Source organism: Hymenobacter edaphi, assembly GCF_003258365.1.
GTDB classification, from domain to species: Bacteria; Bacteroidota; Bacteroidia; order Cytophagales; family Hymenobacteraceae; genus Solirubrum; species Solirubrum edaphi.
On sequence record NZ_QHKM01000001.1, the window covers coordinates 575009 to 631752 of the forward strand.

The 56744-nt window shown below is 64.6% G+C and carries 54 protein-coding genes (2 of these 54 running past the window's edge); 26 read left to right on the plus strand and 28 right to left on the minus strand.

Annotated elements, in window-relative coordinates; translation table 11 throughout:
- On the minus strand, window positions 1-1679 hold the 5' portion of the coding sequence (gene topA / locus DLM85_RS02230; protein WP_111476431.1) for a type I DNA topoisomerase. It extends 799 nt beyond the left edge of the window; 1679 of the gene's 2478 nt are visible here — the first part of the coding sequence; it begins with the start codon at window positions 1677-1679; its stop codon lies beyond the left edge, outside the window.
- Between the two features lie 354 nt (window positions 1680-2033).
- Between topA and DLM85_RS02235 the strand changes: the two genes are divergently transcribed.
- The 8 genes from DLM85_RS02235 to DLM85_RS02270 all read left to right on the plus strand — a co-directional run bounded on the left by DLM85_RS02235 (window position 2034) and on the right by DLM85_RS02270 (window position 12808).
- Complete coding sequence (locus tag DLM85_RS02235; protein WP_243635847.1) at window positions 2034-6488, plus strand: methyl-accepting chemotaxis protein; 4455 nt, start codon at window positions 2034-2036, stop codon at window positions 6486-6488.
- A gap of 76 nt (window positions 6489-6564) precedes the next feature.
- Window positions 6565-7104, plus strand: a complete 540-nt coding sequence (locus DLM85_RS02240; RefSeq protein WP_111476432.1) for a chemotaxis protein CheW — start codon at window positions 6565-6567, stop codon at window positions 7102-7104.
- 48 nt (window positions 7105-7152) lie between these two features.
- Window positions 7153-7533 carry a response regulator gene (locus DLM85_RS02245; protein ID WP_111476433.1) on the plus strand — a complete coding sequence of 127 codons (381 nt, stop codon included), beginning with the start codon at window positions 7153-7155 and terminating at the stop codon, window positions 7531-7533.
- Between the two features lie 74 nt (window positions 7534-7607).
- The gene (locus DLM85_RS02250; protein WP_111476434.1) at window positions 7608-8720 is read left to right on the plus strand and encodes a chemotaxis protein CheB; all 1113 of its coding nucleotides are present in this window, start codon (window positions 7608-7610) and stop codon (window positions 8718-8720) included.
- The gene (locus DLM85_RS02255) at window positions 8717-10351 is read left to right on the plus strand and encodes a chemotaxis protein CheA (RefSeq protein WP_111476435.1); all 1635 of its coding nucleotides are present in this window, start codon (window positions 8717-8719) and stop codon (window positions 10349-10351) included. Before DLM85_RS02250 ends, DLM85_RS02255 begins: the two co-directional genes overlap by 4 nt.
- A 74-nt stretch (window positions 10352-10425) precedes the next feature.
- A complete protein-coding gene (locus DLM85_RS02260) occupies window positions 10426-11064 on the plus strand; it encodes a chemotaxis protein CheC (RefSeq protein ID WP_243635848.1) in 639 nt (212 codons plus the stop codon).
- A 214-nt stretch (window positions 11065-11278) separates the two neighbouring features.
- Window positions 11279-12376 (plus strand): agmatinase, encoded by a 1098-nt coding sequence (gene speB, locus DLM85_RS02265; protein WP_111476436.1) that lies wholly within the window; start codon window positions 11279-11281, stop codon window positions 12374-12376.
- Between the two features lie 96 nt (window positions 12377-12472).
- Window positions 12473-12808 carry a phage holin family protein gene (locus tag DLM85_RS02270; RefSeq protein ID WP_111476437.1) on the plus strand — a complete coding sequence of 112 codons (336 nt, stop codon included), beginning with the start codon at window positions 12473-12475 and terminating at the stop codon, window positions 12806-12808.
- Window positions 12809-12882: 74 nt separating this feature from the next.
- On the opposite strand, the gene DLM85_RS02275 is transcribed toward DLM85_RS02270, so the two are convergent.
- From DLM85_RS02275 to DLM85_RS02295, 5 genes are all read right to left on the minus strand, one after another.
- The gene (locus DLM85_RS02275; protein WP_111476438.1) at window positions 12883-13764 is read right to left on the minus strand and encodes a DUF4349 domain-containing protein; all 882 of its coding nucleotides are present in this window, start codon (window positions 13762-13764) and stop codon (window positions 12883-12885) included.
- A 134-nt stretch (window positions 13765-13898) separates the two neighbouring features.
- Window positions 13899-15209 carry a UDP-N-acetylglucosamine 1-carboxyvinyltransferase gene (gene murA, locus DLM85_RS02280; protein ID WP_111476439.1) on the minus strand — a complete coding sequence of 437 codons (1311 nt, stop codon included), beginning with the start codon at window positions 15207-15209 and terminating at the stop codon, window positions 13899-13901.
- 21 nt (window positions 15210-15230) lie between these two features.
- Complete coding sequence (locus tag DLM85_RS02285; protein ID WP_165821978.1) at window positions 15231-15953, minus strand: DUF4290 domain-containing protein; 723 nt, start codon at window positions 15951-15953, stop codon at window positions 15231-15233.
- Between the two features lie 191 nt (window positions 15954-16144).
- Window positions 16145-16549, minus strand: coding sequence for an endonuclease domain-containing protein (locus DLM85_RS02290; protein WP_111476441.1), 405 nt, complete (start codon window positions 16547-16549; stop codon window positions 16145-16147).
- A 99-nt stretch (window positions 16550-16648) separates the two neighbouring features.
- Entirely contained in the window at window positions 16649-18889 is a 2241-nt protein-coding gene (locus DLM85_RS02295; RefSeq protein WP_111477477.1) for an ATP-dependent helicase, read from the minus strand.
- A 595-nt stretch (window positions 18890-19484) separates the two neighbouring features.
- On the opposite strand from DLM85_RS02295, the gene DLM85_RS02300 reads away from it, so the two are divergent.
- On the plus strand, window positions 19485-20063 hold the full coding sequence (locus DLM85_RS02300) for a DUF3109 family protein (RefSeq protein ID WP_111476442.1): 579 nt from the start codon (window positions 19485-19487) through the stop codon (window positions 20061-20063).
- Here the strand turns inward: DLM85_RS02300 and DLM85_RS02305 are convergent.
- Both DLM85_RS02305 and DLM85_RS02310 read right to left on the minus strand, forming a co-directional pair.
- On the minus strand, window positions 20060-20761 hold the full coding sequence (locus DLM85_RS02305) for a hypothetical protein (protein ID WP_111476443.1): 702 nt from the start codon (window positions 20759-20761) through the stop codon (window positions 20060-20062). The genes DLM85_RS02300 and DLM85_RS02305 overlap by 4 nt on opposite strands.
- 100 nt (window positions 20762-20861) lie before the next feature.
- A complete protein-coding gene (locus DLM85_RS02310) occupies window positions 20862-21545 on the minus strand; it encodes a hypothetical protein (RefSeq protein WP_111476444.1) in 684 nt (227 codons plus the stop codon).
- A 177-nt stretch (window positions 21546-21722) separates the two neighbouring features.
- On the opposite strand from DLM85_RS02310, the gene DLM85_RS02315 reads away from it, so the two are divergent.
- The gene (locus tag DLM85_RS02315; protein ID WP_111476445.1) at window positions 21723-22916 is read left to right on the plus strand and encodes a TPR end-of-group domain-containing protein; all 1194 of its coding nucleotides are present in this window, start codon (window positions 21723-21725) and stop codon (window positions 22914-22916) included.
- Between the two features lie 61 nt (window positions 22917-22977).
- On the opposite strand, the gene DLM85_RS02320 is transcribed toward DLM85_RS02315, so the two are convergent.
- From DLM85_RS02320 to DLM85_RS02370, 11 genes are all read right to left on the minus strand, one after another.
- Entirely contained in the window at window positions 22978-23379 is a 402-nt protein-coding gene (locus DLM85_RS02320; RefSeq protein ID WP_111476446.1) for a hypothetical protein, read from the minus strand.
- A 73-nt stretch (window positions 23380-23452) separates the two neighbouring features.
- Window positions 23453-24796, minus strand: coding sequence for an acetyl-CoA carboxylase biotin carboxylase subunit (gene accC, locus DLM85_RS02325; protein ID WP_111476447.1), 1344 nt, complete (start codon window positions 24794-24796; stop codon window positions 23453-23455).
- A gap of 114 nt (window positions 24797-24910) precedes the next feature.
- A complete protein-coding gene (gene accB, locus DLM85_RS02330; RefSeq protein WP_111476448.1) occupies window positions 24911-25402 on the minus strand; it encodes an acetyl-CoA carboxylase biotin carboxyl carrier protein in 492 nt (163 codons plus the stop codon).
- A gap of 28 nt (window positions 25403-25430) precedes the next feature.
- Window positions 25431-25994 (minus strand): elongation factor P, encoded by a 564-nt coding sequence (efp, locus tag DLM85_RS02335; protein ID WP_111476449.1) that lies wholly within the window; start codon window positions 25992-25994, stop codon window positions 25431-25433.
- A gap of 180 nt (window positions 25995-26174) precedes the next feature.
- The gene (locus DLM85_RS02340) at window positions 26175-27188 is read right to left on the minus strand and encodes a beta-ketoacyl-ACP synthase III (protein ID WP_111476450.1); all 1014 of its coding nucleotides are present in this window, start codon (window positions 27186-27188) and stop codon (window positions 26175-26177) included.
- Between the two features lie 113 nt (window positions 27189-27301).
- Window positions 27302-28246 carry a phosphate acyltransferase PlsX gene (gene plsX / locus DLM85_RS02345; RefSeq protein WP_111476451.1) on the minus strand — a complete coding sequence of 315 codons (945 nt, stop codon included), beginning with the start codon at window positions 28244-28246 and terminating at the stop codon, window positions 27302-27304.
- 84 nt (window positions 28247-28330) lie between these two features.
- Entirely contained in the window at window positions 28331-28552 is a 222-nt protein-coding gene (rpmF, locus tag DLM85_RS02350) for a 50S ribosomal protein L32 (RefSeq protein WP_111476452.1), read from the minus strand.
- A 48-nt stretch (window positions 28553-28600) separates the two neighbouring features.
- A complete protein-coding gene (locus DLM85_RS02355; protein WP_111476453.1) occupies window positions 28601-29140 on the minus strand; it encodes a YceD family protein in 540 nt (179 codons plus the stop codon).
- A gap of 78 nt (window positions 29141-29218) precedes the next feature.
- Entirely contained in the window at window positions 29219-29587 is a 369-nt protein-coding gene (locus DLM85_RS02360) for a helix-turn-helix domain-containing protein (protein WP_111476454.1), read from the minus strand.
- A gap of 222 nt (window positions 29588-29809) precedes the next feature.
- Window positions 29810-30829: a 4-hydroxythreonine-4-phosphate dehydrogenase PdxA gene (gene pdxA, locus DLM85_RS02365; protein WP_111476455.1), complete on the minus strand. Its 1020-nt coding sequence runs from the start codon at window positions 30827-30829 to the stop codon at window positions 29810-29812.
- Between the two features lie 200 nt (window positions 30830-31029).
- Window positions 31030-32478, minus strand: coding sequence for a leucyl aminopeptidase family protein (locus tag DLM85_RS02370; protein WP_111476456.1), 1449 nt, complete (start codon window positions 32476-32478; stop codon window positions 31030-31032).
- Window positions 32479-32618: 140 nt separating this feature from the next.
- Here DLM85_RS02370 and rsmA point away from each other — a divergent pair, with 140 nt between their 5' ends.
- The 6 genes from rsmA (at window position 32619) to DLM85_RS02400 (ending at window position 37316) form a co-directional block, all read left to right on the plus strand.
- Window positions 32619-33413 (plus strand): 16S rRNA (adenine(1518)-N(6)/adenine(1519)-N(6))-dimethyltransferase RsmA, encoded by a 795-nt coding sequence (gene rsmA, locus DLM85_RS02375; RefSeq protein WP_111476457.1) that lies wholly within the window; start codon window positions 32619-32621, stop codon window positions 33411-33413.
- A 78-nt stretch (window positions 33414-33491) separates the two neighbouring features.
- On the plus strand, window positions 33492-33824 hold the full coding sequence (locus DLM85_RS02380; RefSeq protein WP_111476458.1) for a hypothetical protein: 333 nt from the start codon (window positions 33492-33494) through the stop codon (window positions 33822-33824).
- Between the two features lie 14 nt (window positions 33825-33838).
- Window positions 33839-34786: an NAD(P)-dependent oxidoreductase gene (locus tag DLM85_RS02385; RefSeq protein WP_111476459.1), complete on the plus strand. Its 948-nt coding sequence runs from the start codon at window positions 33839-33841 to the stop codon at window positions 34784-34786.
- 320 nt (window positions 34787-35106) lie between these two features.
- A complete protein-coding gene (greA, locus tag DLM85_RS02390; protein ID WP_111476460.1) occupies window positions 35107-35577 on the plus strand; it encodes a transcription elongation factor GreA in 471 nt (156 codons plus the stop codon).
- A gap of 187 nt (window positions 35578-35764) precedes the next feature.
- Complete coding sequence (locus DLM85_RS26270) at window positions 35765-36652, plus strand: nuclease A inhibitor family protein (protein ID WP_165821980.1); 888 nt, start codon at window positions 35765-35767, stop codon at window positions 36650-36652.
- 250 nt (window positions 36653-36902) lie between these two features.
- Window positions 36903-37316 (plus strand): hypothetical protein, encoded by a 414-nt coding sequence (locus tag DLM85_RS02400; RefSeq protein WP_133256847.1) that lies wholly within the window; start codon window positions 36903-36905, stop codon window positions 37314-37316.
- A 76-nt stretch (window positions 37317-37392) separates the two neighbouring features.
- Here DLM85_RS02400 and DLM85_RS25885 read toward each other — a convergent pair whose 3' ends face one another.
- The 4 genes from DLM85_RS25885 to DLM85_RS02420 all read right to left on the minus strand — a co-directional run bounded on the left by DLM85_RS25885 (window position 37393) and on the right by DLM85_RS02420 (window position 42132).
- Window positions 37393-38868: a DNA/RNA non-specific endonuclease gene (locus tag DLM85_RS25885; protein WP_111476462.1), complete on the minus strand. Its 1476-nt coding sequence runs from the start codon at window positions 38866-38868 to the stop codon at window positions 37393-37395.
- Between the two features lie 296 nt (window positions 38869-39164).
- Entirely contained in the window at window positions 39165-39728 is a 564-nt protein-coding gene (locus DLM85_RS02410) for a hypothetical protein (RefSeq protein ID WP_111476463.1), read from the minus strand.
- A 172-nt stretch (window positions 39729-39900) separates the two neighbouring features.
- Window positions 39901-40977: a hypothetical protein gene (locus DLM85_RS02415; RefSeq protein WP_111476464.1), complete on the minus strand. Its 1077-nt coding sequence runs from the start codon at window positions 40975-40977 to the stop codon at window positions 39901-39903.
- Window positions 40978-41022: 45 nt separating this feature from the next.
- A complete protein-coding gene (locus tag DLM85_RS02420; RefSeq protein WP_133256848.1) occupies window positions 41023-42132 on the minus strand; it encodes a hypothetical protein in 1110 nt (369 codons plus the stop codon).
- Between the two features lie 471 nt (window positions 42133-42603).
- Between DLM85_RS02420 and DLM85_RS02425 the strand changes: the two genes are divergently transcribed.
- On the plus strand, window positions 42604-44235 hold the full coding sequence (locus tag DLM85_RS02425) for a vWA domain-containing protein (RefSeq protein ID WP_111476466.1): 1632 nt from the start codon (window positions 42604-42606) through the stop codon (window positions 44233-44235).
- A 186-nt stretch (window positions 44236-44421) separates the two neighbouring features.
- Here DLM85_RS02425 and DLM85_RS02430 read toward each other — a convergent pair whose 3' ends face one another.
- Complete coding sequence (locus DLM85_RS02430) at window positions 44422-45315, minus strand: anti-sigma factor (RefSeq protein WP_111476467.1); 894 nt, start codon at window positions 45313-45315, stop codon at window positions 44422-44424.
- A gap of 6 nt (window positions 45316-45321) precedes the next feature.
- Window positions 45322-45876 carry an RNA polymerase sigma factor gene (locus tag DLM85_RS02435; protein ID WP_243635849.1) on the minus strand — a complete coding sequence of 185 codons (555 nt, stop codon included), beginning with the start codon at window positions 45874-45876 and terminating at the stop codon, window positions 45322-45324.
- A 196-nt stretch (window positions 45877-46072) separates the two neighbouring features.
- Between DLM85_RS02435 and DLM85_RS02440 the strand changes: the two genes are divergently transcribed.
- On the plus strand, window positions 46073-47440 hold the full coding sequence (locus DLM85_RS02440; protein WP_111476468.1) for an NAD-dependent succinate-semialdehyde dehydrogenase: 1368 nt from the start codon (window positions 46073-46075) through the stop codon (window positions 47438-47440).
- A gap of 118 nt (window positions 47441-47558) precedes the next feature.
- Here DLM85_RS02440 and DLM85_RS02445 read toward each other — a convergent pair whose 3' ends face one another.
- The 3 genes from DLM85_RS02445 to DLM85_RS02455 all read right to left on the minus strand — a co-directional run bounded on the left by DLM85_RS02445 (window position 47559) and on the right by DLM85_RS02455 (window position 50763).
- Entirely contained in the window at window positions 47559-48329 is a 771-nt protein-coding gene (locus DLM85_RS02445) for a YdcF family protein (RefSeq protein WP_111476469.1), read from the minus strand.
- A 140-nt stretch (window positions 48330-48469) separates the two neighbouring features.
- Complete coding sequence (locus tag DLM85_RS02450; protein WP_111476470.1) at window positions 48470-48826, minus strand: thioredoxin family protein; 357 nt, start codon at window positions 48824-48826, stop codon at window positions 48470-48472.
- A 167-nt stretch (window positions 48827-48993) separates the two neighbouring features.
- Window positions 48994-50763: a DUF885 domain-containing protein gene (locus DLM85_RS02455; RefSeq protein WP_111476471.1), complete on the minus strand. Its 1770-nt coding sequence runs from the start codon at window positions 50761-50763 to the stop codon at window positions 48994-48996.
- 174 nt (window positions 50764-50937) lie between these two features.
- Here DLM85_RS02455 and DLM85_RS02460 point away from each other — a divergent pair, with 174 nt between their 5' ends.
- The 8 genes from DLM85_RS02460 to DLM85_RS02495 all read left to right on the plus strand — a co-directional run.
- On the plus strand, window positions 50938-51480 hold the full coding sequence (locus DLM85_RS02460; RefSeq protein ID WP_111476472.1) for a heme NO-binding domain-containing protein: 543 nt from the start codon (window positions 50938-50940) through the stop codon (window positions 51478-51480).
- Between the two features lie 69 nt (window positions 51481-51549).
- Entirely contained in the window at window positions 51550-51888 is a 339-nt protein-coding gene (locus tag DLM85_RS02465; RefSeq protein ID WP_111476473.1) for an arsenosugar biosynthesis-associated peroxidase-like protein, read from the plus strand.
- Window positions 51889-52002: 114 nt separating this feature from the next.
- Entirely contained in the window at window positions 52003-52530 is a 528-nt protein-coding gene (locus DLM85_RS02470; protein WP_111476474.1) for a rhodanese-like domain-containing protein, read from the plus strand.
- Between the two features lie 195 nt (window positions 52531-52725).
- Window positions 52726-53328, plus strand: coding sequence for a TIGR04282 family arsenosugar biosynthesis glycosyltransferase (locus DLM85_RS02475; protein WP_111476475.1), 603 nt, complete (start codon window positions 52726-52728; stop codon window positions 53326-53328).
- Window positions 53329-53365: 37 nt separating this feature from the next.
- Entirely contained in the window at window positions 53366-54271 is a 906-nt protein-coding gene (locus DLM85_RS02480) for a hypothetical protein (RefSeq protein WP_111476476.1), read from the plus strand.
- A 187-nt stretch (window positions 54272-54458) separates the two neighbouring features.
- Entirely contained in the window at window positions 54459-55457 is a 999-nt protein-coding gene (locus DLM85_RS02485) for an aldo/keto reductase (protein WP_111476477.1), read from the plus strand.
- 68 nt (window positions 55458-55525) lie between these two features.
- Window positions 55526-56410, plus strand: a complete 885-nt coding sequence (locus DLM85_RS02490; protein ID WP_207890945.1) for an alpha/beta hydrolase family protein — start codon at window positions 55526-55528, stop codon at window positions 56408-56410.
- An 18-nt stretch (window positions 56411-56428) separates the two neighbouring features.
- Window positions 56429-56744, plus strand: partial view of a helix-turn-helix domain-containing protein gene (locus DLM85_RS02495; RefSeq protein ID WP_111476478.1) — the beginning only. Its footprint extends 599 nt past the window's final position; 316 of the gene's 915 nt are visible here — the first part of the coding sequence; it begins with the start codon at window positions 56429-56431; the stop codon falls past the right edge of the window.

Sequence of the window (56744 nt, forward strand, 5' to 3'; positions counted from 1 at the left end):
AGCCCGTCGGCAATGCGGTCAAACTCGTCCTCCACCTTGGCCGTGAACTGGAAGTCCACAATCACCGGGAAGTGCTCCACCAGGAAGTCGTTCACCACCATGGCCGTGTCCGTGGGAAACAGCTTGGCCTTGTCGGCCCCGTAGGTTTCGGTCTTCACCTCGGTCTGCACCTCGCCGCCGTTCAGCGTGAGCACGTGAAACTTGCGTTCCTTGCCCTCGCGCGAGTCTTTTTCCACGTAGCCGCGCTTCTGAATGGTACTGATGGTCGGGGCGTAGGTCGACGGGCGGCCGATGCCCATCTCCTCCATCTTTTTCACCAGCGAGGCTTCGGTGTAGCGCGCCGCCGGCGTGGCGTAGCGCTCCGTAGCCGTCAGGCGCTGCAGCGGCAGCGGCTGCCCCACCGCCAGCGGCGGCAGCCCCCGCGAAAACGACGACTCGCCGTCCGTGGCCTCGTCCTCGTCCTTGCTCTCGGTGTAGGCCTTCAGAAAGCCCTCGAACGTAATGACCTCGCCCGTGGCCGTCAGGCGGGTGTCGGGCTGGGTGCTGATGCCAATGGTAGCCGTGGTCCGCTCGATCTGCGCGTCGGCCATCTGCGAGGCCAGGGCGCGCTTGCGGATCAAATCGTACAGGCGCTGCTCGGCCGAGTCCTCGCCGGCCTTAATCAAGGAGAAGTCCGTCGGGCGGATGGCTTCGTGAGCCTCCTGGGCCGAAGCGGCCTTGGTTTTGTACTGGCGGGTGTGGGCGTACTCCGGGCCGTAGCTGCGTTCAATCTCGTGCTTGGCGCCGGTCAGCGCCTCCTGCGAGAGGTTCACCGAGTCCGTCCGCATGTAGCTGATCTTGCCGGCTTCGTAGAGGCGCTGGGCCACGCTCATGGTCTGCGCCACCGAGAAGCTCAGCTTGCGCGAGGCCTCCTGCTGCAGCGTGGAGGTGGTGAAGGGCGGGGCGGGGGAGCGTTTGCCCGGCTTCTTTTCTAAGGTGTCGATGGTGTAGGCCGCGCCCACGCAGCGGGCCAGGAAGTTCTCGGCTTCCTCGCGGGTGGGCAGGCGGCGCGGCAGCTCGGCTTCGAGCACGGCGCCGTTGCCGGCGTCGAAGCGGGCCACCACGCGGTAGGCCGACGAGGTCTTGAACTGGCTGATTTCCCGCTCCCGGTCCACCACTAAGCGCACGGCCACCGACTGCACGCGGCCGGCCGAAAGGCCGGTCTTCACCTTTTTCCAGAGCACCGGGCTGAGCTCGAAGCCCACGAGGCGGTCGAGCACGCGGCGGGCCTGCTGGGCATTTACCAGGTTCAGGTCGATTTCGCGGGGCGAATCGATGGCGTTCAGGATGGCATTCTTGGTGATTTCGCGGAACACGATGCGCCGCGTCTTCTCGTTGGTCAGGTCCAGCGTTTCGGCCAGGTGCCAGCTGATGGCTTCGCCTTCGCGGTCATCGTCACTGGCCAGCCACACGGTTTCGGCTTCCTTGGCCAGCTTCTTCAGCTGGGCAATGACCTCGCGCTTGTCGGGCGACACCACGTAGGTCGGTTTGAAGCCGTTCTTAATATCAATGGCGTTGTTGTCCTTGGGCAGGTCGCGGACGTGGCCGAAGCTGGACTTGACGATAAAGTCTTTGCCCAGGTAGCCTTCTATGGTCTTCGCCTTAGCGGGCGACTCCACGATGACAAGATTCTTGACCATACAATGAGGGGGTAGTATCGGTAGGCGCTAAGCGTCGGTTTGGGGAAAAAACGGAAACAAAAAGCGCGGCGCGGCGTTGAAGTTGGCCGCAAAGATGAACGAATAATCCATTGGGCCGCCTCGCGTCGCCGGTTGGCTCCTAGCAACGCGCCGGATTCGCGCCGAGTTTCGCCCCCGTGAAAGTATTGCCGGTCAGCACCCTTGCGAAGTCATATTTGACCCGCCCCGAACACAAAAGAATATATAGTAGCGCGCAACCGATACGGTTTGCTACTTTTGCCGATACCGCCTGCCATGCCCGGCCGGCTTCCCCACGCCCTCACTGCGCTTCCTCGCGCCCTGCATTCCGCACATATGGCCACCGGTAAGACCAGCAAACCTGCTACGACGCCTACGCCCTCCGACGCTAACCTGCCCGATACGCCTGCCACCGGACCCGTTACCCGCAACGGCACCGGCATGCTGGCGCGCACTACGTCGGACCTGACGCGCAAACGCGGCGTGGCCCGCGGCGGCGCCAACGACTCGGCCGATCCGGACTACGTCAACGAGCAGCTCAACCGGGTGCTCTACGCGCTGGACGCCTTTAAGAAGGGCGACATTTCGGTGCGCCTGACCAAGCAGAACGACGACATCTTCGCCGAAATAGCCGAAGCATACAACTCCATGGTGGAGATGATCGGCGGGGTGGGCGGCGAGGTGTCGCGCATCTCCAAGGTGGCCGGGGTGGAGGGCAACCTGAAAGCCCGCGCCTCCGGCGAAAACGCGACGGGCTTCTGGCGGGACATGATCAACAACATCAACGGCCTGGTGGACTCCATCGCCGTGCCGGTGTTGGAAGTGGGCAAGGTGCTGAAGAACATCAGCCGCGGTAACCTGGACGAGTCGTTCCAGATTCCGGTGTCGGGCGACTTCAAGCTGATGGCCGAAACCATCAACAAGACGATTGACAACCTGAACGTCTTCGCCAGCGAAGTAACCCGCGTGGCGCAGGAAGTGGGCACCGAGGGCAAGCTCGGCGGCCAGGCGTCGGTGCCGAACGTGGGCGGGGTGTGGAAGGATCTGACGGACAACGTGAACACGATGGCCTCGAACCTGACCTCGCAGATGCGCGACATTGCCAACGTGGCCACCGCGGTGGCCCGCGGCGACTTGTCGCAGAAAATCACGGTGAACGTGAAGGGCGAGCTGCTGCAGCTCAAGGAGAACATGAACCAGATGGTGGACTCGCTGAACCTGTTTGCCGGCGAGGTAACCCGCGTGGCGCAGGATGTGGGCACCGAAGGCAAGCTCGGCGGCCAGGCCGTGGTGCCCGGCGTGGGCGGCGTGTGGAAGGAGCTGACCGACAACGTGAACTACATGGCTTCGAACCTCACGAGCCAGATGCGGGACATTGCCAACGTGGCCACGGCCGTAGCCAAAGGCGACTTGTCGCAGAAAATCACGGTGGACGTGAAGGGCGAGCTGCTGCAGCTGAAGCAGAACATGAACCAGATGGTGGACTCGCTGAACCTGTTTGCCGGCGAGGTAACCCGCGTGGCGCAGGAAGTGGGCACCGAAGGCAAGCTCGGTGGCCAGGCCGTGGTGCCCGGCGTGGGCGGGGTATGGAAGGATCTGACGGACAACGTGAACACGATGGCCTCGAACCTGACCTCGCAGGTACGCGACATTGCCAACGTGGCCACGGCCGTAGCCAAAGGCGACTTGTCGCAGAAAATCACGGTGGACGTGAAGGGCGAGCTGCTGCAGCTCAAGCAGAACCTCAACCAGATGGTGGACTCGCTGAACCTGTTTGCCGGCGAAGTAACCCGCGTGGCATTGGAAGTGGGTACCGAGGGCAAGCTCGGCGGCCAGGCCGTGGTGCCCGGCGTGGGCGGCACCTGGAAGGACCTGACCGACAACGTAAACAACATGGCCTCGAACCTGACCCTGCAGGTGCGAGACATTGCCAACGTGGCCACCGCCGTAGCCCGCGGCGACTTGTCGCAGAAGATGACGGTGAACGTGAAGGGCGAAATCCTGGAGCTCAAGAACATCTTGAACCAGATGGTGGACTCCTTGAACATCTTCGGCGACGAAGTAACCCGCGTGGCCCGCGAAGTGGGCACCGAGGGCAAGCTGGGCGGTCAGGCCGTGGTGCCGCGGGTAGGGGGCACCTGGAAGGAGCTGACGGACAACGTGAACACGATGGCCTCGAACCTGACCTCGCAGGTGCGCGACATTGCCAACGTGGCCACGGCCGTAGCCAAAGGGGACCTGACGCAGAAAGTAACCGTCGATGTAAAGGGCGAGCTGCTGGAGCTGAAGAACAACCTCAACCAGATGGTGGACTCGCTCAACATCTTCGCCGGCGAAGTAACCCGCGTGGCAAGGGAAGTGGGCACCGAGGGTATCTTGGGTGGCCAGGCCAACGTGCCGAACGTGGGCGGGGTGTGGAAGGACCTGACGGACAACGTAAACAACATGGCCTCGAACCTGACCCTGCAGGTGCGAGACATTGCCAACGTGGCCACCGCCGTAGCCCGCGGCGACTTGTCGCAGAAAATCACGGTGAACGTAAAGGGCGAGCTGCTGCAGTTGAAGGAAAACCTCAACCAGATGGTGGACTCCTTGAACACCTTCGGCGACGAAGTAACCCGCGTGGCCCGCGAAGTGGGCACCGAAGGGAAACTGGGCGGCCAGGCCAACGTGCCGAACGTGCGCGGCACCTGGAAGGAGCTGACCGACAACGTAAACACGATGGCCGCCTCGCTGACCTCGCAGGTACGCGACATTGCCAACGTGGCCACGGCCGTAGCCAAAGGCGACCTGACCCAGAAGGTATCGGTGGATGTGCGCGGCGAAATGCTGGAGCTGAAGAACATCCTCAACCAGATGGTGGACTCGCTCAACGTGTTTGCCGGCGAAGTAACCCGCGTGGCACAGGAAGTAGGTACCGAAGGCCGCCTCGGCGGCCAAGCCAACGTGCCGAACGTGTCGGGCGTGTGGAAGGACTTGACCGACAACGTAAACCGCATGGCCGCCAACCTTACCACGCAGGTGCGGGGTATTGTGAAGGTAGTAACTGGCGTATCGCAGGGTGACCTTACCCAGAAGCTGACGCTGGAAGCCCGCGGCGAGGTGGCCGACCTGGCCGACACCATCAACCGCATGGTGGACGACCTGAACCGCCTGGCGCAGGAAGTGTCGCGCGTGGCCCGCGTGGCCGGGGTGGAAGGCAAGCTGACCGAGCGTGCCATGGTAACCGGCGTATCGGGCTCGTGGAAAGACATCGTGGATACGCTCAACGACCTGATCGAGTCCATTGCCTCGCCGGTACTGGAAGTGTCGCGCGTGGTGCGGGCCCTTTCGGAAGGCGACCTGACCCAGCGCGTGGAAGTACCCACCGCCGGCGACATCTACGCCATGGCCATGGCCCTGAACACCGCCGTGGACTCGCTCAACGAGCTGCTGGCGGAAATCAACGAGTCGTCGCTGGTAGTAGGAGCCTCGTCGGAGGAAATGGCGCAGAAAGGTCTGGAGATGAGCCGCGTCACGGTCGACGTGTCCTTGGCCATGCAGCAGATGGCTGAGGGTGCCCAGAACCAGGCTATGAAGACCGACCAGGCCTTCAAGCTGATCGAGGAAATCATGACGGCCACCAAGGAAACGGCCAACAAAGCCGACGTGGTAAACAAAGCCGCCATCCTCGGGGAGCAAACCTCGCAGCTCGGTCTGAAAACCGTGGCCGAGGTGGTAAAGAACATGGAAGAAATTTCCAGCGCTTCGGCCGGTACCGCCCGCACCATCGACGTACTGTCGGTCCGCTCGCAGGACATCAGTAAGTCGCTGGGCGTAATCACCGACATTGCCGCCCAGACCAACCTGCTGGCCCTGAACGCCGCCATCGAAGCCGCCCGCGCCGGGGAAGCCGGTCGGGGTTTCGCGGTGGTAGCCGAGGAAATCCGCAAGCTGGCCGAAGGCTCCCGCAAATCCGCCAACGAAATCAACACGCTGGTGGAAGACGTGAAAAAGGACACCGCTTCGGCCGCCGCGGCTATTTCGACCATGGAAGGTCGAGTACTGAAAGGGAAGAACGCCACGTTCGAGGCCTCTTCGGCCTTTAAGAACATTGCCACCAGCTCGGGCGAAATCCTGCGCACCTCCCGCGACATTCTCACGGCCACCGAGATTCAGAAAACCTCGATTGGCGACGTGGTGAAGTACGTGGAAGAAGTGGTTGCCATTGCCGAGCAAACGGCGTCGGGTACCCAGCAGGTAGCCTCCACGGCCAAGCAGCTCAGCTCGTCGATGGCCGAGCTGACCGCGTCGAGCCAGAAGCTGACCGACATTGCCGACGACCTGCAGGTGGGCCTCTCGGCCTTCCAGCTGATGGACTACATGGCCGAGGATGCCTACTACGAGCCCGAGCCCGTGCGGCCCGCCCGCCCGGCGCGTCGGCAGCCCGTAGCGCAGCAGCCCGAGGCACCGGCCCAGCGTCCAGTAGGCCGCATGGCCGCCCGGCAGGCCGCTTCGGCGGCGCCGTCCGCAGCACCCGCCGCGCCGCCGCGCCGTCCGGCTCCGGCCCAGCGTCCCGCTGCCGGCGGTACGGCCAACGGCGCGCCCACCAGCGCCGCCCCGGCCCGCCCGATGCCAACGCGCAAGCCGGCGGCCAGCGCGGCCGAGCCCACCGAACCGACTATGCCCACGCCCCGCAAGGCGCCGGTACGGCGGGCCGCGGCCCCCGAGGCCAAAAACGGCAAGCCGGTCGACAACCAGCGCCCGGATAACGCCGCCAAAGCCCCGACGCCTAAGCAACGCAAGAAATAACACGGTCTGAGTGCCGCCCGCCGGGGCCTTATCCGCTCCGGCCGGGCTGTCCGTTTCGCCCTAATCCACCCCGTGCATGCCTGATAGTCAAGCGGCCGCCGACAAAAAAGCCTCCAAGCCCGACGTGCCCGTGCAACTCATCGTGTTCCGCCTTGCCGGCGAAGAATACGGGATTCGCATCGAGCAGGTAAAGGAGGTCACGCTCACTCCCGAAATTGCGCGCATGCCCAAAACGCCGCGTTTCGTGAAGGGCATTGCCAACCTGCGCGGCGACATCATTGCCATCATCGACTTGGAGGAGCGGTTCCGGCTGCGCAACTCCAGCAACGAGCCGGTAACGGGCGTGACCTACACCATGGCCCTCGAGGCCAAGGACTACACCATCGGCATCATCGTGCGCGAGGTGCCGCAGCCCCTGTCGCTGCCGGCAGCCAGCATCGAAAAGGCTCCGGAGTTTATCCAGGACCTGAACATCAACGACAAATACATCGAGGGCATCGCCCGGGTGGAAAACCGCATCATCATCGTGCTGGACATGCTCAAGCTGCTCACGCCCGAGGAAATCATGCAGCTCAAGCCCAAATCCACATCTTCCGCCGCTGCCGAGCGTAGATAGGCCCGGTAACTCTGCCACTTCCTCGCTCACTCCCTAGACCGAACTCTTATGAAAAACCGCATCCTCATCGTAGACGACTCGTTCTACATGCGCACGATGCTGAAAAATATGCTCACCGACGCCGGTTACGACGTGGTGGGTGAGGCCGCAAACGGCCAGCAGGCCCGCGACTTAGCCAGCGAAACCAAGCCCGACCTGATTACCCTCGACGTCATCCTGCCCGACAACACCGGCCTGGAAGTGCTCAAGGATATCCGCCAGGAGCTGCCGGACGTGAAAATCGTCATGTGCTCGGCCGTAGGCCAGGAGGTTATCGTTAACGAAGCCCTGGAAAGCGGCGCTTCGGCCTACATCGTGAAGCCGTTCTCCGAAGACAAGGTGCTCGAAATCGTGGGCGGCGCGCTGCAGGACAGCGGCGCTTCGGCCTAATCCCCGCTTCCGGCAGCGCCGCGGCCGCCTAACCGCGGCGCCCGGCTTGTTTTCGGCTTCTGTTACGTTTCGCTTTGTTTAATACCCCGGTACTGCCCGCTCCCCTGACCATCCTGCTTGGCGACCTGCCAGGCTTGATGCGCTTGGCGTTGTCCAAGCTGCTGCGGACCGACGCGAGCGTGCAGATTGTGGGCAGCACCGCCGGTCCCGACGACCTGATTGCCCAGGCCCGCCGCCTGCGGCCCGACCTGATCATCACCGGTGAGCAGCCCGCCGCCAGCATGAAGCGGCTGGCGCAGTTTCACCGCGGCCCCGTACTGCTCTACGCCGGCTACACGCTGCCCTCCGCCACGCTGCGCGAAGCCTCGCAGTGGGGAGTATACGACCACATCGGCCCCCTGCCGGCGCCCACCGACCCGGACTACGGCTTTGTGCGCCGCGACCTGCTGCGCAAGGTGCATCAGTCGCGGGCGGTGGCCACGGCGGCCCTGCAACGGCTAAGCGTGAGCAGCGGCTCGGTGGCCTACGGAATGGCCGGCCACGTGCTGAGCACCACTCCGCGCGGCGTCGTCGTAATCGGCGGCTCAACGGGGGGGGCGGCGGCGGTGGAAACCCTGGTGCGCGGGCTGCAGCCGGGGCTGCGCTGGGCGGTGGTGGTGGCCGTACATCTGCCGGCCGCTTTCACGGCGTCGCTGCTGGAGCGGGTGCGCCGGGCGGCGTCGCTGCCGGTGGTGGAAGGCCGCGCCGGACTGCGCCTGCAGGCCGGACAGATTGTGGTGGTGCCGGGCGGCTCGAACTGGGCCGTGCGCGGCGAAGCCGGTCAGTCCGTGTGGCTGCAGCAGGCCAACGAGCCCGTTGCCGGCCTCGACGAACCCAACATTGACCTGCTGATGATTTCGGCGGCCCGGGCCGCCGGTGCCCGCACCCTGGGCGTGGTGCTGACCGGGCTGGGCTGCGACGGCACCGCCGGAGCCGCCATGATCCGGCACTTCGGCGGCACGGTGCTGGCCCAGAGCGAGCAGTCGGCCGCTGTATTTGCCATGCCCAAGGCCGTCATTCAGGGCGGGCACGCTTCGGCCGTGCTGGCGCTGGAAGACATGGCCCGCTTTATCAACGGCCACGTGCAGCCGCTGCGGCCCGCCGCACCGGTGCGCGTGGCCCCCGCTATCCGTTCGTACTCCCGATGAAGTCACGCGAGCAGGAATACCGGGAGTTGTTTATGGCCGAGGCCCTGGAGGCCTACGACGCCATGAGCCAGCACATGTCGGTGCTGGAAAAGCGGCCGGGCGACGAGGGCGCACTCAACGAAGTGTTCCGCCTGCTCCACAACCTGAAGGCCAACGCCCGCGCCATGGGCCACGACGCCATCGGGGAAGTGGCCCACCGCATGGAAACCATCTTCGGGCAGATCCGCAGCAAGGAGCGGCCCTTCGCCGGCTCGATGGTGCCCGTGCTCTTCAGCGGCATCGACGTGCTGGGCGGCATGATCCGGGCCGTGGGTGCCAACCTGCCGCTGACCGAAAACGTCCCGCTCGTTGAGAACCTGGACCGCGTTATCGAGGGCGAGGAGCCGGTGCTGGTGGACGACGAATCGGGCACCGAGGAGGATGCTACCCGCAAGCTGGAGCTGTCGGACCTGGTCTACATCCCGATCAAGAAGCTCGACCACCTGCTCAACCTCGTCGGGGAGTTGATTATCGACCGGGACCGGGTGCTGACGCTGGCCCAGGAAATCGGCGACACCACGCTGCAGAGCGTGACGGCCCACCTCAGCCGCCTGGCCGACGACCTGCAGTACTCGGTAATGGACGCCCGCCTGGTGGGCGTGGGCACGCTGTTCAACAAGTTCCCCCGGGTGGTGCGCGACGTGGCCACCGCCGAGCAGAAGCAAGTGGAGCTGACCATCAGCGGGCAGGACATTCAGATCGACCGCAACATCCTGCAGATCATCACCGATTCGCTGCTGCACCTGGTGCGCAACGCCATCGGCCACGGCATCGAAACGCCGCAGGAGCGCCTGAAGGCGGGCAAGCCGGAAGTCGGGCAACTCACGCTGTCGGCCCAGACCGACCGCGACAACGTGCTGATCCGCATCAGCGACGACGGCCGCGGCGTGGATGCGGAGCGCGTGCGCCGCAAGGCCGTGGAGCGCGGGCTGCTCTCGCGCGAGGCGGCGGCCCGCCTCAACGAAGCGGAGGTCCACAACCTGCTCTTCGAAGCGGGCTTTTCGACGGCCGAGCAAGTAACCGAAATTTCGGGCCGTGGCGTGGGCCTCGACGTGGTAAAGCTGGCCATCGATTCGCTCGGCGGGCAGCTGCGCGTGGACTCCCGGCTGGGCCAGGGCACCACCTTTACGCTGGTGCTGCCCACCTCCATTGCCGTGAAGGGCGCCCTGCTCTTCGAACTGGACGGCCACCCGTACGCCCTGCCGCTGATGCACACCGACTCGGTGGTGTCGTTGCGGCCCGAGAAGCTGCACGTGGTGGGCGGCACGCTGCTGGCCAAGGTGCTGGCCGAGAACATTCCGGTGGTGCGCCTGGCCGACCTGCTGGCCGACAACGACGACGCGCTGCCGCCGGCCAACCGCGCCGCACTGCTGGGCCCCCAGGACATCATCATCACCAATTACAACGGCCGCAAGTTAGGCCTGATTGTCGACCGGTTTCTGCGCCAGCAGGATATCGTCATCAAACCCGTCAGCCAGCCGCTCGATATGATCGATCTGTTTGGCGGTGTTACCTTGCTCGGCAGCGGGCAGGTGTGCCTGGTACTCGATGTGCCGGCTATTACGCGCCTGTTCTTATCCCGCCGCCCATGAAATTCGTACTGCCAACCCCCCAGGGTCGCCGCCGCGTTGCCGCCGCCGGCCTGCTTTTAACCTAAGCCACCCGTATGGACCTGCTCATGAATGATCTGGAACGGGATATTATCCGCGAAATCCTGAATATTGGATTGGCGCGGGCCGCCGACTCGTTTGCAGCCATTGCCCAGGAACGGGTGCTGCTGGAAGTGCCCAGCCTGGAGCTGGTGCGTGCCGGCGACATTCTCAAGCTCATCAGCAGCTACCAAAGCAGCCACGTGGCCATTCAGTCCGACATCAAGGGCGACTTCAACGGCACCACGCTGATGTTCTTCTCCGGCCAGCACGTGCAGCGCCTCTCCAAGGTGTGCCTGCGCATGGACGTAAGCGACGACCTGCAGATCAACGAAATGCAGGAGTCCTTGCTGCTGGAAATCAGCAACATCATCACCGGTGCCCTGGTTACGCAGCTGGCCAACATCCTGAAGGCCAAGATCTACGGGGCCCCGCCGCGCGCCGCCACCCACGGCAACCTGGCCCACTCGCTCGACAGCCTGCTGGAAACGCACCCGAAGATGCAGCCGCTGATTTTCTCGGTTATCACGCAGTTCTCCGACCAGAACAGCAACGTGGAGCTGCCGCTGATGCTCTTCTTCGACCGCGAAACCTTCGACAAGATTCTGACCATCATCCGCACCTACGACCTGCCCGGCAACGGCCTGCCCGCCTAGCCCCCGGCCGGGTGCCCGGAAACCGTGAAATGTCGTCTGTCATCCTGAGCATAGCGAAGGACCTTACCACGTCTGAACAATAGTCGTCACCACGATATGTTCACGCTTGATAAGGTCCTTCCTTCGTCAGGACGACAGACGACTTCTAATTCTGCCTGACCTTTCGAACCGCTTTTCAGTTCGTTTCTCCTCCGACTTCATTCTCCCTTTCTTCATGCACGACCCGATTGTACTTGCGCTGCAGCAGAAAATAGCCAATTTCGACCCCAACGCCGTCGGTGACACGTCCGGCGGCCTGTTCGGCCTGCCCTTCACCCCCGAGGAAGCCCAGGTGGTGGTGGTGCCCGTGCCGTGGGAAGTGACCGTGTCGTACCGCGCCGGCACGGCCCAGGGCCCGGCGGCTATTGCCGAGGCTTCGGCTCAGGTCGACCTCTACGACCCGGACCTGCCCGACGCCTGGAAGCTGGGCCTGGCCATGGAGGCGGTGGACGAAAAGTGGGAGGCCGAAAGCCGGGAGCTGCGCGAGCTGGCCGAAGGCTACATCGGCTGGCTGGAAGACGGCCAGCCCGCCGAATCGGCCAAGAAATTTGCCAACGTGACGGGCAAAGTCACCGAGCGGGGCGAGGCGCTGCTGAAGTGGCTCAAGGCCAAAACCGGCGCCTACCTCGACGCGGGCAAGGCCGTGGTGGTGCTCGGCGGTGACCACAGCACGCCGCTGGGCTACCTGCACGCGCTGGCCGCGCGCCACGAGGAATTCGGCATTCTGCAGATCGACGCGCACTGCGACCTGCGCGTGGCCTACGAGGGTTTCCAGTACTCGCACGCCAGTATTATGTACAACGCGCTGCAGCTGCCGCAGGTGAAGAAGCTGGTGCAGGTGGGCATCCGCGACCTGTGCCAGCAGGAGGCCGACGTCATTGCTCAGTCGGGCGGGCGCGTGGTGATGTTCCACCACCGCTTTCTGCGCGAGGGCATGTACGAGAAGAAGTCGTGGAAAAAGCAGTGCGGCAAAATCATTGCCCAGCTGCCCCAGAAGGTGTATTTGAGCTTCGACATCGACGGGCTGGACCCCAAGCTGTGCCCCGGCACCGGCACCCCGGTGCCCGGCGGGCTGGAGTTCGAGGAGGCGCTGTACCTGATCCGGGCCGTGGTGCGCTCGGGCCGCCAGATCATCGGCTGCGACCTGAACGAAGTGGCCCCCGGCGACACCGACTGGAACGGCAACGTGGGCGCCCGCCTGCTCTACCAGATGGCCAACTGGATGGCCGTGTCGCAGGGCCGGCTCACGGCCAACGGGGTCACGGAAGCCTAAGCGCAGCCAAGCATAGACTTTTGCGTATAGTTGCCCGTCGGTTCACTGCTGAGCCGGCGGGCTTCTTTTTTCTCCTCCTTCCAAACCCTTCCCTGTATGGGCTTCATTCTGAAATTCATCCTCAGCGCCATCCTGGCCTACGTGCTGACGAAGGTGCTGCCCGGCGCCCACCTCGGCGGCTTCACCGACGCGCTGCTGCTGGTGCTGGTGCTCGGCATCCTGAACGCGGTGGTCAAGCCGATTCTGAAAATCCTGGGCTTTCCCATCACCGTGCTCACGCTGGGCCTGTTCCTGCTCGTTATCAATGCCGTCATCGTGCTGCTGGCCGACTGGCTGCTGCCCGGCTTCAAGGTCGACGGCTTTTTCTACGCCCTCATCTTCAGCATCGTGCTGACCTTGGTAACGTCGGTGGTCGACATGATTGTCGACTAAGCCGCGGGCGGAACCGAAACCAAAAAGCCCGGCGCCGTGGAGGTGCCGGGCTTTTTTTGTGCGCCGCCGATAGGCTACGGCTGCAAGGCCAGGCGCCGCTGGCGCCAGCGCCGAATCAGCCAGAACAGCACGCCGCCGACCAGCAGCAGCGGCCAGAGCGACACCAACCCGATGCACAGCCCGGTGACCAGCTGCCAGCCGTCGTAAAAGGCCTCGACCACGCGGCTGCCGAAGGAAATAACCGGCGCGTCGGGCGCGGGCAGGGCCAAGGGCTGGTAGAGCTTCAGGGTGATGGTGGAGTAGGCTACCTGGTCGCTGAGGGCCTTGAAGCGGCTTTCCGCCGACTCGATTTCCTCGCGCACCTGCCCGATTTTGGCCTCGATTTCCAGCACCTCGCTCACCTTTTTGGCCTGGCTCAGCAGCCCGATGTAGCGCTGCTCCAGGGCGCGCTTGGTGCGCAGGCGGGCCGCCACGTCGGCGTGCTCGGCCGTCACGTCCTCCGAGGTCAGGGCCTTGCGCTCCACGGTACCGAGGGTGGACAGGCCCGCGAGCAAAGTGGTAAACCGCTCGGGCCGCACGCGGATGGTCATTTCCTGCCGCCACGCGTCGTCGGAGCGGGTTTGGGCGGCGGAGCCCACCCAGCTGCCGCTACGCCGCACGATGCTGTCGACACGAGCCGCCGCGCGGGGCAGGTTGCGGACTTTGATGTCGACGTCGGCCTTGTAGATCAGCTGCCGGGCCGTGGGGCTGACGGGCACGGCGACCGGGCCGCTGTTGCCGTCGGCCAGGGCATCGGCCTGCTCTGCTTCGGCGGCCCCGGCAACCGCCGCGTATTCCACGGCCGGGGCCTCCAGCATCACGGCCTGATCGGCTACGGCGGGCGCCGCTTCCTTATCGTTGCTGCAAGCGCCCAGCAACAACCCCAACCCCACCAGAATTCCAAGTAGTTTATGCATGGCAATACATGGGTTTAGATGAATGTGGACGGATAACGACGGGCGGCTAATTTCCTTTTGCGGCAGGGCTTGGGGCAACCAAAAAGCCCCGCCGGTGGGGGCGGGGCTTTGGTTGTGCAGCGGTCTTCGGCGCCTTAGCCGACGCGCTTGATTTGCGCACCCAGGGCCTGCAGGCGGCCTTCGATGTTCTGGTAGCCGCGGTCAATCTGCTCGATGTTGAGAATCGTGCTCTTGCCCTCGGCCGAGAGGGCGGCAATCAGCAGGGCCACGCCGGCGCGGATGTCGGGCGAGGTCATGGTGATGCCGCGCAGGGCGTGGTGCTTGTCGAGGCCGATGACGATGGCGCGGTGCGGGTCGCAGAGGGTAATCTGCGCGCCCATGTCGATGAGCTTGTCGACGAAGAACAGGCGCGACTCAAACATCTTCTGGTGGACCAGCACGGTGCCCTTGGCCTGGGTGGCCACCACCAGCACGATGCTCAGCAGGTCGGGCGTGAAGCCGGGCCAGGTGTGGTCCGACACGGTCAGGATGGAGCCGTCGAGGTAGGTGGCAATTTCGTAGCGGTCCTGGGCCGGCACGAAGATGTCGTCGCCGCGGAATTCCAGTTTGATGCCCAGCTTGCGGAAAGTGTCCGGAATCAACCCCAGCTCGGGGATGGAGCAGTCCTTGATGGTAATTTCGGAACCCGTCATGGCCGCGAGGCCAATGAAAGAGCCGATTTCAATCATGTCGGGCAGCATGCGGTGCTCGGTGCCGCCGAGGGTTTTCACGCCCTCGATGACCAGCAGGTTGGAGCCGATGCCCTGGACGTTGGCGCCCATGCGCACCATCATCTTGCAGAGCTGCTGCAGGTACGGCTCGCAGGCCGCGTTGTAGATGGTGGTGGTGCCTTCGGCCAGCACGGCGCCCATCACGATGTTGGCCGTGCCCGTCACCGAGGCTTCGTCCAGCAGCATGTACGCGCCGCGCAGCCCGTTGGGGGCCGACATGCGGTAGAACTCCGGGCCTTCCACTTTCAGGTCGGCGCCCAGCTTCTGCAGGCCCCAGAAGTGGGTGTCCAGCGGCCGGCGCCCGATTTTGTCGCCGCCGGGCTTGGGCAGCTGGCACTTGCCGAAGCGGGCCAGCATCGGGCCCAGAATCATCACCGAGCCGCGCAGCTCGCGCGCCTGCTTCACAAACTCGGGCGTGTCGAGGTAGTCGAGGTTGACGTCGTCGGCCTGGAAGCGGTAAGTGTCGGCCGAGAGGCGCTCCACCTTCACGCCCATGCTGCCGAGCAGCTCGATGAGCTTGTTGACGTCGCGGATGTCCGGAATGTTGGAGATGGTGACGGGCTCCGCGGTCAGGAGCACGGCACAGAGGATTTGCAGGGCCTCGTTTTTGGCCCCTTGCGGCACGATGTTGCCGCGCAGCGGTTTCCCGCCGATTACTTCAAAAGCTGCTGCCATTCTAGGTTGCGTGCCGCGCTACTACTGCGGCGGTTGTTGCTGTTCACGGCCTCCTTTTTTGCCCCGGCGCTTGTCGCGGCGCTCCTGCTTGCCCCCGCCGCGGCGCTGCTCGCGCTCCTGGCGGGGCTGCGGCACCACGAAAGCACCCTGGCTGGCGCGGCTGCCGCCGCCCTGGCTGGCCGAGCCGGTCATGGTGTCGAAGCCGCCGGCCGCATCCACCTGGGCCTGGTCGAGCTGCAATTTGCCGCCCGACAGGTCTTTCAGGTGACGGATGATGGTCACGTCCTTGGGAATGTCCTTGCTGTGCATGCGGTGCAGGAACTTCATCACCCGCCCGATGCTGATGGCGGCCTGCTCGCGGGCCGTGGCGTCGTCGAGAGCCGCGGCTTTGGCTACCAGCTCCTCCACGTTTTTGCCGTAGGGGCGCAGCTTGGGGCCCTTGGTGGGGTAGCTGAGGCGCTCCGGCTTGTTGTTGAACTGCTCGAGGCCGGTGAGCGGGAAGGGAGCATCCACCTCCAGCTGGTTGCCGGTCATGGCGTAGAGGTGGTTCCAGAGCTTGTGCTGGTAGTCCTGCTGCTCCCGCACGCCGGGATTCAGGCGGAACATAAGCTGCACAATCTGGTGGGCGCGCTTGGTGCGCTCGGCGCGGTCGTCCAGCGTGAGCAGCGTCTGGGCCAGCTGGTAAGTGTTCTGGCCGTATTCGCGCACCAGCAGTTGGAGCTGCGGGGGGAGGGTATCAATCATTGCTTGGTCAGGAAAGGAATTCGGCGGCGCGGATTCTTGCATCCGGACAGGAGGGAAGGCCAGCCGAGGGTGCCGAGCAGGTAATGGCTCGACGGTTTGAAGCGCTAAATATACGGCAGTTGGGCGGACCTCACCCCCCGGCCCCCTCTCCTTAGGGAGAGGGGGAGCCACGGCGGCGCGGAATTGCTTGCTCAACGACTATTTAGCTGTTCGCGGATACGTTGCAGGACGGTTTCGGTTTGGGTCAGTACTTCGTTGTTTGGGAAGCGGATAACCTGAAAACCGCGTTTCTCCAACTCGATGGTGCGGTTCTGGTCGTATTCCGCTTGGTTGGGTTCGTTGTGAACTTCGCCATCTACTTCCACAACCAGCCAAGCGGTCAAGCAAACGAAATCAACAATGAACGAGCCGATAGCGTGCTGACGGCGAAACCGAAGGCCCAACTGCCCACCACGTAGAGCTTGCCACAAGTGGTTTTCTGCCTTGGTAGAGGTGTGCCGATGCTGCTGCGCAAGTCCTTTTAGAATACGCCACCGATTTACATCGGTCGTAAAAACGTGCTCCTGCGTTGATAAAAAATGATTCTGCTCTTCCATAACAGAAAGTAGCAGGAAACCAGCAGTATTCAGTGTCAAACCTAACAGAAACATAGAACGCTCCCCCTCTCCCTAAGGAGAGGGGGCCGGGGGGTGAGGTCACACAATCCGCAGCTTGGCGAAGCTCAGCAGCAGGGTTTTTTCGCCCACGCCGCCCTCGAACTGAATTGTAGCCTTCACCGAGCCGTCCTGCTTTTCCAGCTTGGCCACCGTGCCGAAGCCAAATTTCGGGTGCTCCACCTTGTTGCCCACGGCTAGGTTGGTGGTGTCCGAGGGCTTGAAGTCGGGGGAGGGCACGTAGGGCTTCACCGGGGCCGCGGCGGGCTTGATTTTCTGGGCGCCGACCAGGTTCGAGCGGCGTTCCAGCACCGGGGCGAAGGGGCTTTCTTCCTGCCCGTACTTGAACTCCACGAACGTGGGGTCAATTTCGTCGATGAAGCGGCTTTTCTCGCAGCTGCGCAGGTTGCCCCACTGGTAGCGCGAGGTGGCGTAGCTGAGCGTGAGCTTTTTCTCGGCGCGGGTAATGGCCACGTAAAACAGGCGGCGCTCCTCTTCCAGGTCCGAGCGCGACGTTATCATCATCTGCGAAGGGAACAGGTTTTCCTCCATGCCTACGATGTACACGTTGCGAAATTCCAGGCCCTTCGCCGAGTGAATCGTCATCAGCGTGACGGATTCGCCCTCGTCCTTGGCGTCCTTCAGGTCAGTATCTGTCACCAGGGCAATGTCCTGGAGGAACGACGCCAGCGACTTATCCTCCCGCTCCGGGTCGTCGACGTACTCCTTGATGCCGTTCAGCAGCTCCTGGATGTTCTCGTAGCGCGAGAGGCCCTCGATGCTCTTGTCGGCGTACAAATCCTCGATCATGCCCGAGTTTTTGGCAATAAACTTGGCCGCCTCGAAGGCGTCGTCCTTGCCGGCCACCACCGCGTAGCTCTTGATTTTCTCGCCGAAGTCCACCACCGGGTTCGACACCCGGGCGGGCAGGAACTGGTCGGCATTGGTCACCACTTCCCACAAGGTGTGGTTCGACTCCTCGGCCGCGTTGATCAGCTTGCTGATGGTCGTGTCGCCGATGCCGCGCTTGGGGTAGTTGATGATGCGGCGCAGGGCCTGCTCGTCGTTGGGGTTGACGGTCAGGCGCAGGTAAGCCACCAGGTCCTTGATTTCCTTGCGCTGGTAGAACGAAAGGCCGCCGACGATTTTGTACTTGATATTAAGCTTGCGCAGGGCCTCTTCCATGGCCCGGCTCTGGGCGTTGGTGCGGTAGAGGATGGCGAAATGGTCGTAGGAAAGATGGTGGTTCATCTTCTCCTCGTAGATGCCGTTGGCCACCAGCTTGCCCTCCTCGTTGTCCGACGCGGCCCGGATGACCTCGATGCGCGGGCCCTCCTCGTTGTCGGAAAACACGCTCTTGCGCAGCTGAGCCTGGTTGTTCTTAATGACGGAGTTAGCCGCCTTCACGATGTTCTTCGTGCTGCGGTAGTTCTGCTCCAGCTTGAAGATGGCCAGCTCGGGATAGTCCTTCTCGAAGTTGAGAATGTTCTGGATGTCGGCGCCGCGGAAGGCGTAGATGCTCTGCGCGTCGTCACCTACGACACAGATATTGCGGTTTTTGGCCGAGAGCTTCCGGCTGATGAGGTACTGCGAGTAGTTGGTGTCCTGGTACTCGTCCACCATCACGTAGTGGAAAATGTTCTGGTACTTGTTCAGCGCGTCCGGGTGGTCCTTGAACAAGACGTTGGTCTGGTACAGCAGGTCGTCGAAGTCCATGGCGCCGGCCTTGAAGCAGCGCTGCTGGTACTGCTGGTAGATGACGCCGATTTTGGGCCGCAGCGCCGCCTCGTCGTCCTGCTTGATGACCGGGTCCTGCAAGTACTGCTGCACCGAAATCAGCTTGTTCTTGGCCGCCGAAATGCGCCCCAGCACCGTGCTGGGCTTGTAAAGCTTGTCGTCCAGGTCCAGCTCCTTCACAATCTGGGTGATGAGCGTCTTGGTGTCCTGGGTATCGTAGATGGTGAAGTGGCGCGGGTAGCCGAGCTTGTCGGCCTCCGAGCGCAGAATGCGGGCGAAGATGCTGTGGAAGGTGCCCATCCACAGGTTCTTGGCCTCGGGCCCGACCACCTTCTCGATACGGGCGCGCATTTCGCGGGCGGCCTTGTTGGTAAAGGTCAGGGCCAGGATGTTGAACGGGTCCACGCCCTTTTCCAGCAGGTGCGCAATGCGGTAGGTGAGTACCCGCGTCTTGCCCGAGCCCGCGCCCGCAATAATCATCGCCGGGCCTTCGGTGTGCAACACCGCGCCGCGCTGCGACTCGTTGAGTAGGTTGATATAGTCCAGTGCCATTCGTCGTCTTCGTAGCCGGCTTGGCGGCTAAACCACAAAGGTAAGACGAACGGGGCGGCGGGGGAAGCGGCCGGGCGGCTAATGTGGTTAGCCGGACCATCTGCCGCGCCTTGGAATACGGCGTACCCTTCTACAATCAGGTAGATACTACGAAACCAACAAAGAAGGTACTCCACGAACGTAGAACCGACCGAAACGGTCTTAGAAGCAGCCGAAACAGACGTAGAACCGACCGAAACGGTCTTAGAAGCGGCCGAAACGGACGTAGAAGCAACCGAAACGTTCTTAGAAGGGCCTAAACGGATTTAGAAGCGCCACCAACGCTCTTAGAAAGGGCAGAAACGGTCTTAGAAGCAACTCAAACCATCTTAGAAGCAAGCGCCACCGTCTCAGAAGCAGCCCGGACGGACGTAGAAGCAGTTGGAACGGGGCGGAGGCACTGCAAACCGGCGCTGCACTTGGGGAAAAGTCGACGGCGCTGGGTGACCGGGCTTTTTCATTGCCTGACGCCCGAACTTCTGGCCGGCCCCGTGCTGTTCTTCACCGCCGTCCGCGCCGTATCTTTGCTGTTCGTTTCCCGCACCCTTCCATGATTGTCATCCAGAATACCATCGTCTCCGACGACGTCCGCGACCAGTTTTTCGTCTGCAACCTGGAGCGCTGCAAGGGCGCCTGCTGCGTGGAGGGCGACCTGGGCGCCCCGCTCGAAGAGGCGGAGCTTAAGATTCTGGCCGAGGAGTACGACAAGATCAAGCCCTTCCTGACCCACGCCGGCCGCCACGCCATCGAGGAGCAGGGACTCTACGTGGAGGACTGGGAAGGCGACTACTCGACCACCACCATCGACAACCGGGAGTGCGCCTACGCCCTCTACGACGAGCGGGGCATCCTGAAGTGCGGCATCGAGCAGGCCTACCTGGCCGGGGCCACCACCTTCAAGAAGCCCATCAGCTGCCACCTGTACCCCATCCGCATCAGCAAGTACGACGAGTTCGAGGCCCTGAACTACGACCGGTGGGAAATCTGCAACCCGGCCTGCGCCTTCGGGGCCCAGCTGGGCGTGCCGGTGTACAAATTCCTGCGGGAGCCGCTGATTCGCAAGTACGGCGAGGCCTGGTACCAGGAGCTGACCCAGGAAATCGAGCACCCCAAGCCGGCTATTGGTTAGCGTTTGCGCAACGGGTAATGCAGCGTGAGCTCGGCGTAGCTTTCGCGCAGACCCAGGTTGGTGGTCTTGGTCAGGCCGTACTCGTAGCTGAGCAGCACCGTCCAGGGGCGCTGGGCGCGGGCCGGGCGGTAGCCCAGGCCGGCGTGGAGCAGTACGTTGCCCACCGCCGGACCGTGGCTGTAGGTGCTGAAGGAGCTGTCCGGGCGCGCCAGGTAGTGAGCCCGCACCCGGGTGTCGTCGCGAAAGGCCAGCCCGAAGCTGGGGCCGACTTCCAGCACCAGAAAGTTGTGGACGTACTGCCGGATTCCCAGTAGCAGGCGCGCATTTAGCGTGCGGTACTGCTCCCGGATTTGGGAGTCGGGGCGGGCGTAGGCGCCGTAGGAGGACGCGCGCAGCACCAGGCTTCGGCGTAGGTAGGACAGGTTGCCCCGCAGCAGCAGAAACGTCCGCTCACCGGTGGGCGGTACCGGAAGGGCCAGGGTAATGCCCACGGTCGGGCCCAGCTCCGCGGTGGGGCTGGCCAGCCGATACACAGTGCCGCTGCCCTGCCCTCCGTTGCGCACGCTCTGGTTGGCGTAGCCGAGGGTGGTCAGGGTCACACCGGCGTGCAGGCTCACCTCACCGGCCGGCGGACGCTCCTGGGCCCGGGCAGCGGTACAGAACAGCCCGAGGCCGAAAAAGAGTAGGGGTGTTTTCACAAAGGATTGAATCGAAGCTGCCGGAACCGGATACCGGCTGGGAGGCGACAATATGCCCCTGCGCCGTTTGGATTACAAGCGCGCAAGCCCTGTTCGGCGGTTAGAGAGCCGATAAAGCGTAATGCACGGTCAGCTCGGCAAAGTCTTCGGCGGTGGCTACCTGCGTGCGGCGCAGCACCAGGCCCCGCGCGTAGCCCGCCGCCAGCTGCCAGCGGCGGGCCGGGCGCAGGCCGAAGACGCCGCGCAGCAGCACGTTGGTGCCCGGCGCGGGCAGGTAGCGGTGGGCCGCGGCTTCGCTGTCGAGGCGGCTGTAATCCTGGCAGGTGAGGGCCAGCATCGGGCCGATTTCCCAGAACAGGCGGCGCCGCGGCGACAGGTAATGGCGCACCCCCAGGCCCACCTGCGCATCCACGGTGCGGTAGCGGAAGCGCGCGTCGTAGGCGGGGGGCGGCGCTCCGCCGGGCGCGTACGGGGCGGCGTGCACGGCCAGCAGCCGGCGGTTGTAGGCCGCGCGCAAGCTCAGCAGCAGGTAGGTATTGCGGTTGCCGGGGGGCACGGGCAGGGCCAGGCTGGCGCCGACGGCCGCGCCCACCTGCGGCGGGTGGCCGCTCAGCGTGTAATCGGTGCCGTTTTCGGCGGAGCCGCTGCGCTGCCGGGCGGCCGGGTAGCGCAGGCGCCCGACGAGCAGGCTGCTGCTTACGCTCCAGTGCCCCGCGTGGGCGCGGGCCTGCTGGCCGGCGGCGGGCAGCGCGGGCAGCAGCAACGGGCTCAGCAGGCAGTACATAAGGCGGGCTGGGTAGGAATACGGCATAAAAGCGGGCGGATTTGCTGCTAAACGCACAACGCCGGTATTCCGTGTGAGCAGCTTGGTAGAGCCGGCACCTGCGTCGGTCGATTTCGGGCCGAAAACCGGCCGGTACGGCGTACATTCTCTCTGCCCGCCATTCCCACCAGCCCCGTCATGCCCAACTGCCTACTGCCCCGCCTTTTAGTTCTGGCTCTGCTGCTCGGTGCCGGCCGCACAGCCCCGGCCCAGACCACCGCCCAAACCCAGCACCAGGCCGTGGAAGCCCTCTACCCGGTAATGCTGCAGGCCGTGAAGGACCGCAACTTCGCCCAGGCCCGCGCGCTCTGCCTGCAGGCCATCGGCTACGAGCCCCGGGAAGCCGTGCACCGCTACAACCTGGCCTGCATCGAAGCGCTGGCCGGGGCGCCCAACGCCGCTTTTGCCGCCCTGAACCAGGCCACGGCCCTGGGCTACGCCGACGTCGGCTCGCTGCGTACCGATGCCGACCTGGCCGCCGTGCGCGCGGACTCGCGCTTCGCCGCGGTGCTGCAGGCCGCCGCCCGCAATGCCAGCGGTACCCCGGCGCCGCCGGCGGCCGCGGCCGCCACCGTCCGCCCGGTGGGGGCCCGGCCCAACGCTGCGCCGGCCGCTGCCAAACCCGCCCCGGCCGCCGCCTCAGCGCCGCGCCCGGCCCCGGCGGCCGGCACCACCACCCCGCCGGTAGCCGCCAAAGTCAGCGGCAACAAGCCCGTGGGGCTGTTTTTTATGACGCGCTACTGGATAAGCAACGGCGCGCTGGAAAAGCACACCTGGTACTTCGCGCCCGACGGCCGGGTGTACGTCGATCCGCCGGGCTTTTCGGCGGCCGAGCTGGCGGCCCACCGCGGCGAGCGGGGCAGCTACCAGGTCAGCGGCGGCACCATGACGGTGAAATGGGCCGGCGGCTCGACCTCCACCAGCACCGTGGAAAACCCCCAGGCTGCCTCGTTTACCTGGGACATGGGCAACTTCACCGGCGTGCGCCCCTTTGCCAGCAGCCAGGCGCTGATCGGTAGCTACGAGGGCGGTGAGTCATTGAGCAGCGGGCTGGGCTCGGCCATTACCTCGCGCACCCTCACCCTGCGCCCCGACGGTACCTTCAGCCGCGAAGGCGTGTCCTCGTTCAAGAGCACTTCCGATGCCAGCACCATCGGCACCGGCGCGCAGAGCCAGGGCGCCGGCCGCTGGCAGCTCAACGGCTACTTCCTCACCCTCACCGACGGCCAGGGCCAGGTGACGCGCGGCATCATCTTTCCCTTCAATATCAGCGGCACCGCCGCCCGCCCCGACCGCCTGTACTTCAACGGCACGATGTACAAGCGGCAGTAAGGCCGGCTGGGCGTCGCCGGGCGGGCAGCAGGAGAGGAGCCTTTGGAGCTGCGGGCGGCGCCTAGCGTCGGAAGCCTTCCAGCGCGGATAACGCCGCCCCGCCCATAGCTACCACCGTCTGAGGTTCGTGCTGCGCATTCAGGTAGCGGAGCCGGAATACGCCGCGTTGATTTATCCAAAGGAACACGCTGACAATCGATTGAATACTTCGCAGCGGTACTTCATCGGTTCCTTCAGACCGGGTAATCAACAAGTGCTTCGGAGTAAAGGCTGCACGTTGAGGCAAGCGGTTCAGCTGGTTGAACACCACCGGCAGCAGGAGCAGCATCAGAAGCTGGCAACCCGCCTCCCAGTAAGCACCTTCCTGCCGATACTGCCAGCTGGCGTAAAGAATCAGCAGGGCCGCCGGGCAGACCAACCAGCGGAGCGAACGGGCCAGAATCGGTAGTTTGCGCGGCAGCATCGGGTAGTAAGTAGCAACAAAAACGGCTCATCCAAACGAGGATGAGCCGTTTCCAGGCTTGCAAGAAAGCCGCTTACAGCGTCGAGAAGTCAAACGACTCCAGAAACTTCGTGGTGAAGTTGCCGGCTTTAAACTCCTCGTCGTCCATCAGCTTCAGGTGGAAGGGAATCGTCGTCTTGACGCCTTCCACCACGAATTCGGCCAGGGCGCGCTTCATTTTCACCACGCACTCCTCGCGGGTCTGGGCCACGGTGATGAGCTTGGCAATCATGGAGTCGTAGTTGGGCGGAATCTGGTAGCCCGCGTACACGTGGGTGTCCACGCGCACGCCGTGGCCGCCGGGAATGTGGAGCACCGTGATTTTGCCGGGCGCCGGGCGGAAGTCCTTGCGCGGGTCCTCGGCGTTGATGCGGCACTCCATGGCGTGCAGCTTGGGCAGGTAGTTTTTGCCCGAAATGGCAATGCCCGCCGCAATCTTGATCTGCTCCTTGATCAGGTCAAAGTTGATGACTTCCTCCGTCACGGGGTGTTCCACCTGAATGCGGGTGTTCATCTCCATGAAGTAGAAGTCCCGGTTCTTATCGACCAGGAACTCGATGGTGCCCACGCCCTCGTAGCCGATGCTGCTGGCGCCGGCCACGGCGGCCTTGCCCATCTTCTCGCGCAGCTCGTCGGTCATGAAGGGCGAAGGAGCTTCCTCCACCAGCTTCTGGTGCCGGCGCTGAATCGAGCAGTCCCGCTCCGAGAGGTGGCAGACGGTGCCGAACTGGTCGCCGGCAATCTGGATTTCGATGTGGCGGGGTTCCTCCACGAACTTCTCCAGGTACACGCCGTCGTTGCCGAAAGCGGCTTTGGCCTCGGTGCGGGCGTCGTTCCAGGCCTTCTCAAACTCGTCCTCGCTCTTGATGATGCGCATGCCGCGCCCGCCGCCGCCGGCCGTAGCCTTCAGGATGACGGGGTACTTGATCTTGGCCGCCACCTTCTTGCCCTGCTCGATGGAGTCGAGCAGGCCGTCGGAGCCCGGAATGGTGGGCACGCCGGCCTTCTTCATGGTGTCCTTGGCCGAAGCCTTGTCGCCCATGCTGTTGATCATCTCGGGCGAGGCCCCGATGAACTTGATGCCGTTTTCGCGGCAGATGCGCGAGAATTCCGCGTTTTCCGACAGGAAGCCGTAGCCGGGGTGAATGGCGTCGGCGTTGGTGATTTCGGCGGCGGCAATCAGGTTCGGAATGTTCAGGTACGAGTCGCGCGAGGCGGGCGGCCCGATGCACACGGCCTCGTCGGCGAAGCGCACGTGCAGGCTTTCCTTATCGGCGGTGGAGTACACGGCCACCGTCTTGATGCCCATCTCGCGGCAGGTGCGAATCACGCGCAGCGCAATTTCCCCGCGGTTGGCAATGAGTATTTTCTTGAACACGGTTGTGGGAATTAATAATTAAGAATGAAGAATTAATAAGTAAGGAAAAGGCCCTGCTCGTTTCCAAAGGAGCTGAACAGAGCCAATTCTTATTTATTAATTCTCAATTATTAATTACATGGGTTCGATCAGGAACAGCGGCTGGTCGTACTCCACGGGGGAGGCGTTGTCGACCATGGCCTTCACGATGCGGCCGCGCTGCTCGGCTTCGATTTCATTGAACAGCTTCATGGCCTCGATGATGCAAATCACCTGGCCGGCTTCCACCACGTCGCCTACGTTCACGAAGGAGGGGCTTTCGGGGCTGCTCGAGCGGTAGAAGGTGCCAATCATCGGGGCTTTCAGCGCTACCGTGTTGCTGGCAGCCGGCGCCTCAGCGGCAGCCGGAGCCGCCGTCGGTGCGGCCGAAGCCGCGGCGGGCGCGGCCTGCGGAGCCGGAGCAGCTACGGGAGCCGGGGCCGCCTGTACGGGGGCTGCAGCGGCCACGTACTTGGTATTCGGCTCGCGCTGCACCGAAATCTTGAATTCTTCCGTCTCGATGTTGACCTTGTTCAGGCCCGACTTCGCGATGAAGTCGATGAGGTCTTGCAGTTCTTTGGCTTTCATGGCAGCGGGGGAGGGCTTCGCTTGGTCCTTATTTGACTCTTTCGACATAGGAGTAGTCGCGGGTGTCGACCTTGATTTTCTGGTCCTGGTCAATGAACAAAGGCACCTGGATGCGGGCACCCGTTTCCATGATGGCCGGCTTCAGGGTGTTGGTAGCCGTGTCGCCGCGCAGGCCGGGCTCGGTGTAGGTCACCACCAGCTCCACGAAGGAGGGCAGCTCGGCGGTCAGCGGCTGCTCGGTTTCGGCGTGCATCAGGATGGTTACGGCTTGGCCTTCCTTCATCAGGTCGGCGAAGGGCACCATGGCTTCGGGCAGCGTAATCTGCTCGAAGCTGTCGGTATCCATGAAGGTGTAGCCGTAGTCGTCCTTGTACAGGTACTGGTGCGGGCGCTGCTCCACGCGGGCCGTTTCCACTTTCACGCCGGCGTTGAAGGTGTTGTCAATCACCTTGCCGGTCTTGATGTTGCGCATTTTGGTGCGCACGAAAGCAGGGCCTTTGCCGGGCTTCACGTGCTGAAACTCCGTGATGACGTGCAGGTCCCCGTTGTAGTTCAACACGAGGCCATTGCGAAAATCCGCGGTGGTTGCCATGATGGTAAGAAGAGTTAAGGATGACGTTGCAGCGGGGCCAATTCCGGAAAACCGCTTAACTGCTGCGCCAAGGGGAGGAAAACGATTGGGGGAGAAACAAAAACGTGCCGACCCGTCCGGGTGGGCGGGGCGGCACGTCGGGAGGTGCAAGTATAGGGGTTCCGCGCCGGCCGCCTGAAATTAGGCGGTTTGCGGACCAGGCTTCGGGTCGTAGGCCCACTTCACGTAGAGCGCGCCCCAGGTAAAGCCGCCGCCGAAAGCCGCCACAATCAGGTTGTTGCCGCGGCGCAGTTGGCTTTCGTAGTCCGACAGGCAGAGCGGAATGGTGGCGTTGGTGGTGTTGCCGTACTTGTAGATGTTCAGCATCACCTTGTCGGCGCCGATGCCCACGCGCGAAGCGGTAGCGTCGATGATGCGCTTGTTAGCCTGGTGCGGCACCAGCCAGTCGATGGTGTCGGCGGTGAGGCCGTTGCGCTCGGCCACGGTGCCGGCCACGTCGGCCATGCCCTTCACGGCAAACTTGTAAACCGTCGCGCCTTCCTGGTACACGAAATGCTCCCGGTTGGTCACCGTCTCGATGGACGGCGGACGACGCGAGCCGCCGGCTTTCTGGTACAGGTAGTTTTCGCCAATGCCGTCGGAGCGCAGCTCCTGGTCGAGGATGCCGTAGCCGTCGGTGGTGGGTTCCAGCAGCACCGCGCCGGCCCCGTCGCCGAACAGGATGCAGGTGCTACGGTCGGTGTAGTCGGTAATGGCCGACATCTTATCGGCCCCGACGATGATGACTTTCTTGTACAGACCCGCCCGGACGAACGAGGCCCCGGTGGCCAGGGCAAACAGGAAGCCCGAGCAGGCGGCCGAAATGTCGTAGCCGAAGGCATTCTTGATGCCCACGCCTTCGCAGATGATGTTGGCCGTGGCCGGGAATACCATGTCCGGCGTGGTGGTGGCGCAGATCAGCAGCTCCACTTCCTCGGGCCGGGTGCCGGTTTTGTCCAGTAGCTGCTGCACGGCCTTGATGGCCATGACCGAGGTACCCTGATTTTCACCTTTCAGGATGCGGCGCTCCTTGATGCCGGTCCGGGTCTGAATCCACTCGTCGTTGGTATCGACCAGCTTTTCGAGTTCCTGGTTGGTCAGCACGTACTCGGGTACGTAGGCGCCTACGCCGGTAATGGCAGCGGTCAGCTTCATGGGCAAGAGAAAAGAAAGGTGCGGCTGATGAGAAGGCGCCGCCTAAAACGGCCGCCAAGGTAGTAAAAAGTCCGGCCGAGGTGGCCGGACCGGGTGGCGGATGTGCGTCCGCGCTAAGACTTGAAGGTGTCCTTGATCTGGTCGGCAATGCCCGACTTGGCCATCTGGAAGCCCTGCATCAGCATGCTGCAGATAGCTTTCGGCCCGCTCACGCCGTGGCCGATGATGACGTTGTCGTTGATGCCCAGAATGGGGGAGCCGCCCACGCCTTCGTAGTCGAACTTGTGGAAGAACGGGTCCTTATGGATGCCCTTCTCGTGCATGATGTCGTAAAACGACTCCGAGAGCTTCAAAATCACGTTCCCGGTGTAGCCGTCGCACACAATCACGTCGGCCTTCTCGTTGAACATGTCGCGGCCCTCGATGTTGCCGATAAAGTGAATGTGCGGGTTCACTTTCAGCAGGTTGTAGGCGGCTTGCAGCAGGGCGGTGCCCTTGCCTTCTTCCTCCCCAAGGTTCATCAGGCCTACTTTCGGCCGATCAATGCCCAGCACGTACTGCGCGTAGAGCGAACCAAGCTCGGCAAACTGCTCCAGCATCTCGGGCTTGCACTCGGCGTTGGCGCCGGCGTCCACCATCACGCCGTACTCGCCTTTCAGCTTGGGCACGAGGTTGGCAATGGCCGGGCGCATCACGCCGGGCACGGGCTTCACGCTGAAGATGGCGCCGACCAGCATGGCGCCGGTACTGCCGGCCGAGCAAAAGGCCTCCACGTCGCTGCCGTGCAGCAGCTTGTAGCCCACGGCAATACTGGAATCGGGCTTTTGCTGCAGGGCCTTGGTGGGGTGTTCCCCCATGGCAATAACCTGCGTGGCGGGCACGAACTCAATATTGCGGGCACGCTCGCCGTGCGCGTCGAGCAGGGGGCGCACGGCTTCTTCCTGGCCGATGACCACGATAGTGGCCTGGCCATCGAGTTGTTCGGCGGCCAGCACGGCTCCGTCCACGGCAGCTTTGGGGGCGAAGTCGCCGCCCATGGCGTCGAGGGCTATTTTCATGAAAGCGGGATGAAGAACAGTCGGCGGTAATGTAAAACCGGCGGCCGGGTGAGGGCCGCCGGCTGGGCTAGGAGCGGGTCGGGGCTATTCCTCGTCGGTGCTGGGGGCGGCCGAAGCTACCGGAGCGTAGCCGGCAATAGCTACTTTACCGTTGAGGTACAGGTCACCATCTACCACGTAAGCGCGGTGGCGCAGGTGCAGCTCGCCAGTGGTCTGGCAAACGGAAACCGGCTTCGGGTCGAGCTTGTAGTGGGTGCGACGCTTGTCGCGGCGGACGGCGGAAATGCGTCGTTTGGGGTGTGCCATGAGTGAAAGTGAAGAAAAAAATGAGAAAACGGGAGTGGGGGCGCGGCCTTAATTCAGGTTCCGCAGCGCATTCCAGCGCGGGTCGCCGAGGTCCTCGTCATCGTCGTCGGGGTCGTCGGAAGACGTACCAGTGGAGTAGATGAGCTTGGCTTCGGCGTCGGGGTTGTCGTCTTCCTCGTCCTGGAAGCGCGGGTGCAGCTTCTTCATGGGCAAGGCCAGGCCGATGTAATCAAACAGGTGCTGGGCCATGGGCAGGGTCTGCGTGTCGGGCGTCACCTGCAGCACGTCGTCGTCGAGCTCCAGCTCCTGGTCGCCGAAGCGCAGCAGCAGCTGGTTTTCCACGTCGATGGGCTGGTCGAACTCGTCGAGGCTCCGGTCGCAAATCAGCTGCACGGTGCCTACGATGTGCGTATGGATGACGATGCGCTGGGCGGTTTTGTCGACCATCACATCGGCGCGCAGCTGGCCGTCCGGAATCAGGGTCTGGTCGAACTGCTCGAAGAACGCCTTGTCGAGGTCGAACACGTATTCGTGCTTTTTCTCGGTTAGCGCGGCCAGCGGCACGTCGTATTTATGGTCCTTTTTCACAGAGTCGGTTCAGGCGGGCGGCAAAAATAGCAATATTTCGCCGCTCTAATTAGGGGTAAGGGAAGTTTGAGCGCCGGATTACGCCTTTTTAAGGATGAATTCCGGGCTGATGCCCAGCCTCTCGTAGAGCTTTTTGGCCAGATCCAGGGTTACGCGGCGCTTGCCACTCAGGATCTGGGACAGGGCCCCGGCCGGCACTTCCAGCAGCTGCGCCAGCTCTTTTTGCTTGAGGCGCATCTGCTGCCGCTTCAATTCAATCATGTCGGCCAGGGACTCCGGTAGCGACGGGATGGGCATCAGCCCGAGCTGGTCTTCGTAGGCGTCGATGGCCACGACCAGCTCCCGAAACTCGGCTTCCAGCGCCACGTTGCCCTCGAAACCGGCGGCCACCAGTGCGTCGAGGCGGCGCAGGGCGGTTTTATATTCCGAAGGGTTGTGGAGCGTCATACGAAGAGTGAAGCGAAGGTGAAATGGCGGAATCAGACGGTGCCAATCAGCCTTTCCGACTGCAAAGGTGCAGTAGAAATTGCTAAATCAAAAACAAAGTTTCGTTTTTGGAAAGAATGTTTCTTCCGTGGGAAGAAAACGTGCCTTATTCCCCGGTCGTAGGTTGGTTATAACTGGTTGGCTTGCAACGGTATATACTTATTAGAAGGGAGTTGCACTGAGCTACCGAGCTGTGGCTTCTTTCTCCGCTTTGCGGTTGCGCACCAGGTCGCAGGCCAGGTACAGAGCTTCGCGGAAGGAGGTCGGGTCGGCGTCGAACTTGCCGGCCAGGCCGTAGGCAGTGCCGTGGTCGGGGGAGGTGCGGATGACGGGCAGGCCGGCGGTGAAGTTGACGCCCCGCTCGAAGGCAATGGTTTTGAAGGGGATGAGGCCCTGGTCGTGGTACAGGGCCAGGGTGGCGTCGAACTGCCCGTACTGCCGGGTGCCGAAGAAGCCGTCGGCGGGATAGGGGCCGTAGACGAGGTGGCCGTCGTTGAGGAACTGCTGGATGACGGGCATCAGCAGATCCTGTTCTTCCTTGCCGATCAGGCCCTTTTCGCCGGCGTGCGGGTTCAGGCCCAGCACGGCCACCCGGGGCTTGTCGATGCCGAAATCCTGGCGCAGGGACTGCAGCAGCATGCGCAGCTTGCCGCTGAGCACCTCGGAGGTGAGGCGGGCGGGCACGTCCTTCAGGGCAATGTGGCCGGTGGCGGTGGCCACGCGCAAATCGTCGGCCACCAGAAACATCAGGCTGTCGTTGTTGGGGCTGAAGTGGTGGGCCAAGAACTCGGTGTGGCCGGGGAAGTTGAACCCTTCGCCCTGGGTGTTTTCCTTGCTGATGGGCGCCGTCACCAGCGCGTCGATCAGGCCGGCCTTGAGGTCCTCGGCGGCGGCAATCAGGGACAAGCGGGCGGCGCGGCCCGAAGCCTCGGTGGGCTGGCCGGGCGTGAGCCCGAAATCCTCGTCCCAGCAGGTCACGGCGTTGACTTTTCCGGCCGTAATATCGGCCGCCTCGCGCACCTGGCGGAAGCTCAGCGGCGGGTGGTGCTTGTCGTGCGGAAAGTCGTCGAAGAGGGTGGCAGCGGTGCCGTAGACCACCGGGGTGCAGAAGCGCAGCACGCGCGGATCCTGCAGGGTGCGGTAGATGATTTCGGGGCCGATGCCGGCCAGGTCGCCGGTGCTGATGCCAATGCGGGGAAGCATTCTGTGGGATTGGTGCTAAGGGAGGAGAGAAGCAGCTGAGTCGAAGCAGCTGACTAAACAGAACGTCATGTCGAGCTTGTCGAGACATCTCGCGTGTTTCGTCTGAAAGCAATTTCCTCGTTCAACGAACGGGTTGCTATCTGGCATCCGCACGCGAGATGCCTCGGCCGCGCTCGGCATGACGTTCTTAGACAACCAGGCTACGCGCGGTTGGTTAGGAAATCGTAAATCAAGCGCACGGCCGTGCCGGTGCCGTTTTTGCCGCGGTAAGAGTCGGGGGCGGCGAGGTAGGCGGGGGCGGCAATGTCGAGGTGAATCCAGGGCGTGCCTTCGATGAAGCGCTCCAGGAACTTGCCGGCCGAAATGGCGCCGGCTTCGGCTTTGCCCAGGTTGTTGATGTCGGCAATGTCGCTCTTGATGTGCTCGGCGTACTCGTCCCAGAGCGGAAACTCCACGATCCGCTCGTGCACGCGGCGGCCGGCGGCGGCCAGCTCCTGCATGGTTTCGTCGCCGCAGGTGCCCATGGCCACGATGCCCTCCTTGCCGATGGCGCGGGCGGCCGAGCCGGTGAGCGTGGCCGCGTCGATAACCAGTTCGGGCTGGTACTTCTTGGCGAAGTGCAGCGCATCGGCCAGGATCAGGCGGCCTTCGGCGTCGGTGTTGAGTACCTCCACCGTGAGGCCCGAGTGCATGGTCAGCACGTCGCCGGGGGCGAAGGCGTTGCCGCCGGGGCGGTTGTCGGTGGCGGGCACCAGGCCGATGACGTGCAGCGGGACGTTGTTTTTGGCCAGGGCGTAGAGCGTGCCCACCATGGCGGCGGCGCCGGCCATGTCGCATTTCATGAAGTCCATGCTGCCGGGCGTGGGTTTCAGGCTCAGGCCGCCGGTGTCGAACACCACGCCCTTGCCCACCAGCACGTAGGGCTTGTCGTTGGTGGCACCGGCGGGTTTCCACTCCATAATGGTGAAGGTGGGCGGCTCGGGGCTGCCCAGATTCACGGCCAGCAGCCCCCCCATGCGCAGGGCTTCGATGCGGGCCTGGTCGAGGATTTCGACGTGGAAGCCGGCCTGCTCGCCCGCGGCGGCCATCTGCTCGGCAAAGTTGGTGGCGGTGAGCTTGTTGGCGGGCAGGTTCACCAGGTCGCGGGCCAGCTCCACGCCGCTGAGCAGGTGGGCCAGGGCCGTTACCTCGGCTTCGGCGGCGCCCACCAGCACCGCGCGCTGCAGGTCGGCCGGCTGCTTGCTTTTCGCGTCGGTTTTGTAGCCCTCGAACTGGTAGGCCGTCAGGTACAGGCCCTCGGCCAGGGGCAGGGCGGCCTTCTTCTCGGCGGTCAGGTCGACGATGTGCAGCTCCTTAACCTTGGCGGTTTTCAGCTTGGCGTGCAGCTCGTGGCCCCTGCGGCGCAGCTGCTCGGCGCTGAGGTCGGCGGTTTTCTTTTCTTCGGCCACCACCACGTACAACCGGTGCGAGTACAGGTTTACAGCGAACAGCTTCTGCTCGGCGGCCAGTTGGCTTTCGGCGTAGTGGCGGGCGGCCTCGGGCAGGGACGGGGCATCGGCGGGCAGGGTGGTGCTGCCAGCGGGCAGAATCACGACGGTATCGGCGGGGCCGGCGGGCAGCGCGGCGGCAGTGGCGAGTTGGAGGGACATTAGCGCAGGTATAGCTTCGGCGCGCAAGTTATCGGGTTATGCGTAACCGCCGCGTAACCTGGCTGTGGCGGCGCCCGGCCGGGCTTTCGTACTTTTGCGGCCCAATCCAACGCGCGAAGTCGTCCTTTGCGCCCCCGCCCGTGGAACGCGTCACCCCGAAGAAGCACCTGGGCCAGCACTTTCTGGCCGACCTCAATATTTCCCGCGACATCGCCGAAAGCCTGCGCCTGCCCGACGGCGTGCGCCACGTGCTGGAGGTGGGCCCCGGCATGGGCGTGCTGACGCAGTTCCTGCTGGAGCGCCAGGACGCGTACGAAACCACCGTTATCGAAATCGACCGGGACTCGGTGGCCTACCTGAAAGTGCACTTCCCGGCTTTGCAGGACCGCATTCTGTCGGCCGACTTTCTGAAGCAGGACCTGGGCAAGCTGTTCGATAACGCGCCGCTGGCCGTTATCGGCAACTTCCCCTACAACATCAGCACCCAGATTTATTTCAAGGTGCTGGAACACCGCCAGCAGGTGCGCGAGTGCGTGGGCATGATCCAGAAGGAAGTGGCCGAGCGCATTGCCGCCGGCCCCGGCTCCAAGGTCTACGGCATCCTGAGCGTGCTGGTCCAGGCCTTCTACGACACCGAATACCTCTTCACCGTGCCCCCGCACGTGTTTGTGCCGCCGCCCAAGGTGCAGAGCGCCGTGCTGCGCCTCACCCGCAATAGGGTGGAGCGCCTCGACTGCGACGAGAAGCTGTTCTTCCAGGTGGTCAAACAGGCTTTCAGCACCCGCCGCAAGACGCTGCGCAACTGCCTCAAGCCCCTGGGCATGCCCGCCGAGGCCATGACCGAGCCCCTCTTCGACAAGCGCGCCGAGCAGCTCAGCGTGCAGGACTTCATCGGCCTGACCCAGCAGGTGGCCGCGCACCGCAAGCAGGGGTAACCTCGACTAAAGATGGGGGTGACTTGGTTTCGCCGGTTCCTGATTGCAATCCTGGTCACGGTAGCTGGCTGCTTTGCCTTGGTTCAGTGGCTCGATGAAGACAACATCACCCAGCTGAGCGGACATTACTACACCGCCAACTACGATGACGGCGTGGCGCTGCACTGGTACGCGGACGAAAATCATCCATATGGCCCGCCACTGCTGGGGCGCGTGTACGACACCCGCCTCGGCCGACAGTTTCTGGTGGCCCGCGCCAGCACCGACGTGTACTTTCTCTTTCCCCTGAGCGCTGCCACGGAAGCCGCCGCCACGGCGGGGCGGCTGGGACCCTGGACGCGGGCCGAGGTCAGCCAGAACTTGTTACGAGCTACCGGCGACACCTCGTTGCGCGCCGTGGGGCCTTTTTAAGTAAGCTTAATCCTATGAACTGCTGCCTCGTTGTCGACGAAATGCACCCCTCGCTGAAGACGCTGATGCGCGAAGCGGGCGTGCAGATTGACTACGAACCCGATTTGCTGCCGGCCGAAGTGCCCGCCGCGCTGGCCAAGCGACCCTACGACGGCTTGATCGTGCGCTCCAAGGTGCGCGTGACGGCCGAGCTGCTGCGCCACGGCCCGCGCCTGCGCTTCGTGGCCCGCGCCGGCGCCGGCGTCGACAACATCGACGTGGGGGCCCTGGAGGCGGCCGGCGTGGCGCTGGTGAATGCCCCCGAGGGCAACGCCCAGGCCGTGGGCGAATTTGCGGTGGGCACCTTGCTGGCCCTGCTGCGCAAAGTGGCCGCCGCCGACGCGGAGGTGCGCCGCGGCGAGTGGCAGCGCGAGGCCAACCGCGGCTACGAGCTGCAGGCCCGCACCGTGGGCATCATCGGGGCGGGCCACATGGGGCGCAGCTTTGCCCGCTGCCTGCGCGGCTTTGGCTGCACCGTGCTCGGCTACGACCACGACCCGGCCGTTCCCGCTACCGACTACCTGCCGCTGGTGAGCCTGGCGGAGCTGCAGCAGCGCTGCGACGTGCTCAGCATCCACATTCCGTACTCGCCCGAAAACCACGGCTTCGTCAACGAGGCGCTGCTGCGCGGCTTCCGCCACCGGCTCTGGCTGCTCAACACGGCCCGCGGCGAAGTGCTCGACCACGCGGCCCTGGTGCCGCTGCTGCGCGAAGGCAAGCTGCGCGGCGCGGCCCTCGACGTGCTCGACAACGAGCGGCTGAGCGGCCTCAAGCCCGAGCAGCGTGCCCGCTTCGAGTACCTTCGCACGGCCGCCAACGTGGTATTGACCCCGCACGTGGGCGGCTGGACGCACGAGTCCTACCAGCGCATCAACGAGGTGCTGGCCCAGAAAATTGGGGCGCTACTGCGCGAGCCGGCCTAAGCTGGCGCGGGGTTAGCCGCCACTGGAAATAAAGCCGGTTTGCAACCGGCGTGGAGCTGCCAGTTCGCGTCGGGGGGCGGCAAGCGGAAGCAGGCTGAACGCCTGCCTGATACCGGGCGCCGGTTACGCCGCCCGGCGGCCAAACCGGCGCCCGGCGCCGCCAGCCGGGGTGCCCGCGCCGGGCGGGGCTGCCCGGTTGGGCTTGCGTACTGTGGGCCTGATTGCCTATATTTGCTGATGCCTGTTCGGGAGAACGGCCGGCAGCGCCGGCCGTTCTCCTTGTTTTTTTACCTGATTGACCCACCACACCCTACTTCGTCATGGCCGTCAACTATTATACCGCCGAAGGCTTGCAGAAGCTGAAGGACGAACTGCAGGATCTTAAAATCCGCGGTCGGGCCGAGGCAGCCCGCCAGCTGGCCGAAGCCCGCGACAAAGGTGACCTGAGCGAAAACGCCGAGTACGACGCGGCCAAGGAGTCGCAGGGCCACCTGGAGCTGAAAATCTCCAAGCTCGAAGAAATCATCGGCAACGCCCGCATCCTCGACGACAGCAACCTGGACAACAGCAAGGTGCTCATCATGAGCAAGGTGAAGCTGAAAAACCTGAAGAACAACATGGTGCTCGACTACACCCTGGTGGCCGAGGAAGAAGCCAACCTGGCCGCCGGCAAAATCTCGGTGAAGTCGCCCATCGGCAAGGGCCTGCTAGGCAAGTCGGCCGGCGACGTGGCCGAAATCACCGTGCCCGCCGGCAAGCTGCAGTTCGAAATCCTGGAAATCAGTCGGTAGGCGGGGAGATGGTGAGTAGTGAACTGGTGAGTTGACCATTACTGCTCTCCTGCGACATTGTAAAAAGGGCGGAGCTGTGGCTTCGCCCTTTTGCGTTTTGCCCCGTACTTTGACGACCGGCCCAACCGGGTCGTCTGGGTGCCATCGGAACGGTACTCACCCTTTCACCACCTCACCACTTCACCGCATGCCTTCCATCTTTTCCCGCATCGTGGCGGGTGAGCTGCCCGCCTACAAAGTGGCGGAAGACGAGCATCACCTGGCCTTTCTCGACATCACGCCGCTGGTGGAGGGCCACACGCTGGTCATTCCGAAAAAGGAAGTTGATTACATCTTCGACCTGCCCCCAGCCGAGCTGGCGGCGCTGCACCAGTTTGCCCAGCGCGTGGCCAAAGGGGTGAAAGCCGCCGTGCCCTGCAAGCGCATCGGGGTGGCCGTAATCGGGCTGGAGGTACCGCACGCGCACATTCACCTGATTCCGATGAAGCAGGTGGCGGATATGAACTTTGCCAACCCCAAAATCAAGGTGGCGGAGGAGCGCATGCAGGAGCTAGCCGCCGCCATTGCCGCTAAGGTGCCCGGCGCCGACGGCAGTCCGGCCGCCAAAACGGCCGAAAAGCCCCTGGAAAGCAAAGCCGCGCGCGAAACCGCCGCTTCCAACGACGCCAGGGACGCCGGCCCCGCCGACGCCGCGCTCGATCAGCTGCGCCAACTCACCGAAGGCCTGTACTTCGTCAGCGAATCGGATGCGCCGCTGACGGTGGTAAGCTACCAGGCCCCGAGCGGGGCGCTGGACAGCAAGGAGCTGCTGAAGCTGCTCAACCAACCCGCCGACACGCCCGTGCAGGTGCAGGAGCTGACGCATTTTCTGCGCAACCACACCGCCGACGACGGCGTGCTCGGCAATGTGGACCTGGCCAACCGCTACAAAGCCCTGCAGATGTTCCTGAAGCAGGAGCTGGAGGACGTGCAAGTGTACCGCGTGGGCTCAGGCCCGCAGCTGGAGGCCTACGCCCTGGGCAAAACCAGCAGCGGCAAGCTGGCCGGCTTCAAAACCACGCTCGTCGAAACCTGATTTGGGTTGCTGCGGAACCGCGCCAGGCCCCGGTTTGCCAGCTTGCTGGCGGGCCGGGGCCTGACTGTGTCCGGCGGCTTGGCGGCCCGCGCGCCCGGAGGCCCCGCACACTGTCGGCTGGGGGTGCGTACGAGCGCGGCGTCACCGCGACTTGCTCAGTTAGGTATAATTATTGACGGAATAATGCACGCGCAGCAGGTGTTTTACGTTACAGGCTGGCATGTTCTACCCACTTATTACCCCCCGCATTATGTTCAAGCAGGTATTTGGCGTGCTGCTGGCCGCCCTTGTAAGCCACGGGGCCTGGGCCCAGGCCGCCCCCACCCAGCCAGTACTGGCCACCGCCTCCGGCGGGCCGGTAGTCCCGGCGCCGGCCGCTCCCAACGTCGAAGCGTATGTGCGCACCGCTACCACGACCAAGGGCAGCGAGCTGGACTTCGACAAAATGCTGGCGACTAAGAAGCAGACGGTGTTTCTGCACAACGGCAGTATGTACAGCAAGCGCGAATACGCCTTGGTGCTCTGGGGGCTGCGCGTGAAAGCCCTGGGCGTCGCATCGGCCGAGCGGGCCTGCGCCCTTTACGCGGGCGCCACCAACCGCAGCCTGAGCCCCGCCGAAAAGCAGGCCCTGACCGACGGCTTCGAGAGCGGCACCCCGGAATAAGCCGCTGCCCGGCCCTTGCAGCAACACGCCCGCCCCGGCAATGTCGGGGCGGGCGTGTTGCTGCAAGGGCCGGCCGTCAGCGCGTAGGGCCGGCGTCGACGCGGGCTTCCAGCTGGGCCTGGGTTTCGACGGGCAGCAGGCTGAGCAGGTCGAGGCCGGTGGCGGCTTCGATGGCGTCGACGGAGGTGCGGTACTTGGCCCAGTCGGGGTCCACGCTGTTGTCGTTGGGCGTGTCGATGGCAATGAGGCGGGCCTGGCCGCCGGCAATGCGCTGCAGGTCGCCGGCGCCGTTGGGCAGCACCACCAGCACTTTCCACACGCGCTTGGGCACGGTCACGTGGCCGTTGTCGAGGGTTTGGACGAGGCCGCTGGAGCCGGTGCCGCCGCGGCCGTAGCTGCCCATCAGCACGTACACTTCGTGGCCGGCCTGCACCAGGTCGCGCGAGTAGTCTTCGAGGTGATTCCAGGTGCGCTGGTTGTTCATGGGCGCCTGCGGAATCATGTTGGTCATCAGGAAGGTGGCCGAATTGTCGTCCAGCGTCAGGCTGCGGTCGGCGGAGGGGCAGTTGTGGCCCCGGTCGAAGCCCGAGCCGGAGTAGGAGCGGGGCGTAACCTGATACCAGCCCCGGGGCAGGGCCGGGTCGGGGCGGAAGTCGTCCTGGCGCGGGGCCGAGCCCAGCCAGGCCCGGCTCAGGTGCCACGCCACCCAGTTGGGCGTGCCCCGGTCGCGGGAGTAGCTCAGCGTGTACTGAGGCTTCACCATCAGGTAGTTATTGGGCGACTTATCAGGCCTGCCGGTGGCGCCGCTGGGGTTGCCGAGGCCGAGCGGGTCATCCTGCCCCGCCGGGCCCTGCGGGCGGGTCTCGCCCCCCAGCCCTCGGTCCGGCGGAGAGGGGGCGCCTGACGATTTGGGGGCCGCGGCGGTGGGCGTTTTGGCGCCGTTGCCGGCCACGGCGGGCGGGGTGCCGCCCTGGTAGGGCTCCACGGAAAAGTCGTCGAGGTTCAGCCGGTCGTCGCCGCCATCGAGCTTGCGGATTTCCAGGCGCAGCGGGCCGGGGCGGTTCACCACGATGGTGGCGGGCAGGCCGGCGCCCTCCACCTTGATTTCGCTGCCCACGGGCTGCCAGCTGCGGCCGCGGTCGGCAGAGCCCCACAGCTGCCAGCGCACGGCGCCGTCCTTGCCGTAGCTGGCGTGGAAGACGCGCACCCGGCCGGCGCCGGCGGGCAGGTCGAAGCGCATTTGGGCGCGGCCCTTGCCGCGCAGGCGCAGGGCCTTCTGGCCGCGGCGGTGGTCCTGCTCGCTGCTGCCGATCAGGGCGTCGTCGAGCAGCCAGCGGCCGGAGGGCAGGGTTTCTTCGGCGGCGGCGTAGGAGCCCTTGCTGCCGGTTTCGAAGTCTTCGGTGACGGTCTTGCCGGCTTGCAGCACCACGGCCTCGGCGCCGGGGGCAGCGGTAGGGGCTTGGCGGGCTTCGTCGGCGCTGCGCTGGAAGCAGGCGGCCAGGGCGCCGGTCAGCAGCAGGGTGGAAACAAGGGGCGGGGTAGCGAGGCGCATGGGATAAACAGGAGAGGGGTGCAATATAGGGAGGGGAGGCGCGGGCTGAATAGGGCGGCTCAACACATGAGGCGGGGTAGCTGGGGAGCCAAAAGCTGCCAAGTAGGTTCGCAGCCGCAGCGGATCGGAATAAAAAACTCCTCCGTCGTGAGACGGAGGAGTTCGTAGAGTAGTACTTTTTTGAGCGTTCAGAAGGAGGCAAATCGTCGAAGCCGGGGACTTCTCATAGACTTCTCTCGGACAAGGCCCGGGCTGAACGGTTCGGGCAGGTAGAACTTTTCGGAGGATGAAGCCGCCTACAGGGGGGCTTCTTCGCTGGTGTGGTTGCCGGGGCGGTCGGCCACGGTAACGATGATTTTGTCACCGCCGAGGGAGGCGTTGGCGGCGGTAGCCGTGTAGCGAAAGGTATAGCCGTCGGGGTCGGGGGTAGCAGTTCCTTCTTCCACCAGAGAGCCGTCGGAGTTCTGGATGCGAACGTGGACGTCGGTAATGCCAAAGTCGTCGGTGGCCTGGATGATAATAACGTCGCCAACGCGGCCATGATAGCTGCGAAAGTCAATACCCTGGATGTCGGGCGCGTTAAGGAAATCGGTGACGGCGACGGTGTAGGCGCTGGTGGAGTCGGCGGTGATGCCGGTTTCGTAGGCGGCTTTGAGGGCGGGGTCTTGTTGAACGGAGCGGCCGTAAAAGGCGGCTTGCTGGAAGCGCTGGCGGCGGGCCAGGGTGTCGGCGCCGGGGGCTTTGGTGCTGGGGCGGGGCGCGTCGCCGACGCTGACCGTGCCGTTGGCGTGTTGGCGGAAGACCAGGCCGGAAACTTTGCCGGAGAGGCCTTTGGTGAGGGCATTGGTGGCTTTAGCCATGATAGCGGAAGAGAGAATTGATAGGTGAAAAGAAGTGGACGCCGCTACTCGCTATGGCGGGTAGTTGCGGTGCGGTAAGGGTAGGGCTTGCGGGAAGCCGGCGCATCCGTGGTGGCACTGAATGTTGCGGGGAGGCGCAGCGAGCAACAGCCCGTATGGGGACAAACGCTACTTATCGAGTAGGAGTGTCGCGGTAGGTAGTAGACGTGAAGAAACCAAAAGCCAAGCCCAGGCGAGCGTAGAAATAAGCGTCTTCAAAATAGGCGTTGTATGGATCGGTGCCGTAATAGCCGCCGCTCGCTTGGAAGGCAACGTTGGCTGACACCGGCAAGCGGCGGGCATACATCAGTTCGGCGTTGACGCGTCGGTGCAGCTTGTTCATGCGGCCGTTTAAATCGGGTAGCCGGGTATCGGCAACAACGGAAACGGAGGCAACAAAGCGGTGGCGCTCCAACAGGTAACACTCAGAAATGGTGGGATTAGGCCTGGTATTGAGCCAATAACGGTAGGCGCCGTTGCGAATCCAGCCTACCTGCGCGTTAAGGCGGTTTTGGCCGTACCGGCCAATCAGGTTGACATCGGTCGCGAAATGCTTTTCGAAACCAAGGCGGGCAAAGAAATCGGTATGGCCGCGCAGATTATTGTCGCAGGTAAAAGCGGGCTCCGGTACGTAGTTATACTTATGCGAGAGGTATACCGCCACCTCAGCGAAGTTGGTGGAAAAGCTGCCATTGTATTGGTTGAAGCGGCCATCGGGGTTCAGGGAGTTGCCATCCTGCCCATTGGAGTGGTGGAATACCGAGACGCTGGCAAACTTGTAGAACAAGGGCTGGCCGGCGTTCAGGGCATTGTTCTTAAAGTAAAGCGTGGCGCCAGGCATGTAGCTGGGAGTGCGTACTGGCAAAGAAGAGTCGCCGGCTAGCTCGTCGTCGCGGAAGATTCGGGCCTTAAAACGCGGAGTGAAGTGAAGGGCAAAGGGCAGCCTTTTGCCACCAATGGCAAATTGCGGAATGATATCGGCGGAGAGGATGTAAGGCGCTTTGGGAGCCCCCCAGTCCGCATAGGGCGGGCTACCATAGCTCAGGGCGGCGTAGTTGAGGGAGCGGAAGAGCAATTCTTCGTTTTGGGCGCGTTGATCCAGGATGCTGTTGTCGGGAGCAATGGATTCCGCTTTTTGGGCCAGGGCCGGTAGGGTGAGGGCACAAAGGGCCAGGAGAAGGAGCTGGCGTTTGGGTAAAGTTGGTGTCATAGGAGCAACGCAGAAGGAAATGATAGGGACCCCGCTAAGACGGCCTCAGCGGGTGCGGCTGGACTTGCTGAAGCGGAAGGCACTGCTGAAGCCCACGCTGAAGATGAACTGGCCGTGGGAAAAGCCTTTGACGTGGCCGCCGAAGGTGCTGTATGTAGCCGTGGCCCGGAATGCGTTGACGGCCACCTGCCCTCCTACATCATAGCCAAGAAACCGGTGTTTGTCGGACTGGCTCAGGATTTGGGTTAACAGCGGCCCTTCTTCGCGGATGTCGCCGTTGAGCGAACGGTACGTGAGGCCCGCAAATGCATCGGCACGCATAGCAAAGTCATTGTCGTCTTTGGCTGGCACATCGAACAGGGTGTAATACGCCCTGGCGTTGGCGCTGACAATGTTTACCTCGCTCATGCGGCGGGTAGCGGCGGCCCAGCGCGTGGTGGCCACGCTCAGGTCGCCGCTGAAGCTCAGGGGGACCAGCTGCGCGTGCCGAACCCACCAGCTGAATGGGTACCAGCGGCCCGAAATAGTGGCGGAGCGCAGCGTGCTGGCAGCCGCGCTACCGGGCAGCAGCAGGCTTTGGCCAAACTCCCGCTGGTTGAGCATCTGACCGGGGTTCAGCGTATCGGGCTGTACCACGAGGGTGTCGCCCCGGCTACCCAGGGAAAACAGCAGGTTGAGGCTAAACCACGGCACCATGCGCTCGGGCTCTTCCTCAAAGAGAATCTGCTGGGTGGGCTCCGCCTCTTCGGGGCTGCCGGCCGGTGCAATCAGGTAGCGGCGGCCATAGGTTACGGGGAGGAACACCGCGTAATTCAGACCCAGTGAGCCGGTAGTGGGGGCTACGCCATCCTTGCCCACTGCTTTGCTGAAGTCCCCGTCGGTGAGGACCCCATACTTACGCTGCCGGTCAAAACCCACGCGGGCGGTGCGGAAGGTGGTTTTATTAGCAGCGGCTTCAAACTGGCTGATAAGTGCTTCGCGTGTACCGGCTGAAGCGGAACTGGTGCTGACACTAGCGCTGACTACCTTGTCGGGTATTACCTGTAAGCTATAGCCGGCGTTGCTTTGCACCTGACCGATGCTGAGGGCCACCGGGAGGAGCCACAGCAGGGCGGCGAGCAGCGGGCCAGTAAACCGATAGGGAAGGGGGCGCATGTGCAGAAGGAACATAGGACAAGGAGTGCCGAAACTGCTCGGCGCTACAAATAGGCGGTAACAGACTTGCCAGGCATCAGTGCCTGCACTGAATTATAGCCCAGGGCCGATAATTCCGGTGCCCAAAAACCAATCTTGGTCCTACTCTAGCCCGCTGTTTCCCAGCTCTTCCGCCCCGTGCGCGTCGATTCAACGGGAATGCCATTTAGTAGCAGGAATCGAGCTGCCTTCGGGTTACTTTCCCCGCCTCCTCGGTATGTAAAGGACCCCGGCGCCGCTGGCGCCGGGTGCTTCACCCTCGGGCCGGCAGCTTTTGCGCCGCCGGCCGCGCCGGTGCTGCCGTCGCTGGTTTTCGTCGCGAAGAAAACCCCGGCCGCAGCGCCGCCCCACGCAGGTCGCGAATTGCGGCGGGGCGGGTAGCTGGTGCGCCAGAGCCAGGGCCGCATTTCATTCCACCAAGACTTTCCTGCCATGACACTTAACCGCTTGCGGCCCCTGCGGGGGCTGCTGCTGGCGGCTGCGCTATTGTCGGCCTGCAGCCAGCAATACTCTACCGAAGACCAAAAAGAGCTGGAGCCCGCCTACGGGCTGGGCCGGGAGGCCGCGGCCGACGCCAGTGCCGAGCCCGCCTTTCCCGGCGCGGCCGACCCGGCCCCGGCCAGCCGCGAGAATTACGCCGTCGTTCACGAAAACCCGTTTCTGGAGGCCCGGCGCAACCCGCTCAGCACCTTTGCCATCGACGTAGACCGGGCCAGCTACGCCAACGTGCGCCGCTTTCTGCTGCAGAACCGGCAATTGCCCCCGCCCGACGCGGTGCGGCTGGAGGAGCTGGTGAACTACTTTCCTTACCAATACCCGCAGCCCCGGAGCGGCCCCGCCTCGCTGAACGCCGAAGTGGCTGCCTGTCCCTGGAACCCGGCCCACCGGCTGGTGCTGGTGGGGGTGCAGGGCAAGGAGGTAGCCTCCGAAAACCTGCCGCCGGCCAATCTGGTGTTTCTGCTCGACGTGTCGGGCTCGATGAACGACCCGGACAAGCTGCCGCTGCTGAAAGAGTCGTTGCGGCTGCTGGTGCGCGAGCGGCTGCGGCCCCAGGATTACGTGAGCATTGTGGTGTATGCCGGCGCCGCCGGGCTGGTGCTGCCGCCCACCTCGGGCACCGAGCGGGAAACCATCCTGCGCGCCCTCGACCAGCTGGAAGCCGGCGGCTCCACGGCCGGCGGCGAAGGGCTGCGCCTGGCCTACGAAGTGGCGCAGCAGCACCGGCGGCCCGGCGGCAACAACCGCGTCATCCTGGCCACCGACGGCGACTTCAACGTGGGCGAGCAGAGCGACGCCGACATGGAGCGGCTCATCACGCAGGAGCGCGCATCGGGCGTGTTTCTCTCGGTGCTGGGCTTCGGCCAGGGCAACGTGCAGGACGCCAAGATGGAGCTGCTGGCCGACAAGGGCAACGGCAACTACGCCTACATCGACCAGCTGGGCGAGGCCCGGCGGGTGCTGGTGCAGCAGTTCGGCGGCACCTTGTTCGCGCTGGCCAAGGACGTGAAAGTGCAGGTGGAATTCAACCCCGCCCGGGTGCGCGAGTACCGCCTGCTGGGCTACGAAAACCGCCTGCTCGCCGCCGAGGATTTCAACGATGACCGCAAAGACGCCGGCGAGCTGGGCGCCGGCCAGCAAGTGACGGCCCTCTACGAAATCGTGCCCGCTGATGCGCCCACGGCCGCCGCGGCTCCCGCCGTCGACCCGCTGAAGTACCAGGCTACCTCCGCCACCGATGCCGGCAGCAGCCCGGAGCTGCTCACCGTGAAGCTGCGCTACCAGGAGCCGCAGGGCAGCCCCAGCCGCCTGCTGACGCTGCCCGTGCGCGGCGCCCGGTTCGACGAGCCCAGTGCCCGGGCCTCCGACAACCTGCGCTGGGCCGCCGCCGTGGCGCAATTCGGGCTGCTGCTGCGCGGCTCGCAGCACCGGGGCACGGCCAGCTGGGCCAGCACCCAGGAGCTGGTCAGCAGTGCCAGCGGCCCCGATGCCGACGGCTCCCGCGCCGAGTTCCGGCAGTTGGTGCAGCACGCGGCGACGTTGCAAGGCGAAACTGCTCAGCACTGAGCCTGGTGCAGCGCGGGCTTGGCTGATGCCTTCCCCCGGTTCTGCCCGCGCCCATCCGCACGGTTGTGGCAGAACGGGTGGGAACTGGTGGACGCGGGCTAAAGCCCGCGCTACTGCTCGCAAAAAAAGCCGGGCCGCTGACGTCAGCGACCCGGCTTTGGGCATTCGGCATTAGGGAAAAAGCAGTTAGAGCATCTGGCCCATTACCGTGAGGGCGGCCATGGTAGGCGTGGGGTGGCCGCCGGCGTCTTCCAGGGTCACGGCAAAGGCCTGGGCACTGGCCACGTCCTTCATGCGCTGCAGACTGTCGCCGACGGCCGTAGTCTGGGCCAGCATGCCGGCGTCGACGGGTTTGCCCTTGTCGAGGGCCCACAGCTGGTACTGCTTGCCGCTGGGGGCGGCGGGCAGGTTCTTCACGTCCACGTACACGCGGCGGCTGACGGGATTGTACATCACCCGGGCGCGGGCGCCGGGGGCCTGGGGCGTACCGGTCATCACCACCATACGGAACTGCTCGTCGCGCAGAATGCCCAGCTCCTCGGTGCGGGTGGCTAGGCGCTTTTCCACGGCCTGGGTGGCGGCGGCGTAAAGCTGCTCCTTAGCCTGGGCCAGCACCAGCTGGTTTTCCGATTGCTGCCAGCGGCTGTAGAACAGCCAGTTGGCGCCCAGGCTCAGCAGCAGCGCCACCGAGGCCGCAATGGCCAGCCAGCGGAAGCCGCTGCCGGCTTCGGCGGCGGGCAGGGTGCGGACGACGGTTTCGGCCGGGGCCGCTTCGTAGTGCGGGGCGGCGGGCGCTATGTAAGGAGCGGCCGGTTCGGTCGGGGTGGCGGGTTCGGCGGCGGACTGCGGCTGGATAGCCTGCTGAAAGCCGCTGAGTACCCGCTCGCGCAGGCCGGCGGGCGGGGTCAGGGCGTGGGCTTCGGCGTAGAGGCCCAGGGCCCGCTGCACGCTGATGAGTTCGGCCCGGATGGGCGGGTGCTCGGCCGCCAGCCGCTCGACCTCGGCCGCTTCGGCCGGGGAAAGCTGCTGCAGCGCGTACAGCTCTAGTTGACCCGATTCGATGTATTCCTCGATGTTCACAGCAGGTTATCGGATCAGGGTGGAGAGGACTTTGATGGCGGCGCGGGCGCGGGTTTTCACTGTACCTAAGGGCATATTCAGCTCGTCGGCTACCTCGCTTTGGGTGTAGCCTTCGAAATACAGCAAGTCGACAATTTGGCGCTGCTCAGGGTTCAATCGGCGCGTGAGTTCCTGCAGCCCGATGTGCTCGGGCCGGAAGGAATCGACGGCGGGTTGGCGCTCGGCAGGACTCTCGTCCAGTGGCTGACTGTGAGAACTTACGCGGTACTGCCGCGAGCGGATTTTGTCGATGGCTAAATTTCTACACACGTTCAAAACCCACGTAAACAGGCGCCCTTTCGACGCGTCGTAGCTCTGAAACGAATGCCAGATTTTCACCATGGCTTCCTGCAGCACGTCTTCGGCTTCTTCCTCGCGGCGCACGATGCGCAGGATTACGCCGTAGAGGGCCGCCGAGTACTTGTCGTAGAACTCGGTCATGGCGGACTCGTCCTGGGCGCGCAGCCGGGCTACGAGCTGCTGTTCGGCGGCGGGGGGCGACTCGGGTAGCAAACTGGTCACGTGTGGGAATGAATAAGCCACCGCTGGAAGTGGTGTGGAACGCGGGCGGGGGCGGTCAAAAGTAAGGACAAAACGCAGACGGCAAAGCAGCACCAGCCAACCTGCGGCCGCGGAAACCAGTTATACGTAGCGTCCGGGCGCCCTCTGCGTACGTACTTCCCGGCCCGTCGTTGCCCGTCATTTTGCACTTTCGCTCATGCCCATCGAGTCTTACAATCCTTACACCGGCCGCGTGCTGCGCCGTTTTCGCCCGTTTGCCTGGTCCAAGGTCGAGCGGATCCTGGCCGGGAGCCACCGCGCCGCCGCCCAGTGGCGGCTCACCTCGTTTGCCGAGCGCGCCCGCCTGATGCGCCGCGCGGCGGCCTTGCTGCGCGAACGGGCCGACGAGCTGGCCCGCCTCATGGCCCTGGAAATGGGCAAACCCGTGGTGGACGGCCGGGCCGAAGCCCAGAAGTGCGCCCTCTGCTGCGAGTACTACGCCGAGCACGCCGCAGCCTTTCTGGCCGACGAAGAAATCAAGACCGAGGCCCGCCGCAGCTTTATCAGCCACGAGCCGCTGGGCGTGGTGCTGGCCGTGATGCCCTGGAACTTCCCCTTCTGGCAGGTGGTGCGCTTCGCCGCGCCCGCCCTGATGGCCGGCAACGTGGGGCTGCTCAAGCATGCCTCCAACGTGCCGCAGTGCGCCCTGGCTCTTGAGAAGATTTTCCACGACGCGGGCTTTCCGCCGGCCACCTTCCGCACCCTGCTCATCGGCTCCGACCTGGTGGGCAAGCTCATCGAGGACGACCGGGTGCGGGCCGTCACGCTGACGGGCTCGGAGCCGGCCGGGGCGCAGGTGGCGGCCACAGCCGGCGCCCAGATCAAGAAAACCGTGCTGGAACTGGGCGGCTCCGACGCCTTTATCGTGCTGGCCGACGCCAACCTGGCGCTGGCCGCCAAAACCGCTGCCCAGGCCCGCATGATCAACGCCGGGCAGAGCTGCATTGCCGCCAAGCGCTTCATCGTGGAAAAACCGGTGCTCCGGGAGTTTATCAACCAGCTGAAAACCCACCTGCTGGCCCTGCGCACCGGCGACCCGCTGCTGGAAACCACCCAGTACGGCCCCCTGGCCCGCCCCGACCTGGCCGACGAGCTGACCGAGCAGGTCAACGACTCGGTGCGGGCCGGCGCCAAGGTGGAGCTGTTCGGCGGGCAGTCGGAGCCCGGCACGGCCCTGTTCCGCCCCATGATCCTCTCGAACGTGAAGCCCGGGCAGCGGGCCTACAGCGAAGAGTTTTTCGGGCCCGTAGCGCTGGTGCTCGAAGCCAAGGACGCCGACGACGCCGTGCGGCTGGCCAACGACTCGCGCTTCGGCCTGGGCGCTTCGGTGTGGACCCAGGACGCGCGGCGCGGCGAGGCGCTGGCCCGGCGCGTCGAGGCCGGGGCGGTGTTCGTGAATGCGCTGGTGAAATCCTCGCCCGAAATGCCCTTTGGCGGGGTGAAGAAGTCGGGCTACGGCCGGGAGCTGAGCTATTTGGGCATCCGCGAGTTTGTCAACCAGAAGTCGGTGTGGATGGAGAGGTGAGGTGGTGAAATGGTGAAGTGGTGAGTGTCGTTCTGCTGGCGCTATAGGCACTCCATGCGCCGCACCGCACCGCCTGAACGTTAAACTCACCACCTCATCATTTCACCACCTCACCACCTCACGCGTAGCCCAGCACCCGGTACACCACGTAGCCGCTGATTTCGTGCAGCAGCAGGCTCCAGCGACTCAGCGCGTCGGCGTCGGGCACCAGCCAGTAATCGGGCGAGAGGCGGCGGTCGGTGGTGACGAAGCCGGCGGGGAAGGGCGTCGGCTGCAGGCCCGCGCGGCGGAAGCAGCCCAGGGCGCGGCGCTGGTGAAAGGCCGAGGTAATGAGCACCAGCGACTTGATGTCGGGGTGCCGGGCCAGTAGCTCCTTGGTATACAGCGCGTTTTCGCGGGTGTTGCGGCTGCGCTCCTCCAACAAGATGGCGCGGGCGGGCACGTGGGCCAAGCGCAGCAGCACGTACAACTCGCGGGCCTCGGTGCGCCCCCGGGCGCCTTCGAGCAGCCCCGAGCCGCCCGAGATAATGATGCGCCGGATGCGCCCGGCGCGGTACAGCCACAGGGCGTTGGTGAGGCGGTCGGCGCCGCGGCCCAGGTACACCCGGTCGTGCGGCGACTTGCGCCCGTCGCCGATGCCGGTGAGCAGCACGCCCGCGTCGGAGCGGGGGCGGAGCTGGGCGAGGCGCACCGGGGGCAGCTCCCAGGCCAGCAGGGCTTCGTTGACGAGGGCGTTGTTGGTGCCGATGACGAGCAGCAGCAGCGCCGCCAGCAGCAGGGTGCGGCGCCGGGCCGGGCGGCGGGTGAGCAGGGCGGCCAGCAGCAGCCCCAACAGCCACAGGGCCGGCAGCAGCAGAAAATCGAGGAGCTTGGAGAGCAGAAAAAACACTGCCGCAAAACTAAACCACGGATTACTGCGAATTTTCCTGGTTACACGGATTTTGAGTCGATTCGATGCAACCAGTTGATGGAGTATTAGTTAGGCAACTACCAACTACCAACTACCAACTACCAACTACCAGTCAGCAGCTAGCGCGTGTGGGGTGCGAAGGCGCGCAGGCGGTCGAGCATGCCGCGCACGGCTTCTTCGGTGGTGAGGGAGTCACACTCCAGCAGCTGGCCCTGGCAGTAGCTCACGAAAAACGGGGCCACGCGCTCCTGCATCAGCTTTTTGGCCACCGGGTTTTCGTCGGAGTTCAGGCGCAGGAAGAGGATGGGCTGGTACTGCGCGTCGTCGGCAAACTTGGCGAAGGGCGGGGCCAGCAGCTCACAGGTAGCGCAGTTTTCGGAGGTGAACTTGGCAAAAACTTTCAGGTGGTCGTGGGTGTAGTGGCGCAGGCCCTCATCGTCGGTATCATACACGCGCTGGCGGTCGGCTTCTTTCATTGCGGCAGGCTGGGTTAAACGCGGTGGAGAAGGTGTGTCGGCCGTTGTACGGATTGGGGCCGCTTTTGGCTCAAATTGGGACAGCCGCCAGCCGCGCCCCCGACGGACAGCAAAGCGCCGGGCTCCGCTCAGCGGAGCCCGGCGCGCCGGCAAGGGGGAAAGGCCGCTCAGCGCAGCATCAGCTGGCGGATGTACTTCACCGGGGCGCTGCCGTAGCTCAGAAACTGCTCGTTGAAGTTCTTCAGGTCGAAGGCCTTGCCGTCGCGCTTTTTCAGCTCGTCGCGCAGGGCCATGATTTCGCTGTAGCCGGTGAAGTAGGAGCTGAGCTGCACCTGGCTCAGGGTGGCGCGGCGCCACTTGTTGCGGGCTTCGGCTTCCTCCTGAAACCCGTCGCGCATGAGCAGCTGCACGGTTTCGGGCTCGGTAATCCGGCCCGTCTGCACGAGGTGGTCGAGGATGGTGTTGAGCGTCACGCGCATGTTCCACTTGTCCCACATCAGCCAGATTTCGTCGGAGCCGCCGGCGTAGCCGCTTTCCAGCATCATGCGCTCGGCGTACACGGCCCAGCCCTCAATCATGGCCCCGTTGCCGAGCACGGCCTTCACGATGCTGGGCGAGCGGTTGGCGTACACCAGCTGGGTGTAGTGGCCCGGAATGGCCTCGTGGATGTTCAGAATCTGCAGGGTGTACTGGTTGTACTCGCGCAAATAGCTTTCGGCCTGGGCGGCGGGCTGCCCGTCCAAGGGCTCCACGTTGTAGTAGGTGTCGGCGCCCTTGTCGTAGGGCCCGGGGGCCGAAACCGAGGCACCGGCGCCCGAGCCGCGCATGTACAAGGGCGTTTCGCGCACTACCAGCGGCTTGGTCGGGTCCTGGGTCAGCAGCTTTTTGTCGTCGACGAACTTGACCAGCACCGGAATCTGCTGGCGCACCGCGTCGACGAAGCCGGCCTGCGTGGCGTGCTTCTCCGAGAGCTTCTGAATCACCAGGCGGATGCGGGTGAGCGTGTCGGCCGGCATTGGCTGCGCGGCGAAGTACTTCGGCCAGAGGCGGGTGGCGCGCCGGGCCATGTCCTGCAGCAGCTCCTGCTTGTGGCGCTGGGCGCGCTGGTACACCTCGTCGGCCGAGGCGTTGGCCACGATGTCGTAGCGGAACTTCTGATCAAACAACTCCTTGCCGATGCGGAAACTGCGCCGGGCCTGGGGCCGCAGCTCCTTGTCGAGGAAGCGCACGTATTCCTGCATCACCTGGCGGGTGGTTTCGATGCGGGCGCGCAGCTCGTCCTTTTCGCGGGCGGGCAGCGCGGCGCGGCTCACCGAGTCGAGCAGGGCCGGGCCGAACACGTCGAGGCCGCCGCGGTTCTGCAGGATGGCCAGCTCCAGGTGCTCCCGGGTGGGGTTCTGCAGGTTGGCTTTGGCCGCTTCGTAGTACTCGGCCACCCGGTTGATTTTGGCCGAAATGCTGCGCAGGCGCATGGCCAGCGGCTGGTAGCGCCCGTTGAGGATTTCGGCCACCGGGGTGCTGAGGTTGTACTGGCTCGGGTCCCACTGCCAGCTGCGCAGCGTGTCGTTGTACCAGCGCGTGGAGCGCAGCTGGTTCACCATCAGCAGGTAATCGGTCTGGTTGTTGGGCGAGAGACTGTCGAAGGCGAAGCCGCGCAGCTCCCGCAGGCCGCGGGCAGCGGCGGCGTTTTCCACCTGCCGGCGCCCGGCCGTCGGGAGGACGAGCACCGCGTCGTACTTGTGAAAGCCCTGCGAGGACGCCCAGCCGGGGTTGTAGTACCAGAGCGAGTCGATGAACCGCGCCTTGTAGCGGTCGAAGCCGATGTCAGTGGGCGAGGCCTGGGCCGTGTCTTGGTTGGAGTCGCGCTGGCAGGCAGCGGTGCCCAGCGCGCCGGCCACGAGCAGCAGGCCCAGCAGGCGGGAGTAGGAGTGGGGCATAGCGTCGGGAGGGTTGAGGCGCCAAGGTAGCGGCAAATCCGGCCGCAGCCGCGGCGGCCGGCGGAGCCACGCAGGGCGAACCGCCCCCGGCCACCCGATATTTCCGCCAACGCCCGGGACGATTTGTGCGTTTGTATTGTGTTTTATCCAGACTTTTGAGCTTTCTACTCCTTCATGCACGGCACCATTTTTACTCTGCTTAAGCGCTACGTGCAGACGCAGTACGACCACAGCACCTGGATCCGCCTCGTCGAAGCGGCCGGCATCAGCGGCCTCGACTTCGACCACAAGCACGTGTACCCCGACGAGCACATGTACGCCCTGGTGGGCCACGCGGCCGAAATGACCGGCATTCCGGCCGCCGAGCTGCAGGAAAAATTCGGCGAGTACCTTGTGCCCGACCTGCTGTATATGTACCAGAAGCTCATGGACCCCGGCTGGCGCACCCTGGAAATGCTGGAGCACACCGAGCACGTGATGCACAAGCGCGTGCGCGAGGAGCACGAGGACAACGCCCCGCCGGTGCTCGACGTGCGCCGCGTGGCCCCCGACGAAGTGGTGGTGGAGTACGTGTCGAAGCGGCGCATGGGCGCGCTGGCCGTGGGCATCGTGCGCGGCCTGGCCACTTACTTCGACGAGGCCGACCGCATCGAGGTGACGCCCACCACTCGCGAAGACGGGGAGCACGTGCACATCCGGGTGCGCCGGCTGGCGTAGCTGGCCCCGTCTACTTTTCACCCCGGCCGCCAATCCGAACCCGGCGCGGCTACGTTTGTTGACCCCACTATGGAAAAGAGCACCTACTACAACCCCGCCGACCTGGCCAAGTTCGGCAACATCACCGACTGGCAGGCCGAAATGGGCCGCAAGTTCTTCGATTACTACGGCGAGGTCTTCAAGGAAGGCGCCCTCTCGGAGCGCGAAAAGTCCCTTATTGCCCTGGCCGTGGCCCACGCCGTGCAGTGCCCCTACTGCATCGACGCCTACACCGTGGACTCGCTGCAAAAGGGCGCCGACGAAGCCCAGATGATGGAAGCCGTCCACGTAGCCGCGGCCATCAAGGGCGGCGCCGCCCTGGTGCACGGCGTGCAGATGATGAACAAGGCCAAGGAACTCTCGATGTAGCAGCGAATGTGCTGAGTGGGGGAATGTGCTGATGAATTCGTCCCAGCAAGCATTAGCACATTCCCCCACATCAGCACATTCAAGCACATTAGCACATCATAGCACATTCAATAGTTGAAACGACTCCTGCTGATGTGGTCTGCCCTGCTGACGCTGGTCGGCTGCGGCTCGGCCCAGACGAAAGCGCCCGACCAGGGCGTGTCGCCGGCCTACGCGACGCTGCTGCGGACCATGTACAAGAGCACGGTGCCCACCGTGTCGGCCGCCGAGCTGGCGCAGCTGCGCCAGCAGCGGCCGGGCCTCGCGCTGCTCGACACGCGCACCCCGGCCGAGTACAACGTGAGCCACCTCGCCGGGGCCCGCTTCGTCGACTACGAGGCCTTCACGGCCGCCGCCGTGCGCGACCTGCCGCGCGAGCAGCCGGTGGTGGTGTATTGCTCGGTGGGCGTGCGCTCCGAGCGCATCGGCGAGCAGCTGCGGGCCCTGGGCTTCCGCGACGTGCGCAACCTCTACGGCGGCATCTTTCAATGGGCCAACGAAGCCCGTCCGCTGGTCGACGCCCACGGCCCGACCCAGCGCGTGCACCCGTACTCGGCCCTCTGGGGCGCCTGGCTCACCCGCGGCGAAAAAGCCTACAATTAATGGGAAGAATGAGGTTGAATGTGCGCAATGTGGCGAACAGGAGCAATGGTGTAAGCACCCCGGCGCTGGTTGCTGCTGATAACATTGCGGACCAGCTCCGCGCGCCTCTGCCGCGTACCGCCGCGAAAAACCGCCACCTGCGCATTTCGCACCTTACCCCGCATTCGCGAAGCGCAGCACATCCCCGCACATTAGATGACTGAGCACCTGCTGATTTTTGCGCGCTACCCGGAACTCGGTAAGGTGAAAACGCGCCTCGCCGCCGGCCTGGGCGATGAACCCGCTCTTGATATCTACCGGCAGCTGCTCGACCTCACCCACGCGGCGGTGGCTCCGCTGCCGGCCACGCGCACGCTCTGGCTGGCGGCCGCGCCGCCACCGGAGGCCGCGCCGCTGTGGCCCGGCACCCGGCAGCAGCTGCAGCCCGCCGCCGCCGACCTCGGCCAGCGCATGGCCCACGCTTTCGCCGCGGCCTTTGCCGAAGGCGCCCGGCGCACGGTCGTCATCGGCACCGATTGCCCGGGGCTGCGCACTGATTTGCTCGCCACTGCCTTCCGCCACCTGCACAGCCACGACGTGGTACTCGGCCCGGCCGACGATGGGGGCTACTACCTGCTGGGCCTTTGCCAGCCCCAGCCCGCGCTGTTCGAGGGCATCCACTGGAGCACCGGCTCGGTGCTGCGCGACACGCTGGCCCTGGCTGCCCGCGCCGGCCTCACGGTGGCCCTGCTGCCCACGCTCCACGACGTCGACACGGCCGAAGACTGGCGCCGCTGGCAGGCCGCGGTGCCCGAATAGCGGGGCGGGCTGTACCTTGCGCCGCTATTCTGCCCGTATGCCTGCTCGTCCTTTTCGTTTCGTTCTTCGCTCCTGCGCCGGGGCCGCCTGTGGCGCGCTGCTGCTCACCGGCTGCGGGCAGCTCGACCCCGCCACCGAGCGCGCCGTCAACGGCCTGTACCCGCCGGAGCTGACGCCGCTGCACCGCTATTTCAACGTGGCCTGGGCCCAGAACAAGCTCTGGGACGACGGCCTGGCCGAAGTGGCCACCTACGCGGCCGAGCGGGTGGTGTACGACAAGCCGCGGGCCTACGAGCTGACCATCATCACCGTGAAGGAGGACTTCAACCGCGCCTTCGACGTGAAAACCGACGACTATAAGCGCGAGGACCTGTTCGGGGTGATGAAGGTCAACGAGTTCTGCCGGATTCCGACCGACAACTACCCCTACCACTACCTCACGTCCCTGTTCTTTCGGCGCGAAGACCCCTTGCAGCTGCACAAAATGACCAGCTCCTCGCAGGAGTGGTGCGGCAACACCTTCAAAGCCATTACGCAGCAGGCCGAGGGCTACGACCTGAGCTACAACTCCTACTGGGACGGGCAGGGCGCCGGGCACCGGCCGCTGCCGCTGGACGTGGTGCTGGAAGACGCGCTGCCCTACACCCTGCGCAGCCTGCGCTTCAACGACGAGCCGCTGCTGGAGCTGAACGTGCTCGAAACCCAGCAAACCAGCAAGGCCGCCGAGCCCAAGCGCTACCGCGCCGAAGTGCGCGTGGCCCGTGCCGCCGATGCCGAGGCACCGCGCCCGTCCTGGCGCGTGACCGTGCGCCTGGAGCGCGGCAAGGATAACGTGTACTGGTTTGACCAGCAGTACCCGCACCTGCTGCTCAAGCACTCGGCCTGGGACGGCCGCACGCTGCTGCTCAAGCAGGAGCGGCGCTACGCCTACTGGCAGCACTGAGGTAGAGACGCAACCTTGTGTCTCGTCGTCCGCGCCAGTTGGGTGTTGGCGTTCGACGATTGAGGCGCAAGAATACGCCGGTGCCGCACCCGCGTTTTGTATTGCACAAGCTGGGTTTTGTATAGCCCCGCGGCCCGGGCGCGGCGGCACCTTTGCAGAGTAATCATTCACCGCAAACTCTCTGCAAATGAACACTCTCAAACGAGTAGCCCTGGGTAGTCAGGGCCTGGAAGTGCCCGCGGAAGGGCTGGGCTGCATGGGCATGACCGGCGGCGTGGGCGGCATGAGCGTGTACGGCGCCGCCGACGAGGCCGAAAGCCTACGCACCCTGCACCGCGCCCTGGAGCTGGGCGTGAACCTGCTCGACACGGCCGACCTTTACGGCCCCCTGCACAACGAGCGGCTGCTGGGCCGCGCCATGGCCGGCCGCCGGGCCGACGTCATTCTGGCCACCAAGTTCGGCTTCGAAGTCGACGACCAGGAGCAGTTTACCGGCCGCCTCAACGGCCAGCCGGCCTACGCCCGCAAGTGCATCGAACGCTCCCTGCGCAACCTGGGCACCGACTACGTGGACCTCTACTACCTGCACCGCGCCGACCCGCAGGTGCCCATCGAAGATTCAGTGGGTGAAATGAGCCGCATGGTGGAGGAAGGCAAAGTGCGCTACCTGGGCCTCTCCGAAGTAGGGCCCGACTTGCTGCGCCGGGCCCACCAGGTGCACCCCATCACGGCCCTGCAGACGGAGTACTCGCTGTTCGACCGCGGCGTGGAGGAAACCGGCTCGTTGCAGGCGGCCCGCGCGCTGGGCATCGGCTTCGTGGCCTACTCGCCCCTGGGTCGCGGCTTCCTGTCCGGCGACATCAAAAGCCCCGACGACTTCGAGGCGGACGACTCGCGCCGGTTTTTTCCGCGCTACCAGGGCGAGAATTTCTATAAGAACCTGGCCCTGGTCGAGAAACTCCAGCAGCTGGCCGCGGCCAGGGGTGTGACGGCCGCGCAGCTGGCCCTGGCCTGGGTGCTGGCCCAGGACGTGGTGGCCATTCCGGGCACCAAGCGCCGCAAGTACCTGGAGCAGAACGTAGCCGCCGCCGCGCTGGCTTTCACTGCCGCCGAGCTGGCCGAAATCGACGCCATTATGCCCGTGGGCGGCGCAGCCGTGGGTGAGGCCTACCCCGCCGGCTTCTGAGCCCCGGCCGGCCCCAACGGCTACATGGCCGCGCAATGGCGTACTTGCCGCCTCCGCATCCCGAAATGATGAGCAACTTTGTAGGCTATTGCGCGGCCCAGGTGGCCGACGCCGACCTGAACCTGACCTTCCCGGTGACGGTATTGTACCCCACCGACACCGCCGGCCAGCCCGAAACCATCGGCCTCTACCAACTCGACGTGGCCCGCGACGCCGCGCCCCGGGCCGGATCGTTTCCACTGGTGCTCGTTTCGCACGGCACCGGCAGCTCGGGGCTGGTGCACCGCAACCTGGCCCTCGACCTGGTGCGCCGCGGCTACGTGGTGGCTCTGCCCGAGCACCCGCACAACAACCGCGGCGACGACAGCTGGGCCCACACCCCGCAAAACCTGCAGGCCCGGCCGCGCCACCTGCAGCTCACCATCGACCACCTGCTGGCCGACCCGCGGCTGGGCCCCGTCATCCGGCCCGAGGCGGTGGCGCTGATCGGCCACTCCCTGGGCGGCTACTCGGCGCTGGCGCTGGCCGGCGGCCGGCCCGTGAGCGTGCCGCGCAGCTCCGCCGACGGTCCGCCCCGGTCCATTCCGGTGCCCACGGCCGATGCGCGGGTGCGGGCCGTGGTGCTGCTGGCGCCGGCCCTGCCCTGGTTTATGGCCGAGGGCAGCCTGCGCGGGGTGCAAGTGCCCGTGCTGGCGCTGGTGGGCGGGCAAGACGAGCACCTGCCGCCCGGCTTTATCCGGCACGTGCTGGCGGGCCTGCCCACGGCAAGCCGGCTGGAGTATCACGTCGTCGAAAACGCCGGGCATTTCTCCTTTCTGAGTCCGTTTCCGGCGGCGCGGGTCAGCCCGCAGTTTCCGCCCTCGCAAGACCCGCCGGGCTTGGGCGACCGGGCCCGCTTCCACCGCGAGGAGCTGTACCCGACCATTGCCGCCTTTCTCGGGCGTTTTCTCTGAGTTAGCTGTTATCCGCCCATGAAACCCGCCGCCCCGCCTTTCCAGCTGCTCGCCACGGTGAGCGACTTCGCCGCGCACTTCGGCTTTCCGGCCCCGGCCCACCCGCTGCTGACGGTGGTGGACCTGGCCAATCACCGCCACCCGCCGGTGACCGGGCCGGCCCTGCGCCAGCTCTACATCATCTCGCTGAAGAAAAACCTGAAGGGCCAGCTGCAGTACGGCCGCCGCAGCTACGATTTTCGCGAGGGCGTGCTGGCCTTTTATGCCCCCGGCCAGATGTGCACGGCCGACGCCACGGTGGACGTGTCGGAAGTCGAGGGCTGGATGGTGGTGT

Coding starts and splice junctions, on each gene's coding strand:
- DLM85_RS02235 (WP_243635847.1), top strand. CDS start 2,034: ATGGCCACCGGTAAGACCAGCAAACCTGCTACGACGCCTACGCCCTCC.
- DLM85_RS02240 (WP_111476432.1), top strand. CDS start 6,565: ATGCCTGATAGTCAAGCGGCCGCCGACAAAAAAGCCTCCAAGCCCGAC.
- DLM85_RS02245 (WP_111476433.1), top strand. CDS start 7,153: ATGAAAAACCGCATCCTCATCGTAGACGACTCGTTCTACATGCGCACG.
- DLM85_RS02255 (WP_111476435.1), top strand. CDS start 8,717: ATGAAGTCACGCGAGCAGGAATACCGGGAGTTGTTTATGGCCGAGGCC.
- DLM85_RS02260 (WP_243635848.1), top strand. CDS start 10,426: ATGGACCTGCTCATGAATGATCTGGAACGGGATATTATCCGCGAAATC.
- speB (WP_111476436.1), top strand. CDS start 11,279: ATGCACGACCCGATTGTACTTGCGCTGCAGCAGAAAATAGCCAATTTC.
- DLM85_RS02270 (WP_111476437.1), top strand. CDS start 12,473: ATGGGCTTCATTCTGAAATTCATCCTCAGCGCCATCCTGGCCTACGTG.
- DLM85_RS02275 (WP_111476438.1), bottom strand. CDS start 13,764: ATGCATAAACTACTTGGAATTCTGGTGGGGTTGGGGTTGTTGCTGGGC.
- murA (WP_111476439.1), bottom strand. CDS start 15,209: ATGGCAGCAGCTTTTGAAGTAATCGGCGGGAAACCGCTGCGCGGCAAC.
- DLM85_RS02285 (WP_165821978.1), bottom strand. CDS start 15,953: ATGATTGATACCCTCCCCCCGCAGCTCCAACTGCTGGTGCGCGAATAC.
- DLM85_RS02290 (WP_111476441.1), bottom strand. CDS start 16,549: ATGGAAGAGCAGAATCATTTTTTATCAACGCAGGAGCACGTTTTTACG.
- DLM85_RS02300 (WP_111476442.1), top strand. CDS start 19,485: ATGATTGTCATCCAGAATACCATCGTCTCCGACGACGTCCGCGACCAG.
- DLM85_RS02310 (WP_111476444.1), bottom strand. CDS start 21,545: ATGTACTGCCTGCTGAGCCCGTTGCTGCTGCCCGCGCTGCCCGCCGCC.
- DLM85_RS02315 (WP_111476445.1), top strand. CDS start 21,723: ATGCCCAACTGCCTACTGCCCCGCCTTTTAGTTCTGGCTCTGCTGCTC.
- DLM85_RS02320 (WP_111476446.1), bottom strand. CDS start 23,379: ATGCTGCCGCGCAAACTACCGATTCTGGCCCGTTCGCTCCGCTGGTTG.
- accB (WP_111476448.1), bottom strand. CDS start 25,402: ATGAAAGCCAAAGAACTGCAAGACCTCATCGACTTCATCGCGAAGTCG.
- efp (WP_111476449.1), bottom strand. CDS start 25,994: ATGGCAACCACCGCGGATTTTCGCAATGGCCTCGTGTTGAACTACAAC.
- DLM85_RS02340 (WP_111476450.1), bottom strand. CDS start 27,188: ATGAAGCTGACCGCTGCCATTACCGGCGTAGGCGCCTACGTACCCGAG.
- plsX (WP_111476451.1), bottom strand. CDS start 28,246: ATGAAAATAGCCCTCGACGCCATGGGCGGCGACTTCGCCCCCAAAGCT.
- rpmF (WP_111476452.1), bottom strand. CDS start 28,552: ATGGCACACCCCAAACGACGCATTTCCGCCGTCCGCCGCGACAAGCGT.
- DLM85_RS02360 (WP_111476454.1), bottom strand. CDS start 29,587: ATGACGCTCCACAACCCTTCGGAATATAAAACCGCCCTGCGCCGCCTC.
- pdxA (WP_111476455.1), bottom strand. CDS start 30,829: ATGCTTCCCCGCATTGGCATCAGCACCGGCGACCTGGCCGGCATCGGC.
- DLM85_RS02370 (WP_111476456.1), bottom strand. CDS start 32,478: ATGTCCCTCCAACTCGCCACTGCCGCCGCGCTGCCCGCCGGCCCCGCC.
- DLM85_RS02385 (WP_111476459.1), top strand. CDS start 33,839: ATGAACTGCTGCCTCGTTGTCGACGAAATGCACCCCTCGCTGAAGACG.
- greA (WP_111476460.1), top strand. CDS start 35,107: ATGGCCGTCAACTATTATACCGCCGAAGGCTTGCAGAAGCTGAAGGAC.
- DLM85_RS26270 (WP_165821980.1), top strand. CDS start 35,765: ATGCCTTCCATCTTTTCCCGCATCGTGGCGGGTGAGCTGCCCGCCTAC.
- DLM85_RS02400 (WP_133256847.1), top strand. CDS start 36,903: ATGTTCAAGCAGGTATTTGGCGTGCTGCTGGCCGCCCTTGTAAGCCAC.
- DLM85_RS25885 (WP_111476462.1), bottom strand. CDS start 38,868: ATGCGCCTCGCTACCCCGCCCCTTGTTTCCACCCTGCTGCTGACCGGC.
- DLM85_RS02410 (WP_111476463.1), bottom strand. CDS start 39,728: ATGGCTAAAGCCACCAATGCCCTCACCAAAGGCCTCTCCGGCAAAGTT.
- DLM85_RS02415 (WP_111476464.1), bottom strand. CDS start 40,977: ATGACACCAACTTTACCCAAACGCCAGCTCCTTCTCCTGGCCCTTTGT.
- DLM85_RS02420 (WP_133256848.1), bottom strand. CDS start 42,132: ATGCGCCCCCTTCCCTATCGGTTTACTGGCCCGCTGCTCGCCGCCCTG.
- DLM85_RS02425 (WP_111476466.1), top strand. CDS start 42,604: ATGACACTTAACCGCTTGCGGCCCCTGCGGGGGCTGCTGCTGGCGGCT.
- DLM85_RS02440 (WP_111476468.1), top strand. CDS start 46,073: ATGCCCATCGAGTCTTACAATCCTTACACCGGCCGCGTGCTGCGCCGT.
- DLM85_RS02450 (WP_111476470.1), bottom strand. CDS start 48,826: ATGAAAGAAGCCGACCGCCAGCGCGTGTATGATACCGACGATGAGGGC.
- DLM85_RS02455 (WP_111476471.1), bottom strand. CDS start 50,763: ATGCCCCACTCCTACTCCCGCCTGCTGGGCCTGCTGCTCGTGGCCGGC.
- DLM85_RS02460 (WP_111476472.1), top strand. CDS start 50,938: ATGCACGGCACCATTTTTACTCTGCTTAAGCGCTACGTGCAGACGCAG.
- DLM85_RS02465 (WP_111476473.1), top strand. CDS start 51,550: ATGGAAAAGAGCACCTACTACAACCCCGCCGACCTGGCCAAGTTCGGC.
- DLM85_RS02475 (WP_111476475.1), top strand. CDS start 52,726: ATGACTGAGCACCTGCTGATTTTTGCGCGCTACCCGGAACTCGGTAAG.
- DLM85_RS02480 (WP_111476476.1), top strand. CDS start 53,366: ATGCCTGCTCGTCCTTTTCGTTTCGTTCTTCGCTCCTGCGCCGGGGCC.
- DLM85_RS02485 (WP_111476477.1), top strand. CDS start 54,459: ATGAACACTCTCAAACGAGTAGCCCTGGGTAGTCAGGGCCTGGAAGTG.
- DLM85_RS02490 (WP_207890945.1), top strand. CDS start 55,526: ATGAGCAACTTTGTAGGCTATTGCGCGGCCCAGGTGGCCGACGCCGAC.